The organism is Pseudomonas sp. FG86, from assembly GCF_057808775.1.
In genome coordinates this window covers 1-56708 of record NZ_JBMDIS010000012.1, presented here as the reverse complement: position 1 = coordinate 56708, position 56708 = coordinate 1, and the positions used below count along the sequence as shown (strand labels likewise).

At 59.9% G+C, this 56708-nt stretch carries 52 protein-coding genes and 2 pseudogenes (1 of these 54 running past the window's edge); 26 read left to right on the top strand and 28 right to left on the bottom strand.

Features of this window, described 5'->3' with window-relative positions:
- The 3 genes in view from ppnN to ACODSV_RS10855 are tightly spaced (at most 57 nt apart) and all read left to right on the top strand, a layout consistent with a single transcriptional unit that may run on beyond the window.
- On the top strand, window positions 1-312 hold the 3' end of the coding sequence (gene ppnN / locus ACODSV_RS10865; RefSeq protein WP_024074128.1) for a nucleotide 5'-monophosphate nucleosidase PpnN. It extends 1062 nt beyond the left edge of the window; only the last 312 of its 1374 coding nucleotides appear in the window; its start codon lies beyond the left edge, outside the window; the stop codon is at window positions 310-312.
- Window positions 313-369: 57 nt separating this feature from the next.
- Window positions 370-513, top strand: a complete 144-nt coding sequence (locus ACODSV_RS10860) for a hypothetical protein (protein WP_190300964.1) — start codon at window positions 370-372, stop codon at window positions 511-513.
- Window positions 514-548: 35 nt separating this feature from the next.
- Window positions 549-923 carry a hypothetical protein gene (locus ACODSV_RS10855; RefSeq protein WP_024074126.1) on the top strand — a complete coding sequence of 125 codons (375 nt, stop codon included), beginning with the start codon at window positions 549-551 and terminating at the stop codon, window positions 921-923.
- Between the two features lie 8 nt (window positions 924-931).
- On the opposite strand, the gene ACODSV_RS10850 is transcribed toward ACODSV_RS10855, so the two are convergent.
- Window positions 932-1261, bottom strand: coding sequence for a YXWGXW repeat-containing protein (locus tag ACODSV_RS10850; RefSeq protein WP_041160867.1), 330 nt, complete (start codon window positions 1259-1261; stop codon window positions 932-934).
- A 203-nt stretch (window positions 1262-1464) separates the two neighbouring features.
- Window positions 1465-2361 (bottom strand): LysR family transcriptional regulator, encoded by an 897-nt coding sequence (locus ACODSV_RS10845; protein WP_102624383.1) that lies wholly within the window; start codon window positions 2359-2361, stop codon window positions 1465-1467.
- Between the two features lie 99 nt (window positions 2362-2460).
- On the opposite strand from ACODSV_RS10845, the gene ACODSV_RS10840 reads away from it, so the two are divergent.
- Window positions 2461-3132, top strand: a complete 672-nt coding sequence (locus ACODSV_RS10840; RefSeq protein WP_024074123.1) for an NADPH-dependent F420 reductase — start codon at window positions 2461-2463, stop codon at window positions 3130-3132.
- Between the two features lie 78 nt (window positions 3133-3210).
- Here the strand turns inward: ACODSV_RS10840 and mqo are convergent, their stop codons facing one another.
- Window positions 3211-4857: a malate dehydrogenase (quinone) gene (gene mqo, locus ACODSV_RS10835; RefSeq protein WP_024074121.1), complete on the bottom strand. Its 1647-nt coding sequence runs from the start codon at window positions 4855-4857 to the stop codon at window positions 3211-3213.
- 494 nt (window positions 4858-5351) lie between these two features.
- Here mqo and ACODSV_RS10830 point away from each other — a divergent pair, with 494 nt between their 5' ends.
- Complete coding sequence (locus ACODSV_RS10830) at window positions 5352-6539, top strand: MFS transporter (protein WP_150054319.1); 1188 nt, start codon at window positions 5352-5354, stop codon at window positions 6537-6539.
- 100 nt (window positions 6540-6639) lie between these two features.
- Here the strand turns inward: ACODSV_RS10830 and ACODSV_RS10825 are convergent, their stop codons facing one another.
- Entirely contained in the window at window positions 6640-6861 is a 222-nt protein-coding gene (locus tag ACODSV_RS10825; protein ID WP_069075489.1) for a hypothetical protein, read from the bottom strand.
- Window positions 6862-7007: 146 nt separating this feature from the next.
- Window positions 7008-7298 (bottom strand): DUF6124 family protein, encoded by a 291-nt coding sequence (locus ACODSV_RS10820; protein WP_069075490.1) that lies wholly within the window; start codon window positions 7296-7298, stop codon window positions 7008-7010.
- A gap of 609 nt (window positions 7299-7907) precedes the next feature.
- On the opposite strand from ACODSV_RS10820, the gene ACODSV_RS10815 reads away from it, so the two are divergent.
- From ACODSV_RS10815 to ACODSV_RS10805, 3 genes are all read left to right on the top strand, one after another.
- On the top strand, window positions 7908-8246 hold the full coding sequence (locus ACODSV_RS10815) for a hypothetical protein (RefSeq protein ID WP_150054950.1): 339 nt from the start codon (window positions 7908-7910) through the stop codon (window positions 8244-8246).
- A 176-nt stretch (window positions 8247-8422) separates the two neighbouring features.
- The gene (locus ACODSV_RS10810) at window positions 8423-9055 is read left to right on the top strand and encodes an AbiV family abortive infection protein (RefSeq protein WP_150054951.1); all 633 of its coding nucleotides are present in this window, start codon (window positions 8423-8425) and stop codon (window positions 9053-9055) included.
- Between the two features lie 39 nt (window positions 9056-9094).
- Window positions 9095-9835: a trypsin-like peptidase domain-containing protein gene (locus ACODSV_RS10805; protein WP_150054952.1), complete on the top strand. Its 741-nt coding sequence runs from the start codon at window positions 9095-9097 to the stop codon at window positions 9833-9835.
- Window positions 9836-9907: 72 nt separating this feature from the next.
- On the opposite strand, the pseudogene umuC reads toward ACODSV_RS10805, so the two are convergent.
- Together umuC and ACODSV_RS10795 are read right to left on the bottom strand one after the other, a co-directional pair.
- A pseudogene (gene umuC, locus ACODSV_RS10800) lies at window positions 9908-11185 on the bottom strand (translesion error-prone DNA polymerase V subunit UmuC).
- A pseudogene (locus tag ACODSV_RS10795) lies at window positions 11178-11354 on the bottom strand (LexA family protein); the annotation flags it as partial. The pseudogenes umuC and ACODSV_RS10795, both read right to left, overlap by 8 nt.
- A gap of 110 nt (window positions 11355-11464) precedes the next feature.
- Between ACODSV_RS10795 and dusA the strand changes: the two are divergent.
- Together dusA and tal are read left to right on the top strand one after the other, a co-directional pair.
- On the top strand, window positions 11465-12460 hold the full coding sequence (dusA, locus tag ACODSV_RS10790; protein ID WP_150054953.1) for a tRNA dihydrouridine(20/20a) synthase DusA: 996 nt from the start codon (window positions 11465-11467) through the stop codon (window positions 12458-12460).
- Window positions 12461-12771: 311 nt separating this feature from the next.
- Entirely contained in the window at window positions 12772-13698 is a 927-nt protein-coding gene (tal, locus tag ACODSV_RS10785) for a transaldolase (protein ID WP_024074109.1), read from the top strand.
- A 181-nt stretch (window positions 13699-13879) separates the two neighbouring features.
- Here tal and rssC read toward each other — a convergent pair whose 3' ends face one another.
- Complete coding sequence (rssC, locus tag ACODSV_RS10780; protein ID WP_024074108.1) at window positions 13880-14362, bottom strand: anti-sigma factor antagonist RssC; 483 nt, start codon at window positions 14360-14362, stop codon at window positions 13880-13882.
- The gene (rssB, locus tag ACODSV_RS10775; protein WP_024074107.1) at window positions 14362-15543 is read right to left on the bottom strand and encodes a two-component system response regulator RssB; all 1182 of its coding nucleotides are present in this window, start codon (window positions 15541-15543) and stop codon (window positions 14362-14364) included. The genes rssC and rssB overlap by 1 nt, the downstream gene beginning before the upstream one ends.
- Window positions 15544-15820: 277 nt before the next feature.
- Between rssB and ACODSV_RS10770 the strand changes: the two genes are divergently transcribed.
- Window positions 15821-16117, top strand: coding sequence for a PilZ domain-containing protein (locus ACODSV_RS10770; RefSeq protein WP_024074106.1), 297 nt, complete (start codon window positions 15821-15823; stop codon window positions 16115-16117).
- A 61-nt stretch (window positions 16118-16178) separates the two neighbouring features.
- Here ACODSV_RS10770 and ACODSV_RS10765 read toward each other — a convergent pair whose 3' ends face one another.
- Window positions 16179-16868: an MlaA family lipoprotein gene (locus ACODSV_RS10765; protein ID WP_150056089.1), complete on the bottom strand. Its 690-nt coding sequence runs from the start codon at window positions 16866-16868 to the stop codon at window positions 16179-16181.
- Between the two features lie 196 nt (window positions 16869-17064).
- On the opposite strand from ACODSV_RS10765, the gene pcrP reads away from it, so the two are divergent.
- A complete protein-coding gene (pcrP, locus tag ACODSV_RS10760) occupies window positions 17065-17673 on the top strand; it encodes an HAD superfamily inactivated hydrolase PcrP (RefSeq protein ID WP_150056088.1) in 609 nt (202 codons plus the stop codon).
- A gap of 110 nt (window positions 17674-17783) precedes the next feature.
- A complete protein-coding gene (locus ACODSV_RS10755) occupies window positions 17784-18050 on the top strand; it encodes a DUF4404 family protein (RefSeq protein WP_069075495.1) in 267 nt (88 codons plus the stop codon).
- 136 nt (window positions 18051-18186) lie between these two features.
- Here ACODSV_RS10755 and queF read toward each other — a convergent pair whose 3' ends face one another.
- Window positions 18187-19017 (bottom strand): NADPH-dependent 7-cyano-7-deazaguanine reductase QueF, encoded by an 831-nt coding sequence (queF, locus tag ACODSV_RS10750; RefSeq protein ID WP_150095612.1) that lies wholly within the window; start codon window positions 19015-19017, stop codon window positions 18187-18189.
- A 65-nt stretch (window positions 19018-19082) separates the two neighbouring features.
- Complete coding sequence (copI, locus tag ACODSV_RS10745) at window positions 19083-19622, bottom strand: copper-resistant cuproprotein CopI (RefSeq protein ID WP_150056520.1); 540 nt, start codon at window positions 19620-19622, stop codon at window positions 19083-19085.
- Between the two features lie 156 nt (window positions 19623-19778).
- Between copI and ACODSV_RS10740 the strand changes: the two genes are divergently transcribed.
- Both ACODSV_RS10740 and ACODSV_RS10735 read left to right on the top strand, forming a co-directional pair.
- Window positions 19779-20459 carry a heavy metal response regulator transcription factor gene (locus ACODSV_RS10740; protein WP_024074100.1) on the top strand — a complete coding sequence of 227 codons (681 nt, stop codon included), beginning with the start codon at window positions 19779-19781 and terminating at the stop codon, window positions 20457-20459.
- On the top strand, window positions 20456-21811 hold the full coding sequence (locus ACODSV_RS10735; protein WP_041161121.1) for a heavy metal sensor histidine kinase: 1356 nt from the start codon (window positions 20456-20458) through the stop codon (window positions 21809-21811). Before ACODSV_RS10740 ends, ACODSV_RS10735 begins: the two co-directional genes overlap by 4 nt.
- A gap of 106 nt (window positions 21812-21917) precedes the next feature.
- Here the strand turns inward: ACODSV_RS10735 and ACODSV_RS10730 are convergent, their stop codons facing one another.
- From ACODSV_RS10730 to ACODSV_RS10720, 3 genes are read right to left on the bottom strand one after another with little or no spacing between them, the layout of a single operon-like run.
- On the bottom strand, window positions 21918-23162 hold the full coding sequence (locus ACODSV_RS10730; protein ID WP_024074098.1) for a lipoprotein-releasing ABC transporter permease subunit: 1245 nt from the start codon (window positions 23160-23162) through the stop codon (window positions 21918-21920).
- A 60-nt stretch (window positions 23163-23222) separates the two neighbouring features.
- The gene (lolD, locus tag ACODSV_RS10725) at window positions 23223-23906 is read right to left on the bottom strand and encodes a lipoprotein-releasing ABC transporter ATP-binding protein LolD (protein WP_024074097.1); all 684 of its coding nucleotides are present in this window, start codon (window positions 23904-23906) and stop codon (window positions 23223-23225) included.
- Between the two features lie 7 nt (window positions 23907-23913).
- Complete coding sequence (locus ACODSV_RS10720) at window positions 23914-25164, bottom strand: lipoprotein-releasing ABC transporter permease subunit (protein ID WP_024074096.1); 1251 nt, start codon at window positions 25162-25164, stop codon at window positions 23914-23916.
- A 94-nt stretch (window positions 25165-25258) separates the two neighbouring features.
- Between ACODSV_RS10720 and ACODSV_RS10715 the strand changes: the two genes are divergently transcribed.
- Window positions 25259-25843 carry a PilZ domain-containing protein gene (locus ACODSV_RS10715; protein ID WP_024074095.1) on the top strand — a complete coding sequence of 195 codons (585 nt, stop codon included), beginning with the start codon at window positions 25259-25261 and terminating at the stop codon, window positions 25841-25843.
- A 43-nt stretch (window positions 25844-25886) separates the two neighbouring features.
- On the top strand, window positions 25887-26609 hold the full coding sequence (locus ACODSV_RS10710; RefSeq protein ID WP_024074094.1) for a glycerophosphodiester phosphodiesterase: 723 nt from the start codon (window positions 25887-25889) through the stop codon (window positions 26607-26609).
- 42 nt (window positions 26610-26651) lie between these two features.
- Here the strand turns inward: ACODSV_RS10710 and sthA are convergent, their stop codons facing one another.
- Window positions 26652-28046, bottom strand: coding sequence for a Si-specific NAD(P)(+) transhydrogenase (sthA, locus tag ACODSV_RS10705; RefSeq protein ID WP_024074093.1), 1395 nt, complete (start codon window positions 28044-28046; stop codon window positions 26652-26654).
- A 188-nt stretch (window positions 28047-28234) separates the two neighbouring features.
- Complete coding sequence (locus ACODSV_RS10700; RefSeq protein ID WP_150054913.1) at window positions 28235-29245, bottom strand: FAD:protein FMN transferase; 1011 nt, start codon at window positions 29243-29245, stop codon at window positions 28235-28237.
- A gap of 64 nt (window positions 29246-29309) precedes the next feature.
- Between ACODSV_RS10700 and ACODSV_RS10695 the strand changes: the two genes are divergently transcribed.
- Together ACODSV_RS10695 and ACODSV_RS10690 are read left to right on the top strand one after the other, a co-directional pair.
- Window positions 29310-29852, top strand: coding sequence for a chalcone isomerase family protein (locus ACODSV_RS10695; protein WP_150054912.1), 543 nt, complete (start codon window positions 29310-29312; stop codon window positions 29850-29852).
- Window positions 29853-30024: 172 nt separating this feature from the next.
- Window positions 30025-31323 (top strand): MFS transporter, encoded by a 1299-nt coding sequence (locus tag ACODSV_RS10690; protein ID WP_150054911.1) that lies wholly within the window; start codon window positions 30025-30027, stop codon window positions 31321-31323.
- Between the two features lie 85 nt (window positions 31324-31408).
- On the opposite strand, the gene ACODSV_RS10685 is transcribed toward ACODSV_RS10690, so the two are convergent.
- Entirely contained in the window at window positions 31409-32872 is a 1464-nt protein-coding gene (locus ACODSV_RS10685; RefSeq protein ID WP_024074089.1) for a glyceraldehyde-3-phosphate dehydrogenase, read from the bottom strand.
- Between the two features lie 340 nt (window positions 32873-33212).
- Between ACODSV_RS10685 and mfd the strand changes: the two genes are divergently transcribed.
- The 3 genes from mfd to ACODSV_RS10670 are packed head-to-tail and all read left to right on the top strand — an operon-like array spanning window position 33213 to window position 39943.
- On the top strand, window positions 33213-36662 hold the full coding sequence (gene mfd, locus ACODSV_RS10680; protein ID WP_150055516.1) for a transcription-repair coupling factor: 3450 nt from the start codon (window positions 33213-33215) through the stop codon (window positions 36660-36662).
- Window positions 36663-36673: 11 nt separating this feature from the next.
- Window positions 36674-37240 carry a CsiV family protein gene (locus ACODSV_RS10675; protein ID WP_150055515.1) on the top strand — a complete coding sequence of 189 codons (567 nt, stop codon included), beginning with the start codon at window positions 36674-36676 and terminating at the stop codon, window positions 37238-37240.
- A gap of 9 nt (window positions 37241-37249) precedes the next feature.
- Window positions 37250-39943, top strand: coding sequence for a DEAD/DEAH box helicase (locus ACODSV_RS10670; protein WP_024074086.1), 2694 nt, complete (start codon window positions 37250-37252; stop codon window positions 39941-39943).
- Between the two features lie 44 nt (window positions 39944-39987).
- On the opposite strand, the gene nagZ is transcribed toward ACODSV_RS10670, so the two are convergent.
- Window positions 39988-40998 carry a beta-N-acetylhexosaminidase gene (gene nagZ / locus ACODSV_RS10665; RefSeq protein WP_069075499.1) on the bottom strand — a complete coding sequence of 337 codons (1011 nt, stop codon included), beginning with the start codon at window positions 40996-40998 and terminating at the stop codon, window positions 39988-39990.
- A gap of 145 nt (window positions 40999-41143) precedes the next feature.
- The gene (locus tag ACODSV_RS10660) at window positions 41144-41851 is read right to left on the bottom strand and encodes a TetR/AcrR family transcriptional regulator (RefSeq protein ID WP_024074084.1); all 708 of its coding nucleotides are present in this window, start codon (window positions 41849-41851) and stop codon (window positions 41144-41146) included.
- 263 nt (window positions 41852-42114) lie between these two features.
- Here ACODSV_RS10660 and lexA point away from each other — a divergent pair, with 263 nt between their 5' ends.
- Both lexA and sulA read left to right on the top strand, forming a co-directional pair.
- Complete coding sequence (lexA, locus tag ACODSV_RS10655; RefSeq protein ID WP_003172575.1) at window positions 42115-42723, top strand: transcriptional repressor LexA; 609 nt, start codon at window positions 42115-42117, stop codon at window positions 42721-42723.
- A 10-nt stretch (window positions 42724-42733) separates the two neighbouring features.
- A complete protein-coding gene (sulA, locus tag ACODSV_RS10650; RefSeq protein ID WP_024074083.1) occupies window positions 42734-43207 on the top strand; it encodes an SOS-induced cell division inhibitor SulA in 474 nt (157 codons plus the stop codon).
- 254 nt (window positions 43208-43461) lie between these two features.
- On the opposite strand, the gene ACODSV_RS10645 is transcribed toward sulA, so the two are convergent.
- From ACODSV_RS10645 to ACODSV_RS10615, 7 genes are all read right to left on the bottom strand, one after another.
- Window positions 43462-43695: a hypothetical protein gene (locus ACODSV_RS10645; protein WP_010212068.1), complete on the bottom strand. Its 234-nt coding sequence runs from the start codon at window positions 43693-43695 to the stop codon at window positions 43462-43464.
- A 118-nt stretch (window positions 43696-43813) separates the two neighbouring features.
- Window positions 43814-44335, bottom strand: coding sequence for a DUF6586 family protein (locus ACODSV_RS10640; protein ID WP_024074082.1), 522 nt, complete (start codon window positions 44333-44335; stop codon window positions 43814-43816).
- A gap of 193 nt (window positions 44336-44528) precedes the next feature.
- Window positions 44529-47150 carry a type I DNA topoisomerase gene (topA, locus tag ACODSV_RS10635; protein ID WP_024074081.1) on the bottom strand — a complete coding sequence of 874 codons (2622 nt, stop codon included), beginning with the start codon at window positions 47148-47150 and terminating at the stop codon, window positions 44529-44531.
- A gap of 114 nt (window positions 47151-47264) precedes the next feature.
- Entirely contained in the window at window positions 47265-47501 is a 237-nt protein-coding gene (locus ACODSV_RS10630) for a DUF1653 domain-containing protein (RefSeq protein WP_010212074.1), read from the bottom strand.
- A gap of 97 nt (window positions 47502-47598) precedes the next feature.
- Window positions 47599-48774 (bottom strand): acetyl-CoA C-acyltransferase FadA, encoded by a 1176-nt coding sequence (gene fadA / locus ACODSV_RS10625; RefSeq protein WP_024074080.1) that lies wholly within the window; start codon window positions 48772-48774, stop codon window positions 47599-47601.
- A gap of 29 nt (window positions 48775-48803) precedes the next feature.
- Window positions 48804-50951: a fatty acid oxidation complex subunit alpha FadB gene (gene fadB, locus ACODSV_RS10620; RefSeq protein ID WP_489045469.1), complete on the bottom strand. Its 2148-nt coding sequence runs from the start codon at window positions 50949-50951 to the stop codon at window positions 48804-48806.
- A gap of 494 nt (window positions 50952-51445) precedes the next feature.
- On the bottom strand, window positions 51446-51883 hold the full coding sequence (locus ACODSV_RS10615; RefSeq protein WP_024074078.1) for a hypothetical protein: 438 nt from the start codon (window positions 51881-51883) through the stop codon (window positions 51446-51448).
- Between the two features lie 106 nt (window positions 51884-51989).
- Here ACODSV_RS10615 and ACODSV_RS10610 point away from each other — a divergent pair, with 106 nt between their 5' ends.
- On the top strand, window positions 51990-52430 hold the full coding sequence (locus tag ACODSV_RS10610) for a universal stress protein (RefSeq protein WP_024074077.1): 441 nt from the start codon (window positions 51990-51992) through the stop codon (window positions 52428-52430).
- 89 nt (window positions 52431-52519) lie between these two features.
- Here ACODSV_RS10610 and ACODSV_RS10605 read toward each other — a convergent pair whose 3' ends face one another.
- Window positions 52520-54436: an ATP-binding cassette domain-containing protein gene (locus tag ACODSV_RS10605; RefSeq protein ID WP_024074076.1), complete on the bottom strand. Its 1917-nt coding sequence runs from the start codon at window positions 54434-54436 to the stop codon at window positions 52520-52522.
- Between the two features lie 213 nt (window positions 54437-54649).
- Here ACODSV_RS10605 and ACODSV_RS10600 point away from each other — a divergent pair, with 213 nt between their 5' ends.
- Window positions 54650-56578: a transglycosylase SLT domain-containing protein gene (locus tag ACODSV_RS10600; RefSeq protein WP_069075501.1), complete on the top strand. Its 1929-nt coding sequence runs from the start codon at window positions 54650-54652 to the stop codon at window positions 56576-56578.
- Window positions 56579-56708: the final 130 nt, after the last annotated feature.

Sequence of the window (56708 nt, the reverse complement as noted above, 5' to 3'; positions counted from 1 at the left end):
TTGAAGATCGACGAAGGCTTCCAGCGCCCGTTCGACCCGACCCACGAAAACATGGCCAGCCTGCAACTGAGCCACGCGCTGCCGCCCCATGAGCTGGCGGCCAACCTGCGCCGTGCGTTCTCAGGGATCGTGGCGGGTAACGTCAAGGACAAGGGCATTCGCCTGATCGAACAGAACGGCCCGTACGAGATCCACGGCGACCCGGCCATCATGCAACCGCTGGACGAGCTGCTACAGGCCTTCGTCGCCCAGCACCGCATGAAGCTGCCAGGCGGCGCGGCCTATGTGCCGTGCTACCGCGTGGTGCAATAAACCGCCACTGCGCTCGGCCATGGTTTGTATCGCTGGGGACCCGATGGAAGGGTGTGAGTGACGTTCGGTCCAGGGTTTGACCTGTTCGGACTCACCCACATCCAGAAAGCGGCCCAGGCAATCGTGGAGTGGGGGCGGGTACTGGAGACCCTGCTGCCCACCCGCGATCGCAGCGTTGCGGCAGCGAGCAGGCTTTGGTAAAACCGCATCTTCCCTTGATCCAGAGAACGCCTCACGTGCGCACGCTTCTTCTCGCAGCCCTGGTCATGACGCCGACCCTCGTCCTGGCTGACACCATCGCCTGGCCCGACTTGCCGCCCACCTGCTTTGTCAGCGGCCGCTCCGCCACGAGTGCGGATGTCGACAGCGGGTGTGCCGCCTTCCTGATCAATGTCAAAGGCCAGGCGGCGGGCACCCCGATCAAAGTGGATATTCCCCAGTACGCCATGCATGTGGATGAAACGACCGGCAAGGAAACCCCGGTGATCCTCATCCAGGCCGAGGAAAACGGTGAGGTCAAGGCCGTGGGCTATCGGGAACTGGGCACCGACCAACTGGGGGCGGCACTGTTGCGGGAGGTTCGGCTCCTGGGTACGAAGAAGCCGACCTAGGCAGGGCTTCAGCGAACCCAGCCACCCACCTGCCAGTGGAAACCGTCATTGCGTTGCACCCAGTGCGGATGCACGTAGCGATAGCCTTCGCGCACCGGCTCCCAATGGCCATGCACCGCGACGTAGCGCCCACCGTCCCAACGCCAGTAACCGCGCGACCATATATAGCCGTAGCGTGGCGCAGGCTCGACTTCAATCACTTGAACCGGCGGCGGCTGTGGCGCGACCACCTCGACATACTCACGTTGCACCGGGCGCCGCTCATGCACGACACGCTCTTGCACACACCCGGATGCGGCGACAACCATGGCCGCCAATGCTGCATAACGTAACAACATACAAACCCCTCGGGCGCTAACACCCAACACCTGTATCAGTAAAAAATGCCCCCTGGTTCCAGCCGCGCTCCTGCATGGCCTGGGTTCTTTTTTAACAGGTGGTGTCTGTCAGGTTGCTGAACCCACTCGCCTCAAAAAGCGCACGCGACGGCCGGTCGCTTCAGGCGTACCCGCAACACCGCGGCATTTGCACCTCTTCGCCCTCATGCCGGGCCGAAACGCTCCAGCACCGCCTCGACAAACCCTCGCAACTTGGCGGTACGCTGGCGGTGGGCGGTGTAGACCAGATGCATTGGCCGGCTGGGAGCCTCGAAGTCCGGCAGCACCTGCACCAACTCGCCCCTGGCCAATGCCGCGCGCAGAAAGTCTTCCGGGCCCAGGACGATGCCAAAACCGTCCAGCGCGGCTGTCATCAATGCCCGGCTTTCATTGATCTGCAACCGGCTGGCGACCTTCACTGTGTGCGGTGTCGAGCCTTGGTAAAACACCCATTCGCGATCCGCGGGGCGTGACCAGAAGGCGTAGCCCAGGCATTCGTGGTGCTCCAGGTCGGCCGGCGCCAGCGGCATGCCGCGGGCCGCCAAGTACGCCGGCGCCGCGCAGGCCACCAGGCGGTAAGGCGCCAGTGGCCGGGCGGTCAAACCGGTGGTGGCCAGCGGGCCGATGCGAAACGCCGCTTCATAGCCCTCCTCCACCAAATCGACGAAACGATCCGTGAGGTGCAGGTCGATTTGCACCTGCGGGTTATCGCGCAAAAAAGCGGTAATCAGCGGCATCAGGCTGTAGGAGCCGAAAGTGACCGGCGCGGTGATTTTCAGCTTGCCACGCGGCGTGTCATTCATGATCTGCGCCAGGGAATCAGCCGCCTCGGCCTCTGTCAGGATATGTTTGCACCGCTCGTAATACGCGCTGCCCAACTCGGTGAGGCTTTGTCGACGCGTGGTGCGGTTGAGCAAGCGCGCGCCCAGGCGCTGCTCCAACGCGGCAACGTGTTTGGCCACCATCTGCGCCGACATGTTCAAGCGCTCGGCAGCGCGGGCGTATGAGCCCAACTCGGCGGCGACCACAAAGGCATTCATGCTGGATAGACGGTCCATCATTCCCTACTCCCAGTAACAACACCCACGCCATAACAATTATTTATCGCCAAACAGTTGCCAATCATCATAACGGCTCCCCTGTTCAAAAGGAGCAAGACCATGAAGATTGGCGTGATTGGCGCGGGCTTTATCGGGCGTGCCGTGGCCCAGCTGGCTTTAGCTGCCGGCCATGAGGTGATGCTGAGCAACTCCCGTGGCCCGCAGACCATGAGCAGCGTGCTCAGCGGTATTCGCGGCGTCAAAGTGGGCAGTGCGCAAGATGCCGCGCAGTTCGGTGACGTGGTGCTGGTGGCGATTCCGTTTGAACATTACCGCAGCATTCCCGCGCAGTGGCTGGAGGGCAAGACAATACTGGATCCCAACAACTACTACCCCGAGCGTGACGGGCATTTCCCCGCGCTCGACCGTTTTGAAACCACCACCAGCCGGCTGCTCGCCGAGCATTTTTCCCATTCGAAGGTGGTCAAGGTGTTCAATGCGATCTTCGCGACCGACCTGACCGAGCATGCCCGCCCCCACGGTGCCCCTGACCGCCGCGCATTGCCGGTGGCCGCCGATGATGCTGGCGCGAAAGCCCAGGTGATCGGCTTACTCGACGAGCTGGGCTTCGATGCCGTGGACGCCGGCAACCTGGATGACAGCTGGCGGTTCGAGCGCGCCAAACCGGCGTATTGCGTGCCGCTGGACCAGGCCGGGTTGAGGGCGGCCCTGGCCGCGGCCGAGCGCACGGTTGAACTGCCTCCGGTCAGCCGGGAGCACACCCACAGTTAAACAGCCGCGCACAAAAAGCCCGCTGACCGTTACCGGTTCAGCGGGCTTTTTTAAGCGTTACCTGATATCAGGCGTTGCTTACAGCGCCAGGTCAGACGCTGGCTTGCTCGGCGCGGCCGCAGGCTTGGCAGCCTCGGTGGCTTTTGGAGCAGTCAGTTGCGGAATCGCAGGCGGTGGGGTCAGTTGCAGGATACCGGCGGTGTAGGCCCATTCCTTGGCAACAGCTTCAGGACTGTCGTTCAGCTTGGTGCCGTAGCTTGGCACGATCTGGTGCAGTTTTGTCTGCCACTCAGGGGTCGCAACCTTGTCCTTGAACACTTTCTGCAGCACGGTCAGCATGATCGGCGCTGCAGTCGATGCGCCTGGCGATGCACCCAACAGGCCGGCAATGGTGTTGTCGGCGGAGCTGACCACTTCGGTACCGAGTTTCAGGACGCCGCCCTGCTCTTCGTCACGCTTGATGATCTGCACGCGCTGACCGGCTTGCCACAGGCGCCAGTCTTCTTTCTTGGCGTTCGGGAAGTACTCTTTCAGGGCGTTGTAGCGGTCGTCATCCGACAGCATCAGTTGGCCGGCAAGGTACTCGACCAGCGGGTATTCACGAATACCGACTTTGGTCATTGGCCAGATGTTGTGGGTGGTGGTGCTGGTCAGCAGGTCCAGGTACGAGCCTTCTTTCAAGAACTTGGTCGAGAAGGTCGCGAATGGGCCAAACAGGATCACGCGCTTGCCATCCAGCACGCGGGTGTCCAGGTGCGGAACCGACATCGGTGGCGCGCCAACCGAAGCTTTACCGTAGGCCTTGGCCAGGTGCTGCTCGGCAATGGCCGGGTTATCGGTGACCAGGAACGAGCCGCCAACCGGGAAGCCCGCGTATTCCTTGGCTTCCGGAATGCCCGACTTCTGCAGCAGGTGCAGGGCACCGCCGCCAGCGCCGATGAACACGAACTTGGCGTCGGTTTCAGTCTTGGTGCCGTCTTTCAGGTTTTTGTAGCTGACACGCCACGAGCCGTCGGCGTTCTTGGTGATGTCCTGCACTTCGCTCGACAGTTTCAGGTCGAACTTCGGCGTGGTTTGCAGGTGAGCGACGAACTGGCGGGTGATCTCGCCGAAGTTCACGTCGGTGCCGATCGGGGTCCAGGTGGCCGCGATTTTCTGGTTCGGGTCACGCCCTTCCATCATCAACGGAACCCATTTGGCGATCTGCGCCGGGTCTTCGGAGTACTGCATGCCGGCGAACAGCGGGCTCGCCTGCAGGGCTTCGTAGCGCTTCTTGAGGAACTTGATGTTGTCATCGCCCCACACAAAGCTCATGTGCGGTGTGGAGTTGATGAACGAACGCGGGTTCTTCAGCACGCCCTGCTGGACCTGCCAGGACCAGAACTGACGGGAGATCTGGAACGCTTCGTTGATCTCGACCGCTTTCGGGATCTCAACGTTGCCGTTCTTGTCTTCCGGGGTGTAGTTCAGCTCAGCCAGGGCCGAGTGACCGGTACCGGCATTGTTCCAGCCGTTGGAGCTTTCTTCGGCGACGCCGTCGAGGCGCTCGACCATTTCCATCGACCAGCCTGGTTCCAGCTCATTGAGCCATACACCCAGGGTCGCACTCATGATGCCGCCGCCGATCAGCAGCACATCGACTTTCTTTGCCTCTTCCGCGTGGACGGACGTGATCCCCATCGACAAAGCCAGCCCCAGCAGGGCCGTGTTTACTTTCTTAAACATCGGTAGCACCTATGATAAAACGCCATCCGCCCCACTGCCCCTGATGATGGGCAACCCTCGTTCACGCTGCGCCAGGCAACGCAACGTGGGGTTTGCGCATTCACTTCAAGACCGCAGGGTGGGCACACAAGGCCGACGTATCGACCTCACTTTTATGTCCCTTCTGCGCTGACTTCTTATCATTATTGGCTTCAGCTACCTGGGCGACAGCCGACCGCCGGGACGTATACGGGTGTACGTACCGGGGAAAGACCAGACCAAGATGGCGCGCAGAATATCACGCTAAACGGCGTTTATGCGTCGTTTGGCCAATTGACAGCTCTAAATCGCGGGTTTTGCCGCGCCGCTGTCAAGCGTGGCAAGCGCGACGTGGGGTCACAGGGTGTTTAATCAAACTGAACTCTTTCAAAAAAGGCTGTTCTAGACACCTTCGTCGCTGCTTGCGTAGCATCGGCGGCTGTCCTTCGTGCCGTTCATCCCAATAGAGTTACCCCATGACTATCCAGCAAACACCCGGGCACGTGCTGCCCGCGCGCAGTGCCGCCAAAATGGAAGCTGCCATGGCCGTGGGCGCCTTCGCGATCGGTACTGGCGAATTCGCCATCATGGGCCTGATGCCCGACATCGCCCGCAACTTGAACCTGAGTGAACCCCAGGTCGGTCACGCCATCAGCGCCTACGCCCTGGGCGTGATGGTCGGCGCACCGCTGCTGGCCATCCTCGGCGCCAAGCTGCTGCGTAAACATATGCTGTTGTTGCTGATGGGCCTGTACGCCCTGGGCAACCTCGCCACCGCCTTCACCCCGACCTTCGGCTCGCTGGTCGCCTTCCGCTTCATCAGCGGCCTGCCCCACGGCGCCTACTTCGGCATCGCCGCCGTGGTCGCCTCCAGCATGGTGCCCAACCACAAACGCGCCGGCGCCGTGGCGCGGGTCATGATGGGCCTGACCCTGGCCATGCTGCTCGGCAACCCCATCGCCACCTTCCTCGGCCAACACCTGGGCTGGCGTTCTGCATTTGCCTTGGTCAGCGTGATAGCCCTCCTCACCATCGCCCTGGTCTGGCAATTCGTCCCCCACCGCCACGACGAACAACGCAGCGACCCGCGCAAGGAACTGCGCGCCTTCACCAAACCCCAGGTGTGGATGGCGCTGTCGATTGGCGCCATCGGTTTTGCCGGGATGTTCTGCGTATTCAGCTACCTGGCGCCGACCATGCTGGAAGTGACCAAAGTCTCGCCACAGTGGATTCCATTTGGCCTGGCGGCGTTTGGCGTCGGTGGAATTATCGGCAACATCGCCGGCGGCAAGCTGTTTGATCGCATGCAGTTTCGCGCGGTGGGCTGGATTCTGGTGTGGTCGATGGCGGTGCTGTTGTTCTTCCCCTTCGCGGCCTCATCGCTATGGGGCGTGCTGCTGAGCATGGGCCTGGTGGGCACCATGGTGTCGCTGGCCGCACCGTTGCAGATCCGCTTGATGGATATTGCCCATGAGGCACCGAGCCTGGCAGCCGCGTCGAACCACGCGGCGTTCAACCTGGCGAATGCACTGGGGCCGTGGTTTGGCGGGATGGCGATTACAGCTGGGTTTGGCTGGACCAGCACCGGCTACATCGGCGCGGCTACGGCACTGGTCGGCCTGGGTATCTACCTGGTCGCGCGGCGCATGCAGGGCGGGCACTAAAACCCACAATTCTGCCCCCACCACAGATCGAATGTGGGAGGGGGCTTGCCCCCGATAGCAGTGGGTCAGTCACCACACCAACGCCTGACCCACCACCCCATCAATCATCATGCAACAACCCCGACCCATACTCCCCATAACTACTCCCCAGCCCACTGCCGCCAAAATTCATCTTCGCGGCCTTGCTGGGGCTGTGGTCACCAAACGCCTGGCACCCGCCCGAAAAGCAAGGGTCACTGCTCACGCCAGACGAACCCGAAGAGCAAGCGCCCAACAGCAACGTGCCAGCAATCATCACGACTTTGACAAGGTTCGAGATCATGTTTTCAGTTCCCTGTGGACTGGAGGCGCGGGGGGCCTCTCTTGGGGACGATCGTAGACCTCAAAGGCGAAGGGAATTATGAAACTTTGCCGGGTGACAGGAAGGGTTCAGGTTGCCGCCTTGGGGTAAGGCGGCGGGGTTGGGTGTCAGGCTGTGGCCGTGCTGGCGGTAGGCGCGACGTGCTCCTGGGCTCGGCTGACGAGTAGAGCGCTCAGGTCGATTAGCTGCTGGATGCCCAGGGCGATGGCGCGGTGGGGCTCATCAAGGTCGAAAGCCAGGGTTGCGGCCATTTGGTTGGCGGACGCAAGGTTTTCGGCGGCGTTGGCCAGGAGCGTTTCGGAGTCGATGTTGGGGCTGACGAGGAAGACGTTGCCAGTGGGTTGCTCGGCTGGGGCAGCGTTTGAAGCATGTGGCGGGTTAGGTGTGACCTTGTACATGGCGGAGCTCCTTAACTATTCAAGAACTGCCAAACTCACTTCCACATGAGGGTGGCAGCTGTACGCAGGTGTGGAAGACCAGGGCTAAGGACCCGGCGCACCGAAGTGCCCCGCGCACAGCCGCCGAAACACATAATACAGACGTAAAAAAACGCCGGTAGCGGTTTATGGGCGATTGCGTCTTAGCTTGGTACGGACTTCCACATCCGGCCGCTGGGTTGTCAGCGGCTTGAGGAGGTTAGCTATGGGTGGTCTGAGGGGCAAGCCGAGAAAAGTGTGGGACATTTCCTAGAGATTTTGGCTTGGTCCCGGAGACAATTTTATCGCTTATCTGTCGTACCGGTGATGGATTGGACGTAGAGCGTTATCCGCCCCTAGGCTTACGTAGGTAAAAGACTCTTCTGCGTTTCGCTTGTAGCAATTTCTAAGCAATTACCTTCTACCAGCTTGCGTCTACGAGGCCGTAGCTCACGCTTGCGTCAAGTAATCTAAATGATGCGGTACAAGGTCATTCAAAAGCACGCAGCCGGGCAAGAATGGGCTCGACTTCGGTTTTCAGAGCTGTGTTATGGTGGCGATTCATAAGGACCATGACCCGTGGAGGGGATGATGAGCGAAGAAGCTAAGGTGCTAGCGCAGTTGTTGAAAAACGGTCATTTTGATAACGAAGACCCTAAGGTTGGTGGAATTGCCAAGCTTGCCATCGACAAAGGCTTCGACACCCTCACAGAACTTCAGAAGGGGGTTGTCAGAGCGTATCTAAAAAACGCTTGCGACGGGGTAACTGACCCTGGTGATCACCACAATGAGTGCCAAGTCATCCTAGAAGGCGCTGAGTTAGTAACAGCTCTTGAGGGTGAAGGTTATTACGGCGCTCTCCTATGTGAGAACTGCATTAACGAAACTGAGCAGTATAAGCAGGAATGGGATCGTATTCAGGCTGAATAGTCTGACATCAGATATTAACGGGCCGGTTCATAACACTCAAAAATGACCGGCCTTCCTGCCTTTCCATGAACCTAAACAACCCTTACCAGCCTGCACAAACCAACATGCCAAGCTATAAAAACAAAACAAACTCAAGACGGCTTCCTACCACACAAAAAAATTTGCATGGTGAATGAATGTCTCTATCTCTAAAACACATTGATGATTACATCCATGCATTACTAACTAATGCGGAATCCTTAATTGAGGAGGCAGCAATTTTATTTCAGAACAGCTTTTACGCGAGAGCTTTTACTTTATCCCATATCGCTCGAGAAGAGCTTTCTAAATGTCTGATGCTACACGCTGCTGGCGTAAAGAAGCTCGCAGGGCATCCCGTTGATGAAAAAAAACTTATGGCACGTCTAAGAGATCACAAGGCGAAGCTCACAGCTGAACATGTGCAGACCTCTGTCATAATTTCCGCACTAGGAGCTACAAATCAGGGCATAGATTTACTCCAATCAAGTAGCATACTAACTGAGCATAGAAACAATAGAAAGAACGCATCACTTTACGTAGGGCTTAAGGATGACGTCGTGAGCATCCCGACAGAGCAGTTCTCCTCGGAACAAGCTAGCAGAAACATAGCTTTAGCCACCGATGCACTGACCTACCAAAAAAATTCAAATAAACTAATGGGAAAGCTATCTGAGAGAAAACCTATTTCAATACCACGAATTGAGCCTGGAGACATCGAGATTGAAACCATGACAGAGCTTCTCGAAGAACTGGCAAAAGCGATGAAACCGATAATCGACAAGGGCTAATCCCAAAAACCTAAGCCAACAGACTACAAGACTTAACGCATGAAAAAACCACCTCCTGTCCCAAGCGATCTATTTGAATCCCTTCTTGGATTAATACATCCACTAGTTATCTATTCGGAAAACAAAGAATATCCTTACTGGGGTGTCGGAACTGCATTTACCGCAGAATGGCGGGGACATATTTATTTGATTTCTGCAAAGCACATATGGGTAAATCAAAAAACAAACCCTCAACACATCAGAGTTTTTCTACGCACATCAGGCCTAGAAATCAAATTTGACCGTGAAGCAATAATGAAAGACGACTTCGAACCATCGCAAGACTTATTAGTTATGCGAGTACATCCTGAGAATGTCGACTCTTTAAGTAATAACGGCTTGAACTGGATAGATATAGGGTACACAATTGATGACGACGCGAGAGACGAAGATAAGAGCTACTGCGTCTTTGGCTATCCTGACAGCCATAGATCATATGATTATGATGAAAAGCAGTTCTCCGCATCGTTAGGAGTGCTTTTTGGTAAACGAATAATTCCCCAGATAGAAAATCTCGAATCGTTAAAAATAACCACAACAGATAATAAATGCCTTCGAGGATATAGTGGCTCGCCAGTTTTTAGATACGCTAATGGTCAGATGGAGTTCTCTGGAATGGTGATTACTGGTTCTGGAGCAAGCGGCGTAATAAACTATATCCCCGCTCAATTTATAGCCGAATTATTATATGACGTTGACAACCTTGAACGCGGAGAAGTAGTTTTCCCTCCTGAGTTTTAAGCAGGAAGCATACGCACAACACAAAGTGATAGAAAATATTAAATATCAAACACCCCCTTAGTATTAGGTTTGTTATTTGCAAGAAACCATCCATAGATGGTCAAGTCTAGTTGTATAGCTTTTACTCATAATCTCCCGACGCATTGCCCAGCTAGGATCCGCTGGCACGCTTGCCGAACGCAACGCCCCCCTACCCCACCTTTCGTTAATTTGGTCCAAAACCGCCATCACACGAGTCGCCTGCGCCGGCTGTGAAATAGAAAACAAATCATCGGTGTACTCACCTGCCCGGCAAAGGTTGAGCAACATCACCTCAGCCTTGCTGTACTTAAAGCCTGGTCGAAATATCTGATCAACCGCCCCCACCGCCGCTTGAGTAAGCAGCCGCACGTCATCAGTAGGGTACGGCATATCCACCACCACCCCATTGGCATACTTCGCCTCCTCCGGATTGAACATGCCAGTGCGGATGCACACGCGCACCTTCTTGCACAGCGAGTTCTGAGCGCGGAGCTTCTCAGACGCACGCATCATGTAGGTGGCCACCGCTTCCTTGATTGGCGGCAGCTCCGTCAGCCTCTTGCCGAACATGCGGCTACAGCAGATTTCCTACTTCGGCGGATCCGGTTCATCCAGCTCCAGCCAAGGTGTGCCGCCCAATTCTCTGGCCGTCTTCTCGATCACAACGCTGAACTTCTTACGGAGCGTCCACGGATCGGCCTTAGCCAGGTCCATAGCCGACTTGATCCCCATGGCATCAAGATGGAGTTTCATCTTGCGGCCAACGCCCCACACTTCAGCCACGTCCGTATTGCGCAGCACCCAGTCACGCTTAACCGGATCGGTGATGTTGACCACCCCACCAGTTTGGGACTGCAGGCGCTTCGCGGTGTGGTTTGCTAGCTTCGCCAGAGTTTTGGTGTGCGCGATACCAACACCGACAGAGATACCAGTGCCGCGAAGCACCTAGGAGCGAATCTGCCGGCCTAAGGCATCCAGCCCACCGATGCCAGTCAGATCGGCGAACGCCTCGTCGATGCTGTACACCTCAACCGCCGGCACCATCGCCTCGATCAGGCTCATCACGCGCTCGCTCATGTCGCCGTACAGCGCATAGTTGGAGGAGAACGGGACAATGCCGTGCTGCTTGAGTTTGTGCTTGATCTGGAAATACGGCTCGCCCATTTTGATGAAGGGTTTGGCGTCGTAGCTCCGAGCGATGACACAGCCGTCGTTATTGCTCAGCACCATGATGGGCACCTTCGCCAGGTCGGGCCGGAATACCCGTTCGCAACTGGCATAGAAGCTGTTGCAGTCGATCAGTGCGAAGGTTGACTGCTGCTTAGACATGGCTGCGCACTGTGCTGGTGATCACGCCCCAGATCGACAGTTCGTCGCCTTCGAGAACGTAGCGCGCCGGGAACTTGGGGTTTTCGGAAAGCAGGACCACCTCCCGGCCGCGCTTGCATAGGCGCTTGCAGACGGGCTCATTGTTCAGCAGTGCCACCACCACATGCCGGAAAAAAGGGAATTTATTTAAGGGCCTCGCATCGCACGACCAACACCCCGCCCCCTCAAACCCATTCCTGATAAACTGCCCACCCTTCGCATTCTCCATCCCAGATCCCAATGCCCTCAGAAATAGCTACACCGCAAGCCCTCTCCCGCCGCTTCTCCGTCGCCCCCATGATGGACTGGACCGACCGTCACTGCCGGTTCTTCCTGCGCCTGCTCTCCAAGCACGCCCTGCTCTACACCGAGATGGTCACCACCGGCGCGATCCTCCATGGCGACCACGACCGCTTCCTGCGCCATAACGAAGCCGAGCACCCTCTGGCGCTCCAGCTTGGCGGCAGTGTCCCCGCTGACCTGGCCGCTTGTGCCCGTATGGCCGAGGCCGCTGGCTACGACGAAGTGAACCTGAATGTCGGCTGCCCGAGCGACCGGGTGCAGAACAATATGATCGGCGCGATCCTGATGGCTCACCCGGCCTTGGTGGCCGATTGTGTGAAGGCGATGCGCGATGCGGTGTCGATTCCGGTGACGGTCAAGCACCGCATCGGGATCAATGGGCGGGACAGTTATGCCGAGTTGTGTGACTTTGTCGGGACGGTGAAGGACGCGGGCTGCAGCAGTTTTACGGTGCATGCTCGGATTGCGATTCTGGAAGGGTTGTCGCCAAAGGAGAACCGCGACATTCCACCCTTGCGCTATGACGTGGCGGCGCAGTTGAAGCAGGACTTCGCTGAGTTGGAGATTATTCTCAACGGCGGCATCAAGACGCTGGAGCAGTGCCATGAACATTTGCAGACGTTTGATGGGGTGATGCTGGGCCGGGAGGCTTATCACAATCCGTATCTGCTGGCGGAGGTGGATCAGCAGTTGTTTGGCAGTGAAGCGCCGGTGATCAGCCGGGCGGAGGCGTTGGCGCAGTTGCGGCCTTATATCGCTGAGCATTTGGCGGCGGGTGGGGCGATGCATCATGTGACGCGGCATGTGTTGGGGTTGGGCACCGGTTTCCCTGGGGCGCGCAGATTCAGGCAGTTGTTGTCGGTGGATATTCATAAGGCTGCGGATCCGTTGGCATTGTTGGATCAGGCAGGGGCGTTGTTGGAAGGGCGTTGATTGGATAGCTTGCAGGGCGTCGGTTGGTTATTGATGAACTGACACACTGCCATCGGGGGCAAGCCTCCTCCCACATTGGGTGCGGTGCATACCAGGGAAGGCGTCAGTTGGCATGAAGGCGCTATCCAAGTGTCATCGGGCAATTGGGTTGAACCTGTGGGCCGTTCTGGCCTCCTATTCAGCAGCAAGGCCCGTCATTCAAACGGCTGTTTTCAGGTTGTTGCCCTCGCAAACGATCGAACGCATTTGCGCCCTTGAGCGCCTGTCGGCGCTCGGGTAATGTCATCAGACCCATAGGACAGAGCACGCCCATGACTTCCAAGCTGGAACAACTCAAGCAGTTCACCACCGTCGTAGCCGATACCGGCGATTTTTCCACCCTCGCCAAGCTCAAGCCGCAAGACGCCACCACCAACCCTTCCCTGCTGCTCAAGGCCGCGTCGATTCCGGGCTATGCCAAGCTGCTGGATGAGTGTGTGCAGGACTGCAACGGTGATGTCGGCCTGGCCAGCGACCGTTTTGCGGTAGCGGTGGGTCAAGAGATTCTCAAAGTGGTACCAGGCCGTATTTCCACCGAAGTGGATGCCCGCCTGTCGTTCGACACTGACGCCGTACTCAAGCGCGCGCACCGTCTGATCGACCTGTATGACAAGGCCGGCGTCGGCCGCGACCGCGTATTGATCAAGATCGCCTCCACCTGGGAAGGCATCCGTGCGGCGGAGAAGCTGGAAAAAGAAGGCATCCAGACCAACCTGACCCTGCTGTTCTCGTTTGCCCAGGCTGTGGCTTGCGCGGAAGCGGGTGTGTTCCTGATTTCGCCATTCGTAGGCCGGATCTACGATTGGTACAAGAAAGCCAATGGCAACGACTACACCGGCTCGGATGATCCTGGCGTGCAGTCGGTGACGCGCATCTACAACTACTACAAGGCCAACGGCTACAAGACCGTGGTGATGGGTGCGAGCTTCCGTAACCTGAGTCAGATCGAAGAGTTGGCTGGGTGTGATCGCCTGACGATCAGCCCGGACCTGTTGGAGAAGCTGGCGGCGGACGAAGGCAAGCTGGAGCGCAAGTTGTCGCCTGGCCATGCCGGAGAGGCGCGGGTACATTTGACTGAAGCGCAGTTCCGTTGGGAGTCCAACGAGGATGCGATGGCGACTGAGAAGCTGGCAGAGGGTATTCGTCAGTTTGCTCGGGACCAGGAGAAGCTTGAGGCGCTGTTGTCCGCCAAGCTGTAAACGGACAGAGACGGCAAAAAGGGCGGTACCCGTGAGGGTACCGCCCTTTTTTGTATCGATCGCAAGCCGATCTCAGTTCAACTGTGGGAGGGGGGTTGCTCCCGATGGCGGTGGGTCAGCGAGGAATACATGGCCTTACACTGTGCTATCGGGGGCAAGCCCCCTCTCACCTACAGAGGGATCAGTGACGCTCGAGGGCGTTGACGAGGTCGTGGAAGGCTTCGCGGTTGGACTCGTTGAGGCCCATCAGGATTTTGTGCGCTTCCAGTACCTTCACCCGAACAACCTCCTCGGACTGGTCCTGGACCGGCAGGTCGGTGAGGCATTCCGGGCAAGGGATCGGGCGGTCAACGATGTTGAACACCTGGTCGAAGCCCATGGACTGCAGCAGCCGGGTGATGTCTTCGTGGGTGGTGACGACGGTGGGCAACAGGCCGACCTTCTGCCGAGACAGAATGGACAACTTGGCCAACAGCCCAAGGGTGGTGCTATCGATGCTGCGGGTTTCGGTCAGATCGATCACGATCGCCGAGAAGTTCAGCGCTGTGAAAATCCGCTCAATCGTCGCATCCAGCGCCGAACACAAGGTCAGGCGCACTTCACCGACAAACTTCAGGACAAAGGTCCCGTCTTGCTCGGCGAATTGGATTCTTCCGGTACTCATCAAAGATTCCTGCTCAACACCAATAGGGCGATATCATCCGGCATCTCCCCTAGCGTGGCCAATCCAAAAACCTGCCGCAGGCCATCCAGGCTGCCGCCCGCCGACTTGACCCGTTGGGGCAAGGCGGCTTCTTTCTCTTTGAGTGTAGGCTCTGGAAGAAGGTCCAGGATGCCATCGGACATCAGCGTCAGGCTGAAGGTCGGTGGCAGCTCCAGGATGTGGTCTTCATAGGTGGCTTCATTGAACAAGCCAACGGGCAGACCCCGTCCTTCCAGGTAGCGCACACTGTCAGGTGTGTACAAAACCGGCATCGGCAGGTGACCACCAATGCTGTAGGTCAAAAGACCGGTTTCTTCATCGATCACGCCGCCCACCATCGTCACGTGTTTGCCCAGCTTGCAGCTGATCAAGCCTCGGTTGATGTGGCCCAGCACCTCGGAGGGAGTGAACTCCGGCAAGGTGCCATTGCGCTTGGATTCAAACAACAGCCGTGTGGTCATGAATTTCAACAACACGGTCACAAAAGCGGAGGAAGCACCGTGGCCGGAGACATCGGCCAGGTAGAACGCCACGCGGCGCTCGTCGACACGGAAATAGTCGACAAAATCACCCGACAGGTACAACGACGGAATGATCTGGTGCGCAAACTTGAACTCGTCGATGGTCCAGGGGCTGACCGGCAGCATGTTCATCTGCACCTGGCGACCGGCGTTCTGGTCCTCCTGGAGCAGGTTCAGGCTGGCTTCGAGTTCACGGTTGGCGGTTTCGAGCTTTTCGCGGTAACGCTGGTTTTCCAGCAGCAGGCGTGCACGATCCAGGGCACGGCGCACTGAGTGCTCCAGCACCGCCAGGTCTTCCAGGGGCTTGATCAGGTAATCGGCGGCGCCCAGGCGCAAGGCCTCGACAGCATCGTTCATGACCCCGGCGCCGGACACGACAATCACCGGCGTCTGCGGGGCGCGCTCGGTCACCTGGCGGATCAGCTCGAGGCCGCCCATCTGGGGCATGCGCAGGTCGCAGATCACGAGGTCGGGCTGGTCGCTCTCGAATACCTGGAGACCCTGTTGGCCATTGCTGGCCTGCAGGACGCTGAACCCACTGTCTTCCAAATAGGCCGCAAGGCTTGCGCGCACTACTTCGTCGTCATCGATTATCAGCAGCGTGGCACTGGTTTTTTGCATGTGGGCAAACGGCGCCAGAATTAGGTTGGCGTAGGCGACTCGGCAAAGGCCGGGCTCACTCTACTGGATTCGCTTTCTAGCCTCTCTGTCCTACAAAGCATAGGCTTTTTGCCCACGCACAACTGTAAAGCAGAGGTGCCCTTCTAAGGCGCAGACGGTACTCCCATCCGCCTGGTGTTTCAAGCTCATGCCGATGGTCGCCGGGCGTCTTTACATCGCAAATCACCGGGAGTTATAAGAACCCTTAAAACCACAACACAATGTAAGGATGGAAGCTGTGAGCGAATACGAGCGCGACTACGCTGAAAAACGCGACTTCATCCGCATGCGAGTGGATGCCGACGTGGCGTTGATCCACGCGGGGCAAGAGATTGCCGGGGTTTGCGTGGACCTTTCCAGCTCCGGGATGCAGGTGCAGGCACCGCGTCAGTTCAACGTGGGAGACCTGCTCACGGTGCGCATTGATTCAGAGCACGCGGCTCTCAAAGGCCTGGAGGCTGACACCGAAGTGGTATGGACCAAAACGGCAGGCGAAGAGCAACAACTGGGGCTTAAGATCTTGAAAATGCGCTGAAACCGCACATAAAAAAGGCGACCGCCAGGGTCGCCTTTTTTTCATTTCAAAATATCACAGCTTAAAAGTCGTCGACGACCTTGCCGTCCTTGACCTTGAACTCGCGGTTCTGCAGGTAAGCGTTACGAATAAAGGTGTACTTGTCGCCGGTGATCAGCTTCTCGCTGTCGAGCAGACTGGCGCGGGTATCAACGATATTCAGGCCCATGGTGCTGTTGCGCCAGCCAATGTCGTTCATATAGCGATATGGCTGGGTGTAGCTGTCCACGTACTTGGACGGCGCATCACGCAGGGTGCTTGGCCCCAGCAGCGGCAGCATCACGTATGGGCCACTGCCCACGCCCCAGTAACCCAGGGTCTGGCCGAAGTCTTCATCGCTGCGCTTGAGCCCCATTTTGGTGCCGACATCGATAAAGCCCAGCACGCCGAAGGTGGTGTTCATCAGCAAGCGAGCGGTGTCCACGCCCGCGGCGTGCGGCTTGAGCTGCAACACGTTGTTGGCCAGGTTGCCGACATCGCCGATGTTGCGGAAGAAATTGTGCACGCCGTCTTGCATGAATTGCGGGGTCACAAACTGATAGCCCTGGGCCAATGGCTTGAGGGCGTAGGTATCAACGGTGTCGTTGAAGGTGAAGATCGGGCGGTTGACGCTTTCCCATGGGTCATCTTCCGACGCTGCCTGTGCGGCGAATGGCACCAGCAGGACAGTGGCACACACCGACAACTGAGCGAAGTAGTGGCTCCAGCGCATAGCTTTTGCTCCTTGAATGGTCTGTCATGGGCGCTATGCCCTGAATAAGGCCGTCAGTATATGACGGAAGTGTGGATTTAGGCAGCTACCAAGAAACGACTGACTCGGAAATGGACAATTTTCCTACAATTAACGCCAGTGTCATCGACTTGTCATCCCACCCCGATAGCGTTGGCGCTATTTCAGGGATGTATAAATGCCTCACGCCGAGATTGCCGTCGCCACCGCTCCCACCCTGACTGCCGTGTTGTTTGGCCTGAGTGGCTGCCTGGTGGATTTCGGTTCCCAGGCACGCACCGATTCGTTCTCCCCGCACTCCGAAGCTACGCCCGGCGCGCTGAAGATTCTGCGCAGCCTGAAAGAGCAAGGCGTGCCCTGCGCCTGGCTGGATGAATTGCCACCCTCGGTGACCACCCCGCTGGCTGCGGCCCTGCCCGATTGGGTCAAGGCCGCATCCCCCTCCTCCATCCGCTGGCCGGCGCCCCATGCGTGCTGGCAAGCGCTGATGGAATTGAATATCCCACGCCTGGAAGGCTGCGTGCTGGTCAGCGGCGAGCCGCGCTTGCTGCAATCGGGCCTGAATGCCGGGTTGTGGACCATCGGCCTGGCGTCCTGCGGTTCACTGTGCGGCCTGGCGCCCGAGCAATGGCAGGCGCTGACCGAGCAGCAGCGCGAATACAAGCGCGGCAAGGCTACCGTGGCACTGTATGGGTTGGGGGTGCATTCGGTGATCGATCATCTCGGCGAGCTCGGCACCTGCCTGGCGGACATCAGCCTGCGCCAGCTCAAAGGCGAGAAGCCCTGATCGAGATCATGCACATTCGGCCCCGGTGGATTAATCTACCGGTCAGTCCGTAGACCTTTCTCGGCGTGCCGTGGTCTATGCCAGTGCCTATCGATAAAAGGAAGAACGCCATGCCTGCCCGCGAAAAATTGCAAGAACAGGTCAATATCCTGCGCGAGCAACTGGAACAGGAACCGCCGCTGCCAGCCGAAAAACGTGAAGCGCTGGAAGCCTTGCTCGCCAAGTTCGAAGTACAACTGGAGCTGGAACCGGCCACCCAGCCACCCAGCATCGCTGACGATGTGAACCGTGCAGTGGAAGGTTTCGAGTTGGACCATCCAGGCATCGCGGGTACTTTGCGCAATATCGTGATCACCTTGGGCAACATCGGCATTTAAACCGGCCCAAAGCCACACGCAGAACCAAAATGTGGGAGGGGGCTTGCTCCCGATAGCGGAGTGTCAGTCACAGTCTCTGTGCCTGACCCACTGCTATCGGGAGCAAGCCCCCTCCCACATTTGTTTACTGTGAAGGTTACTGGCGCGCCAGGCGCACGTTCTGGAACGCCACATCCTCAGTACTGCGGTACGGATTGATATCCAACCCACCCCGCCGCACATAGCGCGCATACACCGTCAGCTTCTCTGGCTTGAGCAAACGCTGCAGGTCGAGAAAGATCCGCTCCACGCACTGCTCATGGAAATCTGAGTGTTGGCGAAAGCTCACCAGGTATTCCAACAGGCTGGCGTGATCCAGCGCCGCCCCCCGATATTCCACCGCCACGCTGCCCCAATCGGGCTGGCTGGTGACCGGGCAGTTGGATTTGAGCAAGTGGCTGTGCACACTTTCCTCCACCACACGCGAATCGTCGCAACGCAGCAGTTCCGGGCGCGGGTGCTCGTAGTTGCTGACGCTGATATCCAGATCATCGATGCAAGTGCCCGGCAGGGCCACCACGCCTTCGGCTTCCACCTCGCCCAGGCTGCGGATGCGCACGCCCACCGGTTTGCCGGCGGCGGCGCTGAGATCGGTGCGCAACGTGGCTTCCAGGCGCTGCGTGTCGGCAAACGCGGTCTGGTTCAGCGAGTTGAGGTACAGCTTGAAGGACTTGGACTCGATGATATTCGGCGAGTCAGCCGGAATACTGAATTCACCGATGGCCACCACCGGCTTGCCCGAGGGCAGCAGCCAGGACAATTCGAAGCAGTTCCAGAAGTCCACGCCTTTGTACGGCAGGGTCTCGGCGCTCAGGCCCAGTTCGGCCCACTTGGCGGCGCGCGGAATCGGGAACAGCAACGAAGGGGTGTAGGTGGAGATGTATTCACTGGACTTGCCCAGCGGCGAATGTTCGGCAGCGGGATGCATGGCGGAAACCTGGCTAAATAAACCGCGCCAGTCTACCAGCCTTTGCCCCCGCCCTTAACAAGCGCTCATTCGACGTTGAGCTTGCCGACCATGCCCGCCTGGTAATGCCCGGGTATGTTGCAGGCGAACTCCAGGCCAGTGGCCTTGGTGAACGTCCAGGTCAGCTCGGCGGTTTTGCCGGGCTCGACCAGCACGCTGTTAGGGTCATCGTGCTTCATGCCCCCCATACCACTCATGCCGCCCATATCACCGTGCCCCATGGCGCCGTGATCCATCTTGCCCATACCGGTGGCATTCAGCATGCCGCTGGCCTGCATCTGTAGCATTTCCTTCTGGTGCTCGGCATGCATCGCTGCATCACCCAGGTTGAATTCGTGGAGCAACTGGCCCTTGTTGACCAGCACAAAGCGCACGGTCTCACCGGCCTTTACGTCCAACGACTTGGGCGAAAAGGAAATATCCTGCAATGTAACTTCCACGGTGCGCGTGGCCTTGTCGGCAGCCGCTGGCTGGCCAAATGCATAGGTGTGAGCCGTTTCAGCCGCCGCCCCGAAACTCAAGGCCAACAGGCAGCCCGCTAACAACAGGGGGTTACGCAATACCATCTCAATTCTCCAAAGGTGTGGGATCAGCCTGGATAGCACTCTAAGATGACCTCGCTGCCAGCCAGCTGACTGCTAGATTACAACTTTGTCAGGTTGCGCCCCTGCCCTGCCGAGCGCGGTATAAAGCCCGTCGTGACCCGCTGCCAAGAGCTGCCCATGAAACTGCTGATCGTCGAAGACCAACCCAAGACCGGCCAATACCTGCGCCAAGGCCTGGCCGAGGCCGGTTTTACCACCGAGTTGGTGGCCGACGGCACCAGCGGCCAGCACCTGGCACTGACGGGCGACTACGACCTGTTGATCCTCGATGTGATGCTGCCCGGTCGCGATGGCTGGCAGATCCTGCAGGCGGTACGCAGTGCCGGCCTGGATATCCCGGTGCTGTTCCTCACCGCCCGCGACACGGTGGAAGACCGGGTACACGGCCTGGAACTGGGCGCTGACGACTACCTGGTCAAGCCGTTCGCCTTCTCCGAACTGCTGGCGCGGGTGCGCAGCCTGTTACGCCGTGGCAGCAGCGCCCCCCAGGACACCGCACTGCAACTGGCCGACCTGCGCCTGGACCTGATCCGCCGCCGGGTTGAGCGAAGCGGCCAGCGCATCGACCTCACCGCCAAGGAATTCGCCCTGCTCGAACTGCTGCTGCGCCGTCAGGGCGAAGTGCTGCCCAAGTCGCTGATCGCTTCCCAGGTGTGGGACATGAACTTCGACAGCGACACCAACATCATCGAAGTCGCGATCCGCCGCCTGCGCCTGAAAATCGACGACAACTTCCCCACCAAGCTGATCCACACCGTGCGCGGCATGGGTTATGTACTGGAAGAACGATGCAGTTGATCAAGCGCCTGTCCCTGGCCAGTCGGCTGGCCCTGCTGTTTGCCGCCTGCACCGCCGTGGTGTCGTTGATTGCCGGGGTGCTGTTCAACCAGGCCAGCGAAGCGCACTTCGTCGAGCTGGACCAGCAACTGCTCGACAGCAAGTTGGTCGCGCTGCGCAGCACCTTGCAGGGCGTCGACTCCGTGCAGTCATTCGTACAACGCGAAGCGCAACTGCGCGCCGAACTCAACCGCCAACCCGACCTCGCCTTGCGCATCAGTGCCGCCGGCCAGCGCTGGTTTGACGGCGCGCCGAACATCCCCCTGCCCGAGAAGCCTGGCCTGTACAGCCTACAAAACGCCGGAACCGACTACCGTGTGTACAACGCGCCACTGAGCCCGGGCCAACCCGACTCACCGCAACTGAGCCTGATGCTCGACATCACGCACCACCAGCACTTCCTGCAACGCATGCAACATTTGATCTGGCTCACCGTCAGCCTCTCGGCCCTGGCCACCGCACTGCTCGGCGCCTGGGCCGCGCGCAGTGGCTTGCGCCCCTTGCGGCGCATGAGTGAAGTGGCCGCCGGCGTGTCGGCCCACTCCCTGACCCAACGCCTGCCCCAGCAGCAGATGCCGGTGGAACTGGCGGAACTGGCCCAGGCCTTCAACGCCATGCTCGGCCGCCTGGACGATGCATTCCAACGCCTCTCGGCCTTCTCCGCCGACATTGCCCATGAACTGCGCACGCCCCTGTCGAACCTGTTGACCCAGACCCAAGTCATCCTGACCCAGCCGCGCCCGCTGGAGGACTACCGCGAAGCGCTGCACAGCAATCTGGAAGAGCTGCAATGGATGGCGCAGCTGGTGAATGACATGCTGTACCTGGCCAAGGCTGATCATGGGTTGCTGACGCCCAAGCGCGAGCCGTTGAGGTTGGCGGACGAAGTGGATGCGCTGCTGGAATTCTTCGTCTTGCTGGCGGAAGACGCGCAGGTCAGCCTGGTGCGCGAGGGAACGGCCCACACCACCGGCGATCGCGGCATGCTGCGCCGGGCATTGTCGAATCTGTTGGATAACGCGCTGCGCTTTACGCCGGCGGGCGGCGAGGTGCGGGTGCATCTGGAGGAAGGTGCACAAGGCGTGACGCTGACAGTGGAGAACAGCGGCGAAGGCATACCGGCGGACGTATTACCGCGGTTGTTCGACCGGTTCTACCGAGCGGACCCGGCGCGGCATGAAGGCAGCAGCGAACATGCGGGGCTGGGGCTGGCGCTTACCCAGTCGATTGTGCGGGCGCATGGGGGGAGGATTTATTGTGAGTCTGAGGCGGGGTGGACAAGGTTTGTGATTGAGTTGCCTGCCGGAGATTGATGCACGCTGTACCGGCGCTATCGGGGGCAAGCCCCCTCCCACATTTTGATTTGTGAATACATTCAACCTGTGGGAGGGGGCTTGCCCCCGATAACGGTCTTGAATATTACGAATACCTCAGGGCATGCGCCGGCTCAATCTTAGCCGCCCGATACGCCGGGTAAATCGTCGCCAAAAAGCTCAACACAAACCCTGCCGAGCAAATCAACAACACATCCCCACCTTGCAGTTCCGAAGGCAGGTTACTGACGAAATACACGTCTGAACTGAAGATATGCTGCCCGGTTACCCGCTCCAGCCAGCCCACCAGCTCACTGACGTTCAGTGCCGCAATCACCCCCAGCACGCCACCGATCAAGGTACCCACGATCCCGATCACGGTACCCTGCACCATGAAGATCGCCATGATCTGCCCTGGCGTGGCGCCGATGGTGCGCAGGATCGCGATGTCCGCGCCCTTATCGTTCACCACCATGATCAGCGTGGCGATGATATTGAACGCGGCCACGGCGACGATCATCAGCAACAGCAGGCCGATCATGGTCTTTTCCATTTTCATCGCACTGAACAGGCTGCCCTGGGTGTGGGTCCAGTCGTCAGCCTTGTAGGCCGCGCCCAGGCTGCTGGCAATGTCCGCCGACACCTTGGGCGCTGCGTACAAGTCCTTCACCGCCAGGCGCACGCTCTGCACCTGGTTCGGCTGCCAATGCTGGATTTCCGCGGCGTCGGCCATATGGATCAAGGCCATGGAGCCATCCAGCTCGGCGCCGACCTTGAAGATGCCGACCACATTCAAACGCTGCATGCGCGGCGTGATGCCACCTGGCGCGCTGCTGATTTCCGGAACGATCAGGGTCAGCTTGTCACCCACGTTCAGGCGAAAACGCCGCGCGGTGATCTCCCCCACCACCACGCCAAACTCGCCGGGCTTCAGGTCTTCCAGTTTGCCCTTGACGATATGCTGGGCCACGATCGACACCTTGCCTTCCTGGGCCGGGTCGACGCCACTGATCTCGATCGGCTGCATCGCCCCCTTGTAGGAAAACATACCATCCATCTGTGTGAACGGTACGGCGGCAGTCACTTCGGGATTCTTCATCGCGGCGGCGGCCACCGGCTGCCAATCGTCGATCGGGTTCACGCCGACGATAGTCGCGTGGGGCACCATGCCGAGGATGCGCGAGCTCATTTCACGCTGGAAGCCATTCATCACCGACAACACCACGATCATCGCCAGCACGCCCAAGGCGAGGCCGATCATCGAGGTCATCGAGATAAACGAAACAAAACGGTTGCGGCGCTTGGCGCGGGTATAGCGCGTGCCGATGAAAATCGATAACGGTCTGAACATTCGCTTGCACCGCCTGAAAAAATGAAAAAGCCCGGCGCCCAGCGCCAGGCTTGAAACAGGTCAGATGGCGACCAGATGACCTTCCTGCAGGTGCAATACGCGGTCCATCTGCCGGGCCATGCTCATGTCATGGGTCACCACCAGGAACGCGGTGCGCATCTGGGTGCTCAGCTCCAGCATCAAGTCCTTGATGCCCTGGGCGGTGTGGGAGTCGAGGTTGCCGGTGGGCTCGTCGAGCATCACCAGGCCTGGGTTGTTCACCAGGGCACGGGCAATCGCCACACGCTGACGCTCGCCACCGGACAATTCGGCCGGTTTGTGCTCCAGGCGGTGGCCGAGGCCGACACGCTCCAACAGGGCCTTGGCCCGCTGGCGTGCTTCCGGGATCGCGGTCTTGCCGATCAACAACGGCATGCACACGTTTTCCAGGGCGGTGAATTCCGGCAGCAGGTGGTGGAACTGGTACACAAAGCCCAGGGAGCGATTGCGCAGTTGGCCACGGGCCTTTTCATTCAAGGCAGACAACTCTTCGCCGGCCAGCCATACGCTGCCCTGGGACGGCGTATCGAGGCCGCCCAACAGGTTAAGCAAGGTACTTTTGCCGGAACCGGAACTGCCGACGATTGCCACGCGCTCGCCGGGGTGCAGTTCAAGTTGCAGGTTGGACAGCACCACAACCGATTCCGGGCCTTCCTCGTAGGATTTGCCCAGGTTGCGGCAGCTCAGGATTGCTTTTTCACTCATGCCCGATTCACTCATAACGTAAGGCCTGTGCTGGCTGGGTACGTGCCGCGCGCCAGGCTGGATACAGGGTGGCAAGGAAACTCAGGACCAACGCGGCGCCGCCGACCATCAGCACGTCCGGGGCCTGAACCTGGGACGGCAAGTAGTCGATGAAGTAGACGTCAGCGTTGAGAAACTTGTGGCCGATCAGGGTTTCCAGACCGGCGATGGCGGCGCTGACATTCAGCGCGGCCAAGATCCCGACGACGGTACCGATCAAGGTGCCGACCACGCCGATCACCGTGCCCTGCACCATGAAGATCGCCATGATCTGCCCCGGCGTGGCGCCCAGCGTCCGCAAGATAGCGATATCGCCCTTCTTGTCGTTCACCACCATCACCAAGGTGGAGATGATGTTGAAGGCCGCAACGGCGACGATCAGCAGCAGCAGCAGGCCGATCATGGCTTTTTCCATGCGGATGGCCTGGTACAGGTTGCCGTGGGTACGGGTCCAGTCGCGGGCGTAGTACTGGCTTTCGCCCAGGTGCTGGGCGATTTCCCAGGCGCCGCGCGGTGCGTCGAACAGGTCGTTGAACTTCAGGCGCAGGCCCTGCACCTGGTCTGGCTGCCAACGTTGCAGGCGAGCCAGGTCGGTGAGGTTGGTCAGGCCGAGATAACCGTCAATCTCGCCGGCGCCGACGTGGAAGGTGCCCACCACGGTAAAGCGCTTCATGCGCGGGAACATGCCGGCGGGAGTCACGGTGACTTCCGGGGCGACGAAGGTCAGCTTGTCGCCAATGCCCACGCCCAGCTTGGCCGCGGCCTTGTCACCGATCACGATGCCAAAGCTGCCGGGCGACAAGTCGTCCAGTTTGCCCTGCAACATGAACTTGTCGATGATCGAGACCTTGCGTTCTTGGACCGGATCGATGCCATTGAGCAGGATCTTCTGCACCTTGCCGTCGTTGGTCAGCAGCCCCTGCATCTGGGTGAACGGCGCAACCGCCAGCACCTCGGGGTTCTGCTTGACCTTGTCGGCCAGGCTTTGCCAGTCGCTGATCGGTTCACCCGACTCGATGGTGGCGTGGGGCACCATGCCCAGCACGCGGGTGCGCATCTCATGATCGAAGCCGTTCATCACCGACAGCACCACGATCATCACGACCACGCCGAGGGCGAGACCGATCATCGAGGTCAAGGAAATAAACGACACAAAATGATTGCGACGCTTTGCACGGGTATAACGCGTGCCGATAAATACGAAGAGAGGTCTGAACATGTCGGGGCTTGTTCGGAGGAAAAGAAGACGTCCCGGTGGCGGGGTCTGGTAAGCAGCTTTACACTCAGACCATTACCGTTACCTGGGGTTCGCCATGTCGACATTAGATGAAGAAGAGCGCCGCGAATACTACCGTATCGACGACATGATCGCACTTCAAATCAAAAGCCTGTCTGCCCCGGAAGCGGCGAGCAAGGAAGTGTTGCTGGATGCTTCCCCACTATTCAATCTGCTCAGTGAACTGCACCTGAGCGAATTCGAGGCCCAGCACCTGTTACGTCAGCTCAGTGATAAAGATCGTACCCTCGCGGCCTTCCTCAAAGTCCAGAACAAACGCCTGGACCTGCTTAGCCAAATCATGGCGCAAAGCTTGCGCGATGAAGTCGGCGCCCCACAGCCGGTGATCATTTCCGAAGGCGGGATCGACTTCCAGCACCCCACGCCCCTCGCCATCGGCGCTCACCTGGCAGTCAAGCTGGTGCTGATGCCCCAGGCACTCGGCCTGCTGCTGCGCGCGCGCGTTACCCATTGCGACCCCAAGGGCGACGGTTTTGACGTGGGCACGGAATTCGAATCCATGACCGATGCCCAACGCCAATTGCTGGCGCGCTATATCCTGCAGAAGCAGGCACAGGAACGCCGCCTGGCGCGGGAACAAAGCGACGCCAAAGACACCTGAATTCGTATGACCCTGCCAGAAAACCTGGCGTAAAGGAGCAACTGTGACCCTGATCTACGGCCACCGCGGAGCCAAAGGCGAAGCACCGGAAAATACCCTGACCAGCTTCCAGCAGTGCCTCAAGCACGGTGTACGCCGCTGCGAACTGGATTTGCACCTGTCCATGGACGGTGAGCTGATGGTCATCCACGACCCAACCCTCAAGCGCACCACCGACCGGCGTGGCAAAGTCGTCGAGTATTCGGCGGCGGACCTTACGAAGATGGACGCGCGCAAAGGCGGCCCCGGCTGGGTCAACCCGTGCCCGATCCCGCGCCTGGAGGAGCTATTTGAAAAGTGCGACTTCGATCACTGGCAACTGGAAGTCAAAAGTGCCTCGCGCACCCGCGCCGCGACCACCGTGCTGGCGATTCGAGAAATGGCCGTGCGTTTCGGCATCATGGACAAGGTCACCGTGACCTCAAGCTCGCGGGAAGTATTAAAAGCGGCGGTTGAACTCACCCCAGACCTGTCACGCGGGCTGGTGGCGGAGTACGCCTGGCTCGATCCTTTGAAGGTCGCGCAAAACTACGGCTGTGAGTTTCTGGCATTGAACTGGACGTTGTGCACCCCCGAACGCCTGGAAAAAGCCCAGCGCCAGGGTTTGCACGTGTCCGTGTGGACAGTCAACGAACCTGCGCTGATGCGCAGGCTCGCCGACTTCGGCGTAGATAGCCTGATTACAGACTTTCCCGGTTTGGCCACTGCCACCCTCGAGAATTACTGAAATCGGTCTCCCCGGCCGGCTCAGGCCACCGGCCGGAGCCGCTCAAAAAAGCCGGTTGAGGCCATCGTAGGCCGCTACCCGATAGGCTTCGGCCATGGTCGGGTAGTTGAAGGTGGTGTTGACGAAATACTTGAGGGTATTTTGCTCGCCCGGCTGGTTCATGATGGCCTGGCCGATGTGCACGATCTCCGAAGCCTGGTAGCCGAAGCAATGCACGCCGAGGACTTCCAGGGTCTCGCGGTGAAACAGGATCTTCAGCATGCCTTGCGGCTCACCGGCGATCTGCGCACGCGCCATGCTCTTGAAGAACGCCTTGCCCACTTCGTAAGGCACCTTGGCCTTGGTCAGCTCGTGTTCGTTCTTGCCGATCGAGCTGATCTCCGGAATCGTGTAGATCCCGGTCGGTACGTCGTTCACATAGCGCCAGCTGCCGTTGTCGACGATGCTGCCAGCGGCCGAACGACCCTGGTCATGGGCGGCACTGGCCAGGCTCGGCCAGCCGATCACGTCACCGGCGCCATAGATGTTGGTCACACAGGTGCGGTAGTTTTCGTCCACCTCGATCTGGCCACGGCTGTTGACCTTGACCCCGATGTTTTCCATGCCCAGCTTGTCGGTGTTGCCGGTACGGCCGTTGCACCATAGCAAGGCGTCGGCCTTGATCTTCTTGCCGGACTTGAGGTGCAGGATCACCCCGTTGTCCAGGCCTTCGACCCGATCGTACTCTTCGTTGTGGCGCACAGTGATGTTGTTGTTGCTGAAGTGGTAGCTCAACGCCTGGGAGATTTCCGAGTCGAGGAAGCTCAGCAACTGGTCACGGTTGTCGACCAGCTCGACCAGCACACCCAGGCCGCTGAAGATCGAGGCGTATTCACAGCCAATGACGCCGGCGCCATAGATGATCAGTTTGCGTGGGGTGTGGCCCAGGCTGAGGATGGTATCGCTATCGTAGATACGTGGGTGGTGGAAATCGATATCCGCCGGGCGATACGGGCGCGAGCCGGTGGCAATGATGATGTGCTTGGCCACCAGTTTCTCGACCACGCCATTGGCGCAGACCACCTCGACGGTTTGCTCGTCGGCGAAGCTGCCGGTACCGAAGAACAGGTCGACGCGGTTACGGGCGTAGTAGCCGGTACGCGAGGCGACTTGCTTGGAGATGACTTTTTCAGCGCTTTTCAACACATCCGGGAACGAGAACCAGCGCGGCTCGCCAATGGCCCGGAACATCGGGTTGGTGTTGAACTGCATGATCTGGCGAACGGAGTGACGCAATGCCTTGGACGGGATGGTACCCAGGTGGGTGCAGTTACCGCCGACCTGGCGACGGCTATCGACCATCGCCACCTTGCGCCCTGCCTTCGCGGCGTTCATCGCCGCACCTTCTCCAGCCGGGCCGGAACCCAGTACCACCACGTCGTAGTTGTAGACAGCCATGCGTACTCCTCAGAACAGGCCAGGCGTACGGTTGGACGCCTGGCTAAATCATGCCGCGGCCAGCGGTCATGAAGGACAATTTGGCTCAAGTGTGTGAACCGGGGCACAGTCTATATAAGGCTCAACGCCGCGCACATTAACCCTTGGTCGCGTCGTAGGCCAGTTTTGCCTTTACTACACAGCACTCGTTACGGTTTCACCGCCGTCAACTGCTCGAATGCGTTGTTACTGCGTGTGACGAAGCCATCCCCCTCGCGCATCACAAAAAATGCCGCCACCTGGTGCTGCTCGGCGTAGTCCCAGCCTTGCTGCGGCCCGAGGATCAGCAGCAGCGTGGACAGCCCGTCGGCCATCAGCGCCGATGGGTGCAACACGGTCACCGACGCCAGTTGATGAGTGATCGGTGCGCCGGTGCGCGCATCGAGGGTGTGGGAATAACGCCGACCATCCTGCTGGAAATAATTACGATAGTCACCCGATGTGGACACACCGAAGCCGTCAACGTTGATGATTTTTTCCGCTACCTGCAGGTCATCCCGCGGCTCTTCAAGCGCAATGCGCCACGCCGAACCATCAGGTTTTCGCCCGGCCGCCTTGAGTTCGCCGGTGGCCTCGGCCAGGTAGCTGCGGATGCCCAGGGCAGCCAGGCGCTCGGCAATGCGGTCCACCGCGTAGCCGGCGGCGATACTGTTGAAGTCAATTTCGACGGCGGCGTCCTTGCACAACTGCTGGCCATCGATACGCAGGTGTTGGTAGCCGACCTGCTCGCGGGCCTGGGCCAGGGTCGCGGCGTCGGGGACTTTGACCTGGCGAGCCTGGGGGCCGAAGCCCCACAGGTTGATCAGCGGCTCGACGGTCAGGTCAAAGGCACCGTCACTGGCCTGGGACAATTGCTCGCCCGTGCGCACCAGTTGCAGGATCGATGCGGGCATGGGCTGGCAACTGTGGGCCGGCAATTGATTGAAACGCTCGATATCGGAGTCACTGCGGTAGGTCGACATCTGCCGGTCGACGGTTTGCAGGATGCTTTCCACCTCGCGCTGGACCGCCTCCGGCCCCGGGGTAGCGGATGTCCTGACGTACTGGATTGAATACGTACTGCCCATGGTCGGGCCGCCAAAGTGCTCCAGCGTGTCGCCGCCACACCCTGCCAGCAGCACACATCCCCAAAAAATCGCCAGTTGCCTCAGGTTGTCCATAAAGCGCTTCGTCGTCCAAAATTGAATTAACCTGCAGGCAGTCACCCCTTCAGGACGGGCCATTATGCGGCATGTGTTGATCTGTTTATTGTTGATGCTCACGGTCCCGGCCCAGGCCAATGAGGCAGATCGTCTCACCCTGGCAAACTTCCCCGCGCACTCCCCGACGCTGGTGCTGAAAAACCAGACGGTGCTGACGTATCTCTGGGCGGATGTCTACGCGGCCGCGCTGTATGCCCCGGCCAATGCAAGCGCCAAGCAGGCCTGGGACCAGCAACAGGACCTGCGCCTGGCGCTGTACTACTTCCGCGATATCGACCGCAACGATGTAATCAAGGCCGCCACGACCACCCTGACGCGCCAGCAGCCCCCAGACGCCCTCGCCCGCCTGAAGCCTGAGGTGGACAAGCTGCACGGCACCTTCCGCGATATCCGCAACGGTGACCGTTACGCGCTGGAGCTGCATCGAGGGCGTGGCTTGAGCCTGGAGATCAACGGCCAGGTGGTGTTCCGCAGTCGCAATGACGAGTTGGCCAAGGCTTACCTGGGCATATGGCTCGCACCAAACGGCCTGTCCGACAGTGTGCGCAACACCCTTCTCAATTGAACCCACACTGATCTCTTTCCAGCGCGACGCCTGCGGCAATTAGCCCGCTTGCCAACGGTTTCTGTTGCCTGTAGGGGCCGATACACATATTGTTACAAAACTGCTCAATATTACAGCCAGGACGAGTAGCGACCCAGGACTACCCATAAGAAAGCCAGATGAGTGAATGACCATGTCCACGACCACGGGCAAAGGCAAAGCGATCTTTCGCGTTGTCAGCGGTAACTTCCTTGAAATGTTCGACTTCATGGTCTACGGCTTCTACGCCACGGCCATCGCCAAGACCTTCTTCCCCACCGACAGCGCCTTCGCCTCGCTGATGCTGTCCCTGGCCACCTTCGGCGCCGGCTTCCTGATGCGCCCGTTGGGCGCCATCTTCCTCGGCGCCTACATCGACCGCCACGGCCGCAAGAAAGGCCTGGTGATCACCCTGGCGCTGATGGCCGCCGGTACCATCCTGATTGCCTGCGTCCCCGGGTATGCCACCCTGGGCGTCGCCGCACCCTTGGTGGTGTTGCTGGGCCGACTGCTGCAAGGTTTCTCGGCGGGTGTCGAGCTCGGCGGTGTGTCGGTGTACCTGGCGGAAATCGCCACGCCCGGCCGCAAGGGCTTTTTCGTCAGTTGGCAGTCCGCGAGCCAACAAGCGGCGGTGGTCTTCGCCGGCCTGTTGGGCGTCGGCCTGAACCACTGGCTCAGCCCGGAACAAATGGGTGACTGGGGCTGGCGCGTACCGTTCCTGATCGGCTGCCTGATTGTGCCGGTGATCTTTGTGATCCGCCGCTCGCTGGAAGAAACCCCGGAATTCCAGGCGCGTAAACACCGCCCTACCCTGCAGGAAATTGTGCGCTCGATTGGTCAGAACTTCGGCATCGTCATCGCCGGCATGGCGCTGGTGGTGATGACCACCGTGTCGTTTTACCTGATCACCGCCTACACCCCGACCTTCGGCAAGGCCGAACTGCACCTGTCAGACTTCGATGCATTGCTGGTGACGGTGTGCGTGGGCATCTCCAACTTTATCTGGCTGCCGGTGATGGGCGCGGTGTCCGACAAGATCGGGCGCAAACCGCTGCTGCTGGCGGCGACCATCCTGGCCATCCTCACGGCTTATCCAGCGCTGTCATGGCTGGTGGCCAACCCGAGCTTCAGCCATCTGCTGATTGTGCTGCTGTGGTTGTCGTTCCTGTATGGCTCGTACAACGGCGCCATGGTGGTGGCGCTGACCGAGATCATGCCGATCGAGGTGCGCACCACCGGATTCTCCCTGGCCTACAGCCTGGCAACGGCCACCTTTGGTGGGTTTACGCCGGCAGCCTGCACTTACTTGATCCACGTGCTGGATAACAAGGCGGCGCCGGGGATCTGGCTGAGTGGCGCGGCAGTGCTGGGGTTGATTGCGACCCTGGTGCTGTTCAAGGGCAATCGGCATGAACTGCGCACGGCGCAGGCTTCGGTGGCTGGCGGCGCCTGAGCAAGAGGCCCGACCGGCTACCACAGAACCTGCAGACATGAAAAAGCCCCGAACCAGTCGGGGCTTTTTCATATTCTGCTGATGCTTAGCGCGGGAATGCCGGCGGGTTGACCCCAGCCATGTCTTCCATCACGCGAACCACCTGGCAGCTGTAGCCGAACTCGTTGTCATACCACACGTACAGCACAACGCGGTTGTCCTGGCTGATGGTCGCTTCGGCGTCGACTACACCCGCGTGACGCGAGCCAACGAAGTCGGTCGATACCACTTCCTGCGAATTAACAAAGTCGATTTGCTTATGCAGATCGGAGTGCAGCGCCATGTAGCGCAGGTACTCGTTCATTTCTTCACGGGTAGCGGCCTTCTCAAGGTTCAGGTTGAGAATGGCCATCGACACGTTCGGCGTCGGCACACGGATCGCGTTACCGGTCAGCTTGCCAGCCAGCTCAGGCAGGGCCTTGGCAGCGGCGGTGGCAGCACCGGTCTCGGTGATCACCATGTTCAACGCGGCGCTACGGCCACGGCGATCGCCCTTGTGGAAGTTGTCGATCAGGTTCTGGTCGTTGGTGTACGAGTGAACGGTTTCGACGTGGCCGTTAACGATGCCGAACTTGTCATTCACTGCTTTCAGCACCGGCACGATGGCGTTGGTGGTGCAGGAAGCGGCGGACACGATCTTGTCGTCAGCGGTGATTTCAGTGTGGTTGATGCCGTGAACGATGTTCTTGAGCTTGCCTTTGCCAGGCGCGGTCAACACGACACGGGCGATACCCGGGCAGGTCAGGTGCTGGCCCAGGCCCTCGGCATCACGCCAAACACCGGTGTTGTCCACCAGCAGGGCGTCCTTGATGCCGTACTGGGTATAGTCCACCTCAGTCGGGTTCTTCGCGTAGATCACCTGGATCAGGTTACCGTTGGCGGTGATGGTGTTGTTTTCTTCGTCGATGACGATGGTGCCGTTGAACGGGCCGTGTACCGAATCGCGACGCAGCAGGCTGGCGCGCTTGGTCAGGTCGTTCTCGGCGCCTTTGCGCACCACGATGGCCCGCAGGCGCAGGCCGTCGCCGCCACCGGTTTTTTCGATCAGGATGCGCGCCAGCAGGCGGCCGATACGACCGAAGCCGTACAGCACCACGTCGGTGCCTTTGCGAGCCGAGGCGTTTTGCTGGCCAACCACGTCGGCCAATTCTTCGCGGACGAACTGCTCGGCGGTACGGCCATTGCCTTCGTTGCGGAATTTATAGGCCAGCTTGCCCAGGTCCACCGAAGCCGCGCCGAGCTTGAGCTCGCTCATGGCCTTGAGCAGGGGGAATGTTTCGTGGACGGAGAGTTCGCTGTCGTCGGCAGAACGATGGCGAGCAAAGCGATGCGCCTTGAGAATCGCGATGACTGACTGGTTGATCAGGCTGCGGCCATAGATCGAGCTCACCACATTGTTATTGCGGTACAGCTGACCGATAAGCGGGATCATCGCTTCTGCGAGTGCTTCACGGTCGATCCATTCACCAAGACACTGGTCGGGCTTCTGAGTCACGGGAACCTTCCACATGTAGGGGCTGAAAAAAGGGGCTACATTATGCCGCCCGACCGCCCCCGGAGCAATGCGCCTCCTACAACAAAAAGCCCCACCCTGAAAAAGCCACCCCGCTGCAGCCCAGTAAATACGCGGGTTCCAGAAGGCCACTAGTGGAGCGAGTCAGGCGACTTGTCCGTAACCCTCCGAAAACCACGTACATTTTGGCACTACATATTGAGTCAAAACCCGGCATTGTTTGTCTTAGCCACCACATTTCCTACAAACCGTAATAGGCACAGTCAGCAACTGACAGGCGGCACCTTGGGCCGTTACAATTACCGACTTTGTCGCAACGCTTGGAGCTCAACCTTCCGTGCCCGTTCTGCGTCTACCGCTACTCCCTGCCGCGGCAGGTAAACAGCACTGGGGCAACCTGCCCGGTGCCGCCCTGAGCCTGGCCATTGCCGAGGCTGCCAGCGCAGCCAAGCGCTTTACCCTGCTGCTCACCGCCGACAGCCAAAGCGCCGAACGGTTGGAGCAGGAGCTGAGCTTCTTCGCCCCCGATTTGCCGGTGCTGCATTTTCCTGACTGGGAAACCCTGCCCTACGATCTGTTCTCGCCGCACCAGGACATCATCTCCCAGCGCATCGCCAGCCTGTACCGCCTGCCGGAACTGGCCCACGGCGTGCTGGTGGTGCCGATCACCACCGCCCTGCACCGCCTGGCGCCGACCAAGTTCCTGCTGGGCAGCAGCCTGGTGCTGGATATCGGCCAGAAGCTCGATGTGGAACAGATGCGCACGCGCCTGGAAGCCAGCGGCTACCGCTGCGTCGACACGGTGTACGAACACGGTGAGTTCGCGGTACGCGGTGCGCTGATCGACCTGTTCCCGATGGGCAGCAAGTTGCCGTACCGCATCGACCTGTTCGATGACGAAATCGAGACCCTGCGCACCTTCGACCCGGAGAACCAGCGCTCCATTGATAAAGTCGAGTCGATCAAGCTGCTGCCGGCACGGGAATTCCCGCTGCAAAAGGACGCGGTAACCCGCTTCAAGGCGCGCTTTCGTGAGCGCTTCGACGTCGACTTCCGTCGCTGCCCGATCTTCCAGGACCTGAGCAGCGGGATTACCCCGGCCGGTATCGAGTACTACCTGCCGCTGTTCTTCGACGAAACCTCCACCCTCTTCGATTACCTGCCTCAGGACACTCAGGTGTTCTCGCTGCCAGGCATCGAGCAAGCGGCGGAAAACTTCTGGAACGATGTGCGCAACCGCTATGAAGAACGCCGCGTCGATCCATCCCGTCCTTTATTACCGCCCGCCGAGCTGTTCCTGCCGGTGGAAGACTGCTTCGCCCGCCTGAAAAACTGGCCGCGCGTGGTCGCCAGCCAACAGGACGTGGAGCCCGGCGTCGGCCGCGAGCGCTTCCCCGCGCACGTGCTGCCGGACCTGGCGATCCAGGCCAAGGCCAACCAGCCCCTGGAAGCACTGTCCAACTTCCTTGGCGACTTCTCTGGCCGCGTGCTGTTTACCGCCGAATCCGCCGGCCGTCGCGAAGTCCTGCTTGAACTGCTCGAACGCCTGAAGCTGCGTCCGAAAACCGTCGACAACTGGCCGGACTTCGTCGCCAGCAAGGACCGCCTGGCGATCACTATCGCGCCACTGGATGAAGGCTTGCTGCTGGACGATCCGGCCCTGGCGCTGATCGCCGAAAGCCCCCTGTTCGGCCAGCGCGTGATGCAACGTCGCCGTCGCGAAAAACGCGCCGACGCCAACAACGACGCGGTAATCAAGAACCTCACCGAGCTGCGCGAAGGCGCGCCGGTGGTGCATATCGACCACGGTGTCGGTCGCTACCTGGGCCTGCAGACCCTGGAAATCGACAACCAGGCCGCCGAATTCCTCACCATGGAGTACGCCGAAGGCGCCAAGCTCTATGTACCGGTGGCCAACCTGCACCTGATCGCGCGCTACACCGGCAGCGACGACGCCCTGGCGCCATTGCACCGCCTGGGCTCCGAAACCTGGCAGAAAGCCAAGCGCAAGGCCGCCGAACAGGTGCGCGACGTCGCCGCCGAGTTGCTCGACATCTATGCGCGGCGTGCGGCGCGCGAAGGCTACGCGTTCGCCGACCCGAAAGCCGACTACGCCACCTTCAGCGCCGGCTTCGCTTTTGAAGAAACCCCAGACCAGCAAACCACCATCGAAGCTGTGCGCGCCGACATGCTCGCGCCCAAGCCGATGGACCGCCTGGTGTGCGGCGACGTGGGCTTTGGCAAGACCGAAGTGGCCATGCGCGCAGCCTTCATCGCGGTGCACGGCGGCAAACAAGTGGCGATCCTGGTACCCACCACCCTGCTCGCCCAGCAGCACTACAACAGCTTCCGCGACCGCTTTGCCGACTGGCCGGTGACCGTGGAAGTGATGAGCCGCTTCAAGTCGGCCAAGGAAGTGAATGCCGCCGTCGCCGATCTGGCGGAAGGCAAGATCGACATCGTGATCGGTACGCACAAGCTGTTGTCGGACGATGTGAAGATAAAGAACCTGGGCCTGGTGATCATCGACGAAGAACACCGCTTCGGAGTGCGCCAGAAAGAACAGCTCAAGGCCCTGCGCAGCGAGGTGGACATTCTCACCCTCACCGCCACACCGATTCCGCGCACGCTGAACATGGCGGTGTCGGGCATGCGCGACCTGTCGATCATCGCCACGCCGCCGGCACGCCGACTGTCGGTGCGCACCTTCGTGATGGAGCAGAACAAAAGCACGGTCAAGGAAGCCCTCCTGCGCGAATTGCTGCGCGGCGGCCAGGTGTACTACCTGCACAACGACGTGAAGACCATCGAGAAATGCGCGGCCGAACTCGCCGAACTGGTGCCGGAAGCACGCATTGCCATCGGCCATGGGCAGATGCGCGAACGCGATCTCGAACAGGTGATGAGCGACTTTTATCACAAGCGCTTCAACGTGCTGATCGCCTCGACCATCATCGAGACCGGCATCGACGTGCCGAGCGCCAACACCATCATCATCGAACGCGCGGACAAGTTCGGCCTGGCACAACTTCATCAGTTGCGCGGCCGGGTCGGGCGCAGTCACCACCAGGCGTATGCCTACCTGCTGACACCACCGCGCCAACAAATTACCGGCGACGCCGAAAAGCGCCTGGAAGCCATCGCCAACACCCAGGACCTCGGTGCCGGTTTTGTGCTGGCCACCAACGACCTGGAAATCCGCGGCGCCGGCGAACTGCTCGGCGACGGCCAGAGCGGGCAGATCCAGGCCGTGGGTTTCACCCTGTATATGGAGATGCTCGAACGCGCGGTGAAAGCCATCCGCAAGGGCGAACAACCGAACCTCGACCAACCCCTGGGCGGCGGCCCGGAGATCAACCTGCGCCTGCCGGCGTTGATTCCCGAGGACTACCTGCCGGACGTGCATGCGCGGTTGATCCTGTACAAGCGCATCGCCTCGGCCACCGACGAAGAAGGCCTCAAGGACCTGCAGGTGGAAATGATCGACCGCTTCGGCCTGTTGCCCGAGCCGACCAAGAACCTGGTGCGCCTGACCTTGCTCAAATTGCAGGCCGAGCAACTGGGGATCAAGAAGGTCGACGCGGGGCCGCAAGGCGGGCGCATCGAGTTCGAAGCGCAGACGCCGGTGGACCCGTTGGTACTGATCAAGTTGATCCAGGGCCAACCCAACCGCTACAAGTTCGAAGGGGCTACGCTGTTCAAGTTCATGGTGCCGATGGAGCGCGCCGAAGAACGCTTCAATACCCTGGAGGCGCTGTTCGAGCGCCTCATCCCGAAATCTGTTTGAAGGACGCCCCAATGCGCGTGTTCCGCATTCTGAGCCTGTTGTTAGTGGTACTTGCACCCTCGGCATTTGCCGACAGCCTGTACCAGGTTGAAATGATCCTGATACGCCAGAACGCGGAGCCAGAGATGAGCAACCGCGCCGCACCGGAAGATTGGGATGCCGGCGCGGTGCGCCTGGGCGACAGAATGAGCCCGCCGCGCCTGGCCAACATCGCCGACAAACTGCGCGCCGACTCCAACTACACCGTGCTCGCCCATAAAGCCTGGGAACAGAACCTGGGTGAGCAGCCGGTAAAAATCGCGATCGCCGAGGGGGCGGAACAGTTTGGCCAATTCCCCATCGAAGGGGTATTGAGCCTGCAACTGGGGCGCTTTACCGATATCGATGCCGACTTCTGGGTCAACCAGTTCGACAGCAACGGCAGCGTGATCGCCAGCGAACACCTGAGCCAGAAGGACGTGCGCACCAAGAACAACCAGCTCAACTACCTGGACGGCGGCCGCCTGGCGCTGCTGATCAAGATCACCTCGTTGACCGTCAAACAACCCAGCGCACCACCGCCCGATATTCAGGACTGATCCAGCGCCATGCCCCTGACGTCGTCGCTGACCAAACCCCTGGCCCCTTCGTGGGCCAATCGCTTCAAAGAGCAAAGCCTGGAGCGTGGGCGGCGCTACGCCCTGGAGAACCGCGTACGTATCGTCGAATCCGGTGACAGCACGATCATCGCCAGTTGCGAAGGCTCGGGCAGCAACGTCTATCGGCAGACCATTTCACTGCGCGAGTCCGCCAAGGGCATGCTGATCCTGGTGGACAGCCGCTGCACCTGCCCGGTCCATACCAACTGCAAACATATCGCGGCGGTGTTGCTCAAGGTCCAGGAAACCCTGGCCTACCCCGCCGCCGCCCAGGATGCCGAACTGCTGGGAAAACTCCAGGCGGTGCTGGATAACCGCGTGGTACTGCCGCAGGTGGTGATGGAGGACGTACTGCCAGTGCCACGGCTGTGGCTGGCCAGCGTCGAATTCAGCGCGTTCGAGCCGCGCAACGGCAAGATGCAGCGCTATATCCAGCACCGCGCGGCACTGTCGTTCAACTATCTGGGCAACTATGTCAGCGGGCAAAAGAACGCCGACATCATCGTGCGCCAGGAAACCCAAAGCCTGCGTATCAAGCGTCATCCCGAGCTGGAACAGCCCTATCGCGAACAACTGCGCCTGCTCGGTTTCAAGATCGCCACGCGCCAGAGCAAGGCCCTGCCGGAAAGCGCCGGCGAACTGTTCGAGATGGTCAATGACAGCGCCTGGCTGAACTTCACGCTCAACTCGTCGCCGACGCTGCGCGCCGAAGGCTGGGAGTTGCAGATCGACGAGGACTTCGGCTTCGACCTCAGCCCGGTGGACGACTGGTACGCCACCGTCGATGAAGCGCCGGAACGTGACTGGTTCGACCTGGAACTGGGGATCATCGTCAATGGCGAGCGGCTGAGCCTGCTGCCGATCCTGCTCAACCTGATGCGCTCGCACACCGAGCTTCTCAACCCGGAGAAACTCGCACGGCGCCGCGACGAAGAGTTGATCCTGGTGAATATCCCCGGCCTGCCCAATGGCGGCCATGGCCCGCTGCAAGTGGCATTGCCCTATGGCCGCTTGAAACCCGTGCTGGCCACCTTGGGCGAGTTCTACCTGCAGGACCCCGGCACCACCACCCTGCGCCTGGCCAAGGCCGATGCGATTCGCCTGAACCCGCTGGAAGACCTGCCCCTGCAATGGGAAGGCGGCGAAAAAATCCGCAACTTCGCCCAGCGTCTGCGGGATATCAAGGACTTCACCTGTGTCGCGCCCGAAGGCTTGAACGCGACGTTGCGCCCCTATCAGCTGGAAGGCTTGAGCTGGATGCAGTCACTGCGCCAACTGGACGTCGGCGGGATTCTTGCCGATGACATGGGCCTGGGCAAAACCCTGCAAACCCTGGCGCATATTCTCAGCGAGAAAATCGCCGGGCGCCTGGACCGGCCTTGCATGGTGGTGATGCCCACCAGCCTGATACCCAATTGGCTCGATGAAGCCGCGCACTTCACCCCGCAACTCAAGGTGCTGGCGCTGTACGGTGCCGCGCGCAAAAAGCACTTCGCCACATTGCAGGACTATGACCTGCTGCTGACCACCTATGCGCTGTTGCCCAAGGACATCGAGCACCTCGCCACCCAGCCCCTGCATGTGCTGATCCTCGATGAAGCCCAGTACATCAAGAACCCTTCGAGCAAGGCGGCCCAGGCAGCACGTCAGCTCAATGCACGGCAGCGCCTGTGCCTGAGCGGCACGCCGTTGGAAAACCACCTGGGTGAGTTGTGGTCGCTGTTCCACTTCCTGCTGCCGGGCTGGCTGGGTGACGTTAAAAGCTTCAACCGCGATTACCGCGCGCCCATCGAAAAGCGCGGCAGCGATGTGCGACTGCAACACCTCAACGGCCGGATCAAACCCTTCCTGTTGCGCCGCACCAAGGAGCAGGTGGCGACGGAGTTGCCGCCCAAGACCGAGATCATCCACTGGGTCGACCTCAACGAAGCCCAGCGCGACGTGTACGAAACCATGCGCCTGGCCATGGATAAAAAGGTCCGCGACGAAATTACCCGCAAGGGTGTGGCACGCAGCCAGATCATCATTCTCGAAGCCCTGCTCAAGTTACGCCAAGTGTGCTGCGACCTGCGCCTGATCAACGACGCCAGCCTGCCCGCCCGTGGCAGCAGTTCGGGCAAGCTCGATAGCTTGATGGAGATGCTCGAAGAGTTGTTTGCCGAGGGGCGCCGGATCCTGCTGTTTTCCCAGTTCACCTCGATGCTGGGCCTGATCGAAGCCGAACTGAAAAAGCGCGGTGTCGCCTATGCGCTGCTCACCGGCCAGACCCGTGATCGGCGCACTCCGGTGAAGGACTTCCAGAGCGGCAAGCTGCAGATTTTCCTGATCAGCCTGAAAGCCGGGGGTGTGGGCCTGAACCTGACAGAAGCGGACACGGTGATTCACTACGACCCGTGGTGGAACCCCGCCACGGAAAACCAGGCCACTGACCGGGCGTATCGCATCGGTCAGGAAAAGCCGGTGTTTGTGTACAAGATGATTGCCCGCGGCACGGTGGAAGAGAAAATTCAGCATCTGCAGAAGGAAAAGTCCGACCTGGCGGCGGGCGTGCTGGACGGTCGGACGACCGGGGATTGGCAGTTGGGCAATGACGACATCGAGGCGCTCTTTGCACCGCTGCCTAATAAGCAAGAGAAGCGCTGACGGCAAGAGCGCCATCGCGAGCATGCCCGCGATGGACGCGACACTTAATCGATCAACTGCGCATCCCGCAGCGCACCGAGCGCCACCAGCCAACGCGGGTCCTGCTTATACTCCGTCGAAGCCATCGCCTGCCCGCGCATCCGTGCAATCCGCGGCGATGGCGTGACTTTCATCCGCTGGGCCGCACTCAGCGCCAGTTCAGCCGCCGCACGATCGTTACACACCAGGCCCATATCGCAGCCCGCCGTCAGCGCGGCCTCGATACGGCTGGCAGCGTCTCCCACCACATGGGCGCCGGCCATGGACAAGTCATCGCTGAAAATCACCCCGTCAAACTGCAACTCACCGCGCAGGATGTCCTGCAACCAGCGACGCGAGAAGCCGGCGGGCTGAGCGTCAACCTGCGGGTAGATAACATGGGCGGGCATCACGGCCGCCAATTGCTGGCTCAGGCGCGCGAAGGGCACCAGGTCATGGCTGCGAATCTGCTCCAGGCTGCGCTCGTCAGTAGGAATGGCGACATGGGAATCGGCTTCAGCCCAGCCGTGACCGGGGAAGTGCTTGCCGGTGGCGGCCATGCCGGCGCTGTTCATACCGCGGATAAAAGCACCGGCAAGCACCGCGGCACGCGCTGGGTCACCCTCGAAGGCGCGCGTGCCGACCACGGCACTGCGTTGGTAGTCCAGGTCCAGCACAGGGGCGAAGCTGAGATCAAGACCGACAGCCAGCACTTCAGTGGCCATGATCCAGCCACATTGTTCGGCCAGGTACTCGGCGTTGGGGTTATCCGCCAGGGCACGCATGGCCGGCAGGCGCACGAAGCCTTGGCGCAGGCGCTGCACGCGCCCCCCTTCCTGGTCGACCGCCAGCAGCAGGTCCGGGCGCACGGCACGGATCGCCGCGCTCAGCTCTCGCACCTGGCGTGGATGCTCGATATTGCGCGCGAAAATGATCAACCCGCCCACCTCCGGCTGGCGCAGCAGGTGGCGATCCTCGGCCGTCAGCCAGGTGCCGGCTACGTCGACCATCAAAGAACCTTGCAGGGCAGCAGTCATAAACCTTCCTTAAATAACGCACACAACCCGCTACCCTCACGCGGCGCGATCAACGCGGCGGGAGCAACGGGTTGTGTGTAAATAGCTGAATTCGGCATGGGCGGCTAGCTTAGCGGATGCTAGCGGCCACGCACACCCAGGGCAGTCAAACCTTGGCGGGGATGGGAATGGATTTGCTGCGCGGGCGCAATTGAGCGGCGACCATGGCAGGATCGGTGACACCGCTTTCGGCGCGCATGCCCGCGGCGAGAAAAGGCACCATCAGGCGCATCACTTGCTCGATCGAGGTGTTCACGCCAAAGTCGGTCTCGGCAATCGCACGCAACGCCTTGATCCCGGACATGCTGAACGCCGCCGCACCGAGCATGAAATGTACGCGCCAGAACAGCTCGATCGGCGGGATGCGCGGTGCCGCCTCGTTGACCAGCAACATATAGCGACGAAACACCTTGCCGTACATGTCTTCAAGGTAGCGGCGCAGGTGGCCCTGGCTCTGACTGAACGCCAGGCCCAACAGGCGCATGAAGATCGACAAGTCGTTGCCACTGCGTGGTTGAACCACCAAGGCTTGTTCGACGAGGATTTCCAGCAGGTCTTCCAGGCTTGGCTTAGGATCGGCCTTGGCCTGGCGTCGTTCGAGCTCACGGTCCAGGCTGGCGCAGAACGGCCCGAGGAAACGCGAGAACACCGCCTGGATCAGGGCCTTTTTCGAGCCGAAATGGTAGTTCACTGCGGCGAGGTTGACCCCGGCCTTGCTGGTGATCAGCCGCAATGAAGTTTCAGCAAATCCTTTTTCCGCGAACAACTGCTCGGCAGCATCGAGAATGCGTTCAACGGTTTCCGACTGGGCCATGGCTACTCCGCCTGACAAACACTTGTTTGAAACATACGTTTCAAGTTGTGTCTTGTCAAGCCTGCAGGTTCGCTTTCCGGCCGGGCAGTCATCTGTTTCGGCGCTATTTAATCACATCCTTCCAGGTCTGTAGGCAGCGCTACCCATGCCTTGTAGGACGGCTGACGAATGACCGTCCGGCGCCATGGCAGAAAAGGATGATTGCCAAGCGCAGTTCACTGTATATAATCCCAGTCACTGTATAAAAAGACAGAGCGATCAACATGCTAAAACTGACGCCACGCCAAGCTGAGATTCTGGCTTTTATCAAGCGCTGCCTCGATGACAACGGCTACCCGCCGACGCGAGCGGAGATTGCGCTGGAACTGGGATTCAAATCCCCCAACGCCGCCGAAGAGCATCTCAAGGCCCTTGCTCGCAAGGGCGCGATCGAGATGACCCCAGGCGCTTCGCGCGGCATTCGCATCCCTGGCTTCGAAGCCAAGGCCGACGAATCGACACTGCCGATCATCGGTCGCGTCGCCGCCGGTGCGCCGATCCTGGCGCAGCAGCACGTCGAGGAATCCTGCAACATCAACCCGACCTTCTTCCATCCTCGCGCCGACTACCTGTTGCGGGTCCATGGCATGAGCATGAAGGACGTGGGCATTTTCGACGGTGACCTGCTGGCCGTCCATACCACCCGCGAAGCGCGTAACGGCCAGATCGTGGTGGCCCGCATCGGCGATGAAGTCACCGTCAAACGCTTCAAGCGCGAAGGCAGCAAGGTCTGGCTGTTAGCCGAGAACCCTGAGTTCGCCCCGATTGAAGTGAACCTGAAAGACCAGGACCTGGTGATCGAAGGCCTGAGCGTCGGCGTCATTCGCCGCTAAAGGAGGCATCATGCAGCTCGTGCACACCCCACAACACACACAACTGTCGCTGTTCGAGGCCTTCATGGCCCAACCCCTTGCGCCCCTCCTCAAGGAAACGGTCGAGGCGCCCTGGAGCGCCGAGCCTGAGGCGTTCAGTGAATTGTCGTTGCGCGGTGCTGCCGGGAGCTGCCTGAGCCTGCTGGCGCCAATCCTGCGCGAACTGAGCGAGGAACAGGACGCGCGCTGGCTGACACTGATCGCCCCACCTGCCAGCCTGACCCAGGCCTGGCTGCGGGACGCCGGCCTGAACCGCGAGCGCATCCTGCTGCTGCAACCGCGCGGCGCGCAAAGCGCCCAGCAGTTGACCTGCGAAGCCTTGCGCCTGGGTCGTAGCCATACAGTGGTGAGCTGGCTGAACCCATTGAATGCCAGCGCCAAGCAGCAGCTGATCAGTGCTGCGCGCACAGGTGATGCTCAGAGCTTGAATATTCGATTGGGATAATGCGATGAGCCTGCGGAGGGGCTCGTTGTGGCAGGTGGGTTTGCTGTGGCGAGCGGGCTTGCCCCGCGTTGGGCTGCGAAGCGGCCCCAAAACCAGACACCGTGGAATACCTGATATACCGCATTGATCTATTTAGGACTGCTTCGCAGCCCAACGCGGGGCAAGCCCGCTCGCCACAGCAAGCCCACCTGCCACAGCAAGTCCGCTCACCACGACAAACCCATCTGCCCTAGCAAGCCCGACCCTCATAGGACTCAGTGAAGAACCCGCGGGCCGTCTTCCTTCTCAGGTTCGCCTTCTGCCAAGCGGCCTGCCATCTGAACACCGACGCTCAACATGGCTTTTGCCACTTCCACGTGCTGGCCTTGCAGGAACACCTTGGCATCCTCGGAAAAATCCAGAATAACCAGAGAACCCTCGTCCTCCGCCCGGCGCAGCTCGATTCGGCCGTCAGGCAATTCAACAATTTCCAGAAAGGACGTTGGCATAAAAGTCTGTTCTCCACGAAAGGCCGGGATTATATCAGTCATCCGCCCGGCTTCGTTGAGGTTCTGAAGAGGTTTCTTTACGGCTTGATGAACGGTGCCATATGAATCCGACCAACGCTCAGCACTCGTTCAAACCTTCACGAAAGCGCAACGCCATCTTTTTCAGCTCCTGACGCCAGCCTTCCAACTCTTCACGACTCAGAGGCTTGGGCTCTTCCTCTTCCAACGCAACCGCCACGATCAAGGGCTGGGTCACATCGCCCTTGGGCACATGGGGAACACGGGGCGGCTGAAACATATCCGCATGGGCCTTGAGCAGACGCGCGACCCAGCTGTCGGGGCTCTGGGCCATTTCCACCAACTCGGCCAGTTCAGGGATCGCCATGCTTTCCAGCACTTCACGATTCATGATCATTTCCGCACGGGGCGAACCGGCCTGGGGCAAGCGGTAGAACCCCGCGATCTCATGACACAAGCCCAGTAACGCACCATACAGGTGGAACAACGCGGCTTCACGCCCAGCCTGAACCAGCGCAATCGCGTTCATCTCCTTGCCTTGCTCGGCACGGCCAAGGGCTTCCAGGGACAAACCCGCAAAGTAAATTTTCTGGTTGGTACGGGTATAGAGTTCGTTGGCCATAACGGCAATCTCCACAACGAATAAGCGTCATGCTGGCTCAACAGTGTCACGGATCAGCCGAGCCTACTGCAAGTAGAACCAAACAGATCCAAATGTGGGAGGGGGCTTGCCCCCGATAGCGGAGCATCAGTCATACACATGTCGACTTCACACCGCGATCGGGGGCAAGCCCCCTCCCACATTGGATCTTGGATCAAGCGCCCTGGCGCTTGTCCTCAACCTTCCACTTACCGCCGTCGTAGAACGCCTTCCAACCGGTCGGCTTACCGTCCACTTCGGATTGCACGTACTGCTCCTTGGTCTTGCGGCTGTAGCGGATCACGGCTGGGCGACCATCCGGGTCCTTCTTCGGCGCCTCACACAGGAAGTGATACTTAGGATCGATCTCGTCCTTGTGCGGCACGATTTCCAGCACCAATGGTGCACGGGTCTCGCGGTTTTTCGGGAACTGGCTGGCGGCCAGGAACAGGCCCGAAGCACCATCACGCAGGATGTAGGTGTCGTTGACCTTCTCGCACTTGAGTTCGGGCATCTTCACCGGGTCCATCTTCGGCGGCGCCGCATCACCGCTTTTCAGCAGTTTGCGGGTGTTCTTGCACGTCGGGTTGGTGCAACCGAAGAACTTGCCGAAGCGGCCGGTCTTGAGCTGCATCTCACTGCCGCACTTGTCGCATTCCAGGCTCGGGCCTTCGTAGCCCTTGATGCGGTAGCTGCCCTCTTCGATCTCATAGCCGTCACAATCCGGGTTGTTACCGCAGATATGCAGCTTGTGCTTCTCATCGAGCAGATAGGCATCCATCGCCGTGTTGCAGATCGGGCAGCGGTGCTTGCCACGCAGTACCAGCGATTCGGATTCCCCCTCGTCGTCGGCGGCGATTTCATCTCCCGGCACCAGGTTGACGGTGGCCTTGCAGCGCTCTTTCGGTGGCAGGCTGTAACCCGAGCAACCGAGGAAAACGCCGGTGGAAGCGGTACGGATCTGCATCGGACGGCCGCAGGTCAGGCACGGGATGTCGGTCATCACCGGCTGGTTCGCGCGCATCCCGCTCTCGGGGCTTTCGGCCACTTCGAGTTTCTTCTTGAAGTCGCCGTAGAACTCGTCCAGCACGTTTTTCCAGTCGCGCTCGCCCTGGGCCACGTCATCGAGGTTCTCTTCCATGCCGGCGGTGAAGCCGTAGTCCATCAGGTTGGAGAAACTCTCGGACAGACGCTCGGTGACGATATCGCCCATCTTTTCCGAATAGAAACGACGGTTGTGCAGGGCAACGTAGCCACGGTCCTGGATCGTCGAGATGATCGCGGCGTAGGTCGAAGGACGACCGATACCGCGTTTTTCCATCTCTTTCACCAGGCTGGCTTCCGAATAACGCGCCGGCGGCTTGGTGAAGTGCTGGGACGGGTCGAGCTTGATCAGCTTGAGCGTATCGCCCTGGGCCATGTCCGGCAGTACATCGTCGTCGCCCGGCTTGGCGATCTGCGGCATCACGCGGGTATAGCCGTCGAACTTGAGGATACGGCCCTTGGCGCGCAGCTCGAAGTCGCCAGCGCCCACACTGACGGTGGTGGACAGGTATTGCGCCGGCAGCATCTGGCAGGCCAGGAACTGGCGCCAGATCAGCTCGTAGAGGCGCTCAGCATCGCGTTCCATGCCGCTCAGCTTGCTTGGCTCGGTGTTGGCGTCGGAAGGACGAATCGCTTCGTGAGCCTCCTGGGCGCCCTCTTTGCTGCTGTAGACGTTCGGCTTCTCCGGCAGGTACTTCTTGCCGAACTCACTTTCAATATAAGTGCGCGCCATGGCCACCGCGTCTTGCGACAGGTTGGTGGAGTCGGTACGCATATAGGTGATGTAGCCAGCTTCGTACAGACGCTGGGCCATCATCATGGTCTTCTTCACCCCGAAGCCCAGGCGGTTGCTCGCGGCCTGTTGCAAGGTAGAGGTAATGAACGGTGCCGACGGCTTGCTGCTGGTCGGTTTGTCTTCGCGCTTGACGATGCTGTAGCTGGACGCCTTGAGCTTTTCCAGCGCGGCCATGGCCTGGGCTTCGTTCAGCGGCTTGAACGCCTCGCCTTTCTCACGGGCCACTTCGAAGCGCACGTTGGCGCCCTTGGCAGTGCCCAGGTCGGCGTGGACTTCCCAGTATTCTTCGGGGTTGAACGCACGGATCTCACGCTCACGCTCCACCACCAGCTTGACCGCTACCGATTGCACACGGCCGGCGGACAGGCCGCGGGCGATCTTGGCCCACAGCAGTGGCGAGACCATGTAGCCCACGACGCGGTCGAGGAAACGACGGGCCTGCTGGGCGTTGACGCGGTCAATGTCCAGCTCGCCCGGCTTGGAGAAGGCTTCCTGGATGGCTTTCTTGGTGATTTCGTTGAACACCACACGCTTGTAGCGGCTGTCATCGCCGCCGATGGCTTCCCGCAGGTGCCAGGCAATGGCTTCCCCTTCGCGGTCCAAGTCCGTTGCGAGATAGATGGTGTCAGCATCCTTGGCGAGCCGACGCAGCTCTTCGATGACCTTTTCCTTGCCCGGAAGGATTTCGTACTTGGCCTTCCAGCCATGTTCCGGATCCACCCCCATGCGCGAGACCAGCTGCTTGCGCGCTTTCTCTTTAGGGCTGAGCACCGGACCTTCGCCCGCGGCCGCCTTGCCGCGCTTGGCGGCAGGCTCCTTGCTGGCGCTAGCCGAACCGCTGGTGGGCAGGTCTCGGATATGGCCGATACTCGACTTCACCACGTACTCGTTGCCCAAGTACTTGTTGATGGTCTTGGCCTTAGCCGGGGATTCCACAATGACCAGCGATTTGCCCATGGATCGGAAAATTCCTGAATTCGAGAAGTGAAAGGCAGTTGGCGCCTGACGCGGCAACGCTATATATAGTGGCAACAAGGTGAGGTCAAGCGCAGCATTCTGCGCGGCCTGCCGTTATTGCCCTGAAAAAAGACTGGGTTCGGCCTGGACCAAAGCAAAGCGCGGGACCTGCTCGCCGTCAACTTCGACGGTCTCGAGGAACATGCTCAAGGGGCGCACCCAAAAGCCGTAATCGCCATACAGTGCTTGGTAGAACACCACTTCTTCTTCGGTCTCGGAATGCCGTGCCACGCTGAAAACGCGGTACTGCGGACCTTTATAATGTTGGTAGAGCCCTGGTTCGACTTTCATGCTCTGGCCCCCTTACAAAATTTGTTGAAAAAAAATATTAAAAATTCCAAAAAACAAAAACCGGGGCACTGGGCCCCGGCTTCCGTCAACTCAACGCTTAGACGCGTTCGAAGACGGTGGAAATGCCTTGGCCAAGACCAATGCACATGGTTGCAACCCCGAGGTTACCGCCATTTTGCTTCATCACGTTAAGCAAAGTGCCGGAAATACGCGCACCGGAGCAACCGAATGGGTGGCCCAGGGCAATCGCACCGCCGTGCAGGTTAACCTTCTCGTTCATCTTGTCGAGCACTTTCAAATCTTTCAGCACCGGCAGGGCCTGTGCAGCGAAAGCTTCGTTGAGTTCGAAGAAGTCGATATCGGAGATGGTCAGGCCCGCACGCTTCAAGGCTTTTTGTGTCGCCGGTACTGGACCATAGCCCATGATTGCGGGGTCCACACCCGCCACGGCCATCGAACGAATCACCGCCAGCGGCTGGATACCCAGGTCCTGGGCACGCTGCGCCGACATCACAATCATGCACGAGGCACCATCGGTGATTTGCGACGAAGTACCCGCCGTCACGGTGCCGCCCTTCGGATTGAAGGCAGGCTTGAGGGCCGCCAGGCTTTCCAGGGTGGTGTCCGGACGAATGGTTTCGTCGTAGTCGAACAGTTTCAGGAAACCGTTCTCGTCGTAGCCGTTCATCGGGATGATTTCATCCTTGAACTTGCCTTCCACCGTTGCCTTGTGGGCCAACTGGTGGGAGCGCAGGCCGAACGCGTCCTGGGCTTCACGGGTAATGCCGTGCATCTTGCCGAGCATTTCCGCGGTCAGGCCCATCATGCCCGAGGCTTTTGCCGCGTACAGCGACATGTGTGGGTTGGGATCGACGCCGTGCATCATGCTGACGTGGCCCATGTGCTCCACGCCACCGACCACGAACACATCCCCGTTACCCGTCATGATCGCCTGGGCGGCCGTGTGCAGGGCGCTCATCGAGGAGCCACACAAACGGCTGACGGTCTGGCCGGCGGCCGTGTGCGGGATCTGGGTCATCAGCGACGCCATGCGCGCGATGTTCCAGCCCTGCTCCAGGGTCTGGTTGACGCAGCCCCAGATCACGTCTTCGACTTCGTTCGGGTCGACCTTGACGTTGCGCTCCAGCAATTTGCTGATCAGGTGCGCCGACATATCTTCAGCGCGGGTGTTGCGGTGCATGCCGCCCTTGGAGCGGCCCATCGGTGTGCGACCGAAGTCGACAATCACGACGTCTCTTGGATTCAAGCTCATAAATATTCTCGCTCTAGTCGTCTGGGCACTTAACCGAAGAAGCTCTGGCCATTCCTGGCCATCTCACGCAGCTTCGCGGTCGGGTGGTACAGCGGGCCCAAATCAGCGTATTGATCAGCCAGGGCAACGAATTCGGCTACACCGATCGAGTCGATGTAACGCAGCGCACCACCACGGAATGGAGGGAAACCAATACCGTATACCAGGCCCATATCGGCTTCGGCAGCGGTCTCGACGATGCCGTCTTCCAGGCAACGCACGGTCTCCAGGCACAGGGCGATCATCATCCAGTTGACGATGTCCTCGTCGGACACCTCACGCTGTTCATAGATGACCGGCGCAAGCACCTCGTGGACCGACGGGTCAGCGACCTTCTTCTGCTTGCCCTTCTTGTCGGTCTCGTAGGCGTAGAAGCCCTTGCCGTTTTTCTGACCCAGGCGCTTGGCCTCGTAGAGCGCGTCGATCGCCGAGCGCCGGTCGTCTTTCATACGGTCCGGGAAGCCTTCAGCCATCACGTCGCGGCCGTGGTGGCCGGTGTCGATACCGACAACGTCCATCAGGTACGCCGGGCCCATGGGCCAGCCGAATTTTTCCATGACCTTGTCGATGCGCACGAAGTCCACACCGACGCTGACCAGCTTGGCGAAACCGCCGAAGTACGGGAACAGCACGCGGTTGACCAGGAAGCCCGGGCAATCATTGACCACGATCGGGTTCTTGCCCATTTTCTTGGCGTAGGCAACGGTGGTGGCGATGGCCAACTCGCTGGACTTCTCGCCACGGATCACTTCCACCAGCGGCATCATGTGCACCGGGTTAAAGAAGTGCATGCCGACGAAGTTTTCCGGACGCTTGAGCGCTTTGGCCAGCAGCGAGATGGAGATCGTCGAGGTGTTGGACGCCAGGATGGTGTCGTCTTTGACCTGCGCTTCCACTTCAGCCAGTACGGCTTGCTTGACCTTCGGGTTCTCGACAACCGCTTCGACCACCAGGTCGACATGGCCGAAATCGCCGTAGGACAGCGTAGGACGAATGCCGTTAAGCACTTCAGCCATTTTCGCAGCGGTCATGCGACCTTTATCAACGCGGCCCACCAGCAGCTTGGCGGCTTCCGCCAGGCCCTGCTCGATACCGTGTTCGTTGATGTCTTTCATCAGGATCGGCGTGCCTTTGGACGCCGACTGATAGGCGATACCGCCACCCATGATGCCGGCACCGAGTACGGCGGCCTGTTTCACGTCCTTGGCGACTTCGTCGTAGGCCTTGGCCTTTTTCTTCAGTTCCTGATCGTTCAGGAACAGGCCGATCAGGCTCTGGGCAGCAGAAGTCTTGGCCAGTTTGACGAAACCCGCCGCTTCCACTTCCAGGGCTTTGTCGCGACCGAAGTTCGCGGCCTTCTGGATGGTCTTGATCGCTTCAACCGGCGCCGGATAGTTCGGACCGGCCTGGCCGGCGACGAAACCCTTGGCGGTTTCGAACGACATCATTTGTTCGATGGCGTTGAGCTTGAGTTTTTCCAGCTTTGGCTGACGCTTGGCCTTGTAGTCAAATTCGCCGCTGATGGCGCCTTTGATCAGGTTCAGTGCAGCTTCGGCCAGTTTGTCCGGGGCAACCACAGCGTCGACGGCACCGACTTTCAGCGCGTCTTCAGCTTTATTTTCCTTACCGGCGGCGATCCACTCGATGGCGTTGTCGGCACCGATCAGGCGCGGCAGACGCACGGTACCGCCGAAGCCTGGGTAGATGCCCAGCTTGACTTCAGGCAGGCCGATCTTGGCAGTGGCCGACATGACGCGGAAGTCTGCGGCCAGGCACATTTCCAAGCCGCCGCCCAAGGCGATGCCATTGATGGCGGCAACGGTCGGCACGTTGAGGTCTTCGAAATCGCTGAAAATCTTGTTGGCTTCGAGGTTGCCAGCCACCAGCTCGGCATCGGGCAGCTTGAAGTTGTCGACGAATTCGGTGATGTCAGCGCCGACGATAAACACGTCCTTGCCGCTGGAGACGATCACGCCCTTGACCGAAGCATCTGCTTTGATGGTGTCTACGGCCTGACGCAGTTCGTTCAGGGTTAGACGGTTGAACTTGTTGACGGACTCACCCTTGAGGTCGAATTTCAATTCGACGATGCCACTTTCAAGAGCCTTAACCGTGATGGCTTTACCTTCGTAAATCATCAACTGATCTCCACGATATGGAAGCTGAACAGTACACACCGGACGCTGGCCTCTGGTTAGACATTGATCATTTCGTCAATGCTCACCCCAATGCGCCAGGCACACCCGCCAATGCGATAGTCGGGATTCTGTATGAGACGTCTGACAGACAAACGCTCAATTCATACGCCCGTTTGATTTGGGTACGTCACCTTCATCCAATTCCAGGCAATTGTCAATCGCTCGAAAGGCTAGGAAAAACGCGACTTTCCAGTCATTTCAGAACCCCCGCCCCAGGCCTGCGCCTCGTCAATATTTCAATATTCACGAAATCAATAATCAAAAAAGTGCGGGAAAACGCTGTACAGATCGGGATATGCCGCTAGGCTAGCGACAACCGTAACGCGCCTGGATGAACATCCGACGCATGAAACACAGATTTACCGGCCTGCCTGGCCAACTCCAGCCCGATGATGATGTCGGGCTTTTTATTGCCTATGGTTTACCCGAAGGCCTCATGCCAGGGCCTTGAGCACTTTATCAATGGCCTGCAAGTCACTCGCCTCGCCCTTCTCACCCCAGTACAAAGTGACCATCTGACGATCCGCCTCGACTTTATAGACGTTGGCCGGCAGCGTTGCGAAATGCGGCAACAGCTTCTCATCGACGCACACCTCCTGCCACTGATTGACCCACACACCCGGCTCCAGCTGCCAGTAACTCCAGGTGTCTGGCGTACGGCCACGTCGCGGCCGGTGGTACTGCGCGCAAGGGCTCGGCGGCTCCTGCTTGAGCCAGTGCGGCCACTCCTGAGGTGCCAGTTGCATGGCCAGGCCGATGCGTCGCGCCTCCATGCGCAGGGCCATGCGCCCGCTCTGGTGGCGCGACGGGCGCAGCCATGCCAGGGGGCTCAGAACCACCACAAGGATTGACACCACTATCCAGACCGTCATATGTGTACTCCCGAATTTCTAGATGAGCGGATTTGATCTCACGCAACCCCATCCGCTTGAAAGCAGCCATACTGAATCTATTGCAGTCCCCCTAGAGGAACGCCTCATGCCCTACCAACATATTCTGGTCGCTGTCGATCTGACCGAAGAGTGCGATCCAGTGATCAAGCGCGCGCAGGAATCCGCATTGGCCAATGGTGCCGTACTGTCGCTGGTGCATATCGTCGAGCCCATGGCCATGGCCTTTGGCGGTGACGTGCCGATGGACCTTTCCCAATTGCAGCAACAACAATTCGACCAGGCCAAGGAGCGTCTGGACCGTTTGATTCTCAAGTACCCGCACCTGAAAAAGGAAGACTGCCACCTGACCTACGGCCAACCTCGCCAGGAAATCCACCACCTGGCCAAAGAAAAGGGTTGTGACCTGATCGTGGTCGGTAGCCATGGCCGTCATGGTTTGGCGCTGTTGCTGGGCTCCACGGCCAATGACGTGCTGCATGGCGCGCCGTGCGATGTCCTGGCGGTAAGGCTGGTCAAAAGCTCGTAAGCCCCCTCCCACATTTTGAATCGCATTTCATATGAAAAACCCGGTGTTCATCCAAATGAACACCGGGTTTTTTAATGCATCTGGATCAATCAGGCATCCAACTCAGCCCAACGCTCAACCAGCGCTTCCAGCTCCTGGTTCAACGTCTCCAGGGAAGCGATGACCTTGGCGGTTTCCGCCGCCGGGCGCAGGTAGAAACCCGCGTCGGCCATTTGCGCTTCCACAGCCGCGATCTGTTGCTCCTTGGCCTCGATATCACCCGGCAAGGCTTCCAGCTCACGCTGAAGCTTGTAGCTGAGCTTCTTCTTGGCCGCCGGGGCAGCTTCCTGGGCCGGGGCAGCGGCCACCGGGGCGACAACGGCGGAGGTCAGGTCGGCCTTGCCGGACTTGCTCTCGGTCACGCCCAGCAGGCGCGGTGAACCGCCCTGACGCAGCCAGTCCTGGTAACCACCGACGTACTCACGCACCTTGCCTTCCCCTTCGAAGACCAGGGTACTGGTGACCACGTTGTCGAGGAATGCCCGGTCGTGGCTGACCATCAGCACAGTGCCGTTGAAGGTCAGCAAGACCTCTTCCAGCAGTTCGAGGGTTTCCACATCGAGGTCGTTGGTCGGTTCGTCGAGTACCAGCAGGTTGGCCGGCTTGCTGAACAGCTTGGCCAGCAGCAGGCGCGCGCGCTCACCACCGGACAAGGCCTTGACGGGTGTGCGGGCACGCTGCGGGCTGAACAGGAAGTCGCCCAGGTAGCTCAGCACGTGGCGACTCTGGCCGTCGATGTCGATAAAGTCGCGACCTTCGGCAACGTTGTCGATCACGGTCTTTTCCAGGTCCAGCTGGTGACGCAACTGATCGAAGTAGGCCACGTCGATGCGGGTGCCCTCTTCCACGGTGCCGCTGGTCGGTTGCAGGCCGTTGAGCATCAGCTTGAGCAAGGTGGTCTTGCCGGTACCGTTGGCGCCCAGCAAGCCGATACGGTCGCCGCGTTGCAGGACCATGGAGAAGTCCTTGATCAGGAACGGACCGTCCGGGTGATGGAAGCTGACGTTTTCCAGCACCATCACTTGCTTGCCCGACTTGTCGGCAGTATCCAGCTGGATATTGGCCTTGCCGGTGCGCTCGCGGCGTTCGCTGCGCTCGACGCGCAGGGCTTTCAGGGCACGTACGCGGCCTTCGTTACGGGTACGGCGCGCCTTGATGCCCTGGCGGATCCAGACTTCTTCCTGGGCCAGTTTCTTGTCGAACAGGGCGTTGGCGGTTTCTTCGGCGGACAGTGCGGCTTCCTTGTGCACCAGGAAGCTGGCGTAGTCGCCGTTCCAGTCGATCAGGCCACCACGGTCCAGTTCGAGGATGCGCGTGGCGAGGTTTTGCAGGAAGGAACGGTCGTGCGTGATGAACAGCACGGCACCCTGGAAATCCTTGAGGGCTTCTTCCAGCCAGGCGATGGCGCCGATGTCCAGGTGGTTGGTCGGTTCGTCGAGCAGCAGCAGGTCCGGCTCGGACACCAGCGCCTGGGCCAGCAACACCCGGCGACGCCAGCCGCCGGACAATTCGGCGAGGGTCTTGTCGGCCGGCAGTTGCAGGCGGCTCAGGGTACTGTCCACCAGTTGCTGCAGGCGCCAGCCGTCGCGGGCTTCGAGGTCTTGCTGGACGTGCATCAGCTTGTCCAGGTCTTCTTCGGTGACGCAGTTCTGCGCCAGGTGGTGGTACTGCGCAAGCAACTCACCAACGCCGTCCAGGCCTTCGGCAACCACGTCGAACACGGTCCGTCCGTCGGCCACCGGCAATTCTTGCGGCAATTCGCCGATCTTGAGGCCCGGGGCACGCCACACAGAGCCGTCGTCGGGCTTCTGATCGCCTTTTACCAGCTTCATCATGCTGGACTTGCCGGTGCCGTTGCGGCCGATGATGCACACCCGCTCACCACGGGCGATCTGCCAGGACACCTTGTCCAACAACGGCATAGCGCCGAAAGCAAGGGACACATCGCTGAATTTGAGCAGGGTCATACGCTTCTCCAAAAACTGGGCGCGCATTCTACCTGACTTGAGGGCTGGATGCGGTCGCCATTTTCTCTGCTGATACGTTCTGTAGGACATTTCCGGCGATCTTCAACCAACCGGCCGGCAAAGCTTTCACCGGCCGCTGGCAAAAGGCTAAGCTAGGGGCAATCAGTGTCGGCGGTGCCGGCGCTAGTCGTGATTTCTCTGCACGGACGTCTCATGCGCAGTCGCCTTTTCAACTTTTTATCTTGTCTTCTTCTTTCCGCCACGGCCGTTCAATCCGCGCAGGCCGTGGACCTCACCACTCAACGTCAATATTACGATGAAGCCAAGCGTGCACTGGCCAAGGGCGATACCGGCCCCTACATGCAATACAGCCAGGCCCTGGCCGACTACCCGCTGACGCCCTACCTGGCGTACGACGAGCTGACCGCCCGCCTGAAGACCGCCAGCAACGAGGAAATCGAACAGTTCCTTGCGAAAAACGGCGACCTGCCCCAGGCCAACTGGATGAAACTGCGCTGGTTGCGCTGGCTGGCCGACCGTGGTGATTGGCAGACCTTTGAAAAGTACTACGATGCCAAGCTCAATTTCGTTGAATTGGACTGCCTGCATGGCCAGTTCCAGCTCACCCACAATCTGAAAGCCGAAGGCTACAAGACCACCGAAAAACTGTGGATGACCGGCAAATCCCAGCCCGCCGCGTGCGATGCCACCTTTAGTCAATGGGCCGCCGACGGCCAGCTCACCGAGCAAAAAATCTGGGACCGCGCCAAGCTCGCTGCCGAAGCGCGCAACTACGCGCTGGCCAACAGCCTGGTGAAAACCCTGCCGACCCTCGGCGCCCAAGGCCGCCTGATGGTCGACGTGGCGCAAAAGCCCGACATGCTCAGTGATCCTTCGCGCTTCCTGCCGGCCACCGAAGCCATGTCTGACGCCGTGGGCCTGGGCCTGCGCCGCCTGGCTCGCCAGGACCCGGACAAGGCCATGGCCCTGCTCGACGGCTATGCCAGCAGCATGCACTTCTCCCGTGACGAAAAAGTGGCGATCGCTCGTGAAATCGGCCTGACCCTGGCCAAGCGCTTCGATCCACGCGCCCTTGAGGTGATGACCAAGTACGACCCCGAACTGCGCGACAACACCGTGTCCGAATGGCGCCTGCGCCTGCTGCTGCGCCTGGCCCGCTGGGAAGATGCCTATCAGTTGACGCGAAAACTCCCACAAGACTTGGCCACCACCAATCGCTGGCGCTACTGGCAGGCCCGAAGCCTGGAACTGGCCGAGCCGAAAAACCCGCAAGCCCTGGTGCTGTACAAGAACCTGGCGAGGGAGCGGGATTTCTACGGTTTCCTCGCCGCTGACCGCTCCAAGGCGCCGTACCAGTTGATCAACAAGCCGCTGTTGATGAGCCAGGCGCTGATCAACAAGGTGCGCAACACCCCCGGCGTGCGGCGTGCCCTCGAGTTCTATGCCCGTGGCCAGGTGGTGGACGGTCGCCGCGAGTGGTACCACGTCAGCCGTCACTTTGACCGTGACGAAATGGTCGCCCAGGCCAAGCTGGCCTATGACATGAAGTGGTACTTCCCGGCGATTCGCACCATCAGCCAGGCTCAGTACTGGGACGACCTGGACATCCGCTTCCCGATGGCCCACCGCGACACCCTGGTGCGCGAAGCCAAGGTACGCGGCCTGCATTCGAGCTGGGTGTTCGCTATTACCCGCCAGGAAAGCGCCTTCATGGACGACGCCCGCTCCGGCGTCGGTGCCAGCGGCCTGATGCAACTGATGCCCGGCACCGCCAAGGACACCGCGCGCAAGTTCAGTATCCCCCTGGCCTCACCCGCCCAGGTACTGGACCCGGATAAAAACATCCAGCTCGGCGCGGCCTACCTCAGCCAGGTACACAGCCAGTTCAACGGCAACCGGGTGCTCGCCTCCGCCGCCTACAACGCCGGCCCCGGCCGCGTGCGTCAATGGCTGCGCGGCGCCGACCACCTGAGTTTCGACGTGTGGGTGGAAAGCATTCCGTTCGATGAAACCCGTCAATATGTACAGAACGTGCTGTCTTATTCGGTGATCTACGGACAGAAGCTCAACTCACCACAGCCGCTGGTGGATTGGCATGAGCGGTATTTTGATGATCAGTGACAATGGCTGACGAAAAGCCTGTGGCGAGCGGGCTTTGTAGTGGCTAGCACGGCGGGTTGTGGCAAGCAGGCTTGTTGTGGCGAGCGGGCTTGCCCCGCGTTGGGCTGCGTAGCAGCCCCAAAACCTGGCG

Excerpts from the sequence above, each read along its gene's own strand:
- ACODSV_RS10850 (WP_041160867.1), bottom strand. The coding sequence starts at position 1,261 with ATGTTGTTACGTTATGCAGCATTGGCGGCCATGGTTGTCGCCGCATCC.
- ACODSV_RS10845 (WP_102624383.1), bottom strand. The coding sequence starts at position 2,361 with ATGATGGACCGTCTATCCAGCATGAATGCCTTTGTGGTCGCCGCCGAG.
- ACODSV_RS10840 (WP_024074123.1), top strand. The coding sequence starts at position 2,461 with ATGAAGATTGGCGTGATTGGCGCGGGCTTTATCGGGCGTGCCGTGGCC.
- mqo (WP_024074121.1), bottom strand. The coding sequence starts at position 4,857 with ATGTTTAAGAAAGTAAACACGGCCCTGCTGGGGCTGGCTTTGTCGATG.
- ACODSV_RS10830 (WP_150054319.1), top strand. The coding sequence starts at position 5,352 with ATGACTATCCAGCAAACACCCGGGCACGTGCTGCCCGCGCGCAGTGCC.
- ACODSV_RS10825 (WP_069075489.1), bottom strand. The coding sequence starts at position 6,861 with ATGATCTCGAACCTTGTCAAAGTCGTGATGATTGCTGGCACGTTGCTG.
- ACODSV_RS10820 (WP_069075490.1), bottom strand. The coding sequence starts at position 7,298 with ATGTACAAGGTCACACCTAACCCGCCACATGCTTCAAACGCTGCCCCA.
- ACODSV_RS10815 (WP_150054950.1), top strand. The coding sequence starts at position 7,908 with ATGAGCGAAGAAGCTAAGGTGCTAGCGCAGTTGTTGAAAAACGGTCAT.
- ACODSV_RS10810 (WP_150054951.1), top strand. The coding sequence starts at position 8,423 with ATGTCTCTATCTCTAAAACACATTGATGATTACATCCATGCATTACTA.
- ACODSV_RS10805 (WP_150054952.1), top strand. The coding sequence starts at position 9,095 with ATGAAAAAACCACCTCCTGTCCCAAGCGATCTATTTGAATCCCTTCTT.
- dusA (WP_150054953.1), top strand. The coding sequence starts at position 11,465 with ATGCCCTCAGAAATAGCTACACCGCAAGCCCTCTCCCGCCGCTTCTCC.
- tal (WP_024074109.1), top strand. The coding sequence starts at position 12,772 with ATGACTTCCAAGCTGGAACAACTCAAGCAGTTCACCACCGTCGTAGCC.
- rssC (WP_024074108.1), bottom strand. The coding sequence starts at position 14,362 with ATGAGTACCGGAAGAATCCAATTCGCCGAGCAAGACGGGACCTTTGTC.
- rssB (WP_024074107.1), bottom strand. The coding sequence starts at position 15,543 with ATGCAAAAAACCAGTGCCACGCTGCTGATAATCGATGACGACGAAGTA.
- ACODSV_RS10765 (WP_150056089.1), bottom strand. The coding sequence starts at position 16,868 with ATGCGCTGGAGCCACTACTTCGCTCAGTTGTCGGTGTGTGCCACTGTC.
- pcrP (WP_150056088.1), top strand. The coding sequence starts at position 17,065 with ATGCCTCACGCCGAGATTGCCGTCGCCACCGCTCCCACCCTGACTGCC.
- ACODSV_RS10755 (WP_069075495.1), top strand. The coding sequence starts at position 17,784 with ATGCCTGCCCGCGAAAAATTGCAAGAACAGGTCAATATCCTGCGCGAG.
- queF (WP_150095612.1), bottom strand. The coding sequence starts at position 19,017 with ATGCATCCCGCTGCCGAACATTCGCCGCTGGGCAAGTCCAGTGAATAC.
- copI (WP_150056520.1), bottom strand. The coding sequence starts at position 19,622 with ATGGTATTGCGTAACCCCCTGTTGTTAGCGGGCTGCCTGTTGGCCTTG.
- ACODSV_RS10740 (WP_024074100.1), top strand. The coding sequence starts at position 19,779 with ATGAAACTGCTGATCGTCGAAGACCAACCCAAGACCGGCCAATACCTG.
- ACODSV_RS10730 (WP_024074098.1), bottom strand. The coding sequence starts at position 23,162 with ATGTTCAGACCGTTATCGATTTTCATCGGCACGCGCTATACCCGCGCC.
- lolD (WP_024074097.1), bottom strand. The coding sequence starts at position 23,906 with ATGAGTGAAAAAGCAATCCTGAGCTGCCGCAACCTGGGCAAATCCTAC.
- ACODSV_RS10720 (WP_024074096.1), bottom strand. The coding sequence starts at position 25,164 with ATGTTCAGACCTCTCTTCGTATTTATCGGCACGCGTTATACCCGTGCA.
- ACODSV_RS10715 (WP_024074095.1), top strand. The coding sequence starts at position 25,259 with ATGTCGACATTAGATGAAGAAGAGCGCCGCGAATACTACCGTATCGAC.
- sthA (WP_024074093.1), bottom strand. The coding sequence starts at position 28,046 with ATGGCTGTCTACAACTACGACGTGGTGGTACTGGGTTCCGGCCCGGCT.
- ACODSV_RS10700 (WP_150054913.1), bottom strand. The coding sequence starts at position 29,245 with ATGGACAACCTGAGGCAACTGGCGATTTTTTGGGGATGTGTGCTGCTG.
- ACODSV_RS10695 (WP_150054912.1), top strand. The coding sequence starts at position 29,310 with ATGCGGCATGTGTTGATCTGTTTATTGTTGATGCTCACGGTCCCGGCC.
- ACODSV_RS10690 (WP_150054911.1), top strand. The coding sequence starts at position 30,025 with ATGTCCACGACCACGGGCAAAGGCAAAGCGATCTTTCGCGTTGTCAGC.
- ACODSV_RS10685 (WP_024074089.1), bottom strand. The coding sequence starts at position 32,872 with ATGTGGAAGGTTCCCGTGACTCAGAAGCCCGACCAGTGTCTTGGTGAA.
- ACODSV_RS10675 (WP_150055515.1), top strand. The coding sequence starts at position 36,674 with ATGCGCGTGTTCCGCATTCTGAGCCTGTTGTTAGTGGTACTTGCACCC.
- ACODSV_RS10670 (WP_024074086.1), top strand. The coding sequence starts at position 37,250 with ATGCCCCTGACGTCGTCGCTGACCAAACCCCTGGCCCCTTCGTGGGCC.
- nagZ (WP_069075499.1), bottom strand. The coding sequence starts at position 40,998 with ATGACTGCTGCCCTGCAAGGTTCTTTGATGGTCGACGTAGCCGGCACC.
- ACODSV_RS10660 (WP_024074084.1), bottom strand. The coding sequence starts at position 41,851 with ATGGCCCAGTCGGAAACCGTTGAACGCATTCTCGATGCTGCCGAGCAG.
- lexA (WP_003172575.1), top strand. The coding sequence starts at position 42,115 with ATGCTAAAACTGACGCCACGCCAAGCTGAGATTCTGGCTTTTATCAAG.
- sulA (WP_024074083.1), top strand. The coding sequence starts at position 42,734 with ATGCAGCTCGTGCACACCCCACAACACACACAACTGTCGCTGTTCGAG.
- ACODSV_RS10645 (WP_010212068.1), bottom strand. The coding sequence starts at position 43,695 with ATGCCAACGTCCTTTCTGGAAATTGTTGAATTGCCTGACGGCCGAATC.
- ACODSV_RS10640 (WP_024074082.1), bottom strand. The coding sequence starts at position 44,335 with ATGGCCAACGAACTCTATACCCGTACCAACCAGAAAATTTACTTTGCG.
- topA (WP_024074081.1), bottom strand. The coding sequence starts at position 47,150 with ATGGGCAAATCGCTGGTCATTGTGGAATCCCCGGCTAAGGCCAAGACC.
- ACODSV_RS10630 (WP_010212074.1), bottom strand. The coding sequence starts at position 47,501 with ATGAAAGTCGAACCAGGGCTCTACCAACATTATAAAGGTCCGCAGTAC.
- fadA (WP_024074080.1), bottom strand. The coding sequence starts at position 48,774 with ATGAGCTTGAATCCAAGAGACGTCGTGATTGTCGACTTCGGTCGCACA.
- fadB (WP_489045469.1), bottom strand. The coding sequence starts at position 50,951 with ATGATTTACGAAGGTAAAGCCATCACGGTTAAGGCTCTTGAAAGTGGC.
- ACODSV_RS10615 (WP_024074078.1), bottom strand. The coding sequence starts at position 51,883 with ATGACGGTCTGGATAGTGGTGTCAATCCTTGTGGTGGTTCTGAGCCCC.
- ACODSV_RS10610 (WP_024074077.1), top strand. The coding sequence starts at position 51,990 with ATGCCCTACCAACATATTCTGGTCGCTGTCGATCTGACCGAAGAGTGC.
- ACODSV_RS10605 (WP_024074076.1), bottom strand. The coding sequence starts at position 54,436 with ATGACCCTGCTCAAATTCAGCGATGTGTCCCTTGCTTTCGGCGCTATG.
- ACODSV_RS10600 (WP_069075501.1), top strand. The coding sequence starts at position 54,650 with ATGCGCAGTCGCCTTTTCAACTTTTTATCTTGTCTTCTTCTTTCCGCC.